47 protein-coding genes and 2 pseudogenes (1 of these 49 running past the window's edge) are annotated in these 57,482 nt (G+C 71.4%); 21 read left to right on the top strand and 28 right to left on the bottom strand.

Features of this window, described 5'->3' with window-relative positions:
• The 8 genes and pseudogenes from IEY91_RS36415 to IEY91_RS36450 all read left to right on the top strand — a co-directional run.
• Window positions 1-1,897, top strand: a pseudogene (locus IEY91_RS36415) (hypothetical protein); the annotation flags it as partial.
• A 9-nt stretch (window positions 1,898-1,906) separates the two neighbouring features.
• Window positions 1,907-2,320, top strand: coding sequence for a roadblock/LC7 domain-containing protein (locus IEY91_RS36420; RefSeq protein ID WP_016641908.1), 414 nt, complete (start codon window positions 1,907-1,909; stop codon window positions 2,318-2,320).
• A 149-nt stretch (window positions 2,321-2,469) separates the two neighbouring features.
• Entirely contained in the window at window positions 2,470-2,877 is a 408-nt protein-coding gene (locus IEY91_RS36425) for a DUF742 domain-containing protein (RefSeq protein ID WP_030566846.1), read from the top strand.
• Entirely contained in the window at window positions 2,858-3,460 is a 603-nt protein-coding gene (locus tag IEY91_RS36430; RefSeq protein WP_164320207.1) for a GTP-binding protein, read from the top strand. Before IEY91_RS36425 ends, IEY91_RS36430 begins: the two co-directional genes overlap by 20 nt.
• Before the next feature lie 341 nt (window positions 3,461-3,801).
• Complete coding sequence (locus IEY91_RS36435; RefSeq protein ID WP_189177211.1) at window positions 3,802-7,152, top strand: sensor histidine kinase; 3,351 nt, start codon at window positions 3,802-3,804, stop codon at window positions 7,150-7,152.
• Window positions 7,153-7,162: 10 nt separating this feature from the next.
• Window positions 7,163-7,576, top strand: coding sequence for a roadblock/LC7 domain-containing protein (locus tag IEY91_RS36440; RefSeq protein ID WP_030361925.1), 414 nt, complete (start codon window positions 7,163-7,165; stop codon window positions 7,574-7,576).
• A gap of 62 nt (window positions 7,577-7,638) precedes the next feature.
• Complete coding sequence (locus tag IEY91_RS36445) at window positions 7,639-8,262, top strand: DUF742 domain-containing protein (protein ID WP_164320211.1); 624 nt, start codon at window positions 7,639-7,641, stop codon at window positions 8,260-8,262.
• Window positions 8,243-8,827: a GTP-binding protein gene (locus IEY91_RS36450; RefSeq protein WP_030361923.1), complete on the top strand. Its 585-nt coding sequence runs from the start codon at window positions 8,243-8,245 to the stop codon at window positions 8,825-8,827. The genes IEY91_RS36445 and IEY91_RS36450 overlap by 20 nt, the downstream gene beginning before the upstream one ends.
• An 83-nt stretch (window positions 8,828-8,910) precedes the next feature.
• Here IEY91_RS36450 and IEY91_RS36455 read toward each other — a convergent pair whose 3' ends face one another.
• From IEY91_RS36455 to IEY91_RS36470, 4 genes are all read right to left on the bottom strand, one after another.
• Window positions 8,911-9,102: an acyl-CoA carboxylase subunit epsilon gene (locus tag IEY91_RS36455; RefSeq protein WP_164320213.1), complete on the bottom strand. Its 192-nt coding sequence runs from the start codon at window positions 9,100-9,102 to the stop codon at window positions 8,911-8,913.
• 60 nt (window positions 9,103-9,162) lie between these two features.
• Window positions 9,163-10,755 (bottom strand): acyl-CoA carboxylase subunit beta, encoded by a 1,593-nt coding sequence (locus IEY91_RS36460; RefSeq protein ID WP_189177212.1) that lies wholly within the window; start codon window positions 10,753-10,755, stop codon window positions 9,163-9,165.
• A 550-nt stretch (window positions 10,756-11,305) separates the two neighbouring features.
• Window positions 11,306-12,145 (bottom strand): DUF4097 family beta strand repeat-containing protein, encoded by an 840-nt coding sequence (locus tag IEY91_RS36465; RefSeq protein WP_189177213.1) that lies wholly within the window; start codon window positions 12,143-12,145, stop codon window positions 11,306-11,308.
• Between the two features lie 66 nt (window positions 12,146-12,211).
• Window positions 12,212-12,751, bottom strand: a complete 540-nt coding sequence (locus IEY91_RS36470; RefSeq protein WP_164320219.1) for a toxin-antitoxin system HicB family antitoxin — start codon at window positions 12,749-12,751, stop codon at window positions 12,212-12,214.
• A gap of 290 nt (window positions 12,752-13,041) precedes the next feature.
• On the opposite strand from IEY91_RS36470, the gene IEY91_RS36475 reads away from it, so the two are divergent.
• Both IEY91_RS36475 and IEY91_RS36480 read left to right on the top strand, forming a co-directional pair.
• Complete coding sequence (locus IEY91_RS36475) at window positions 13,042-13,641, top strand: YceI family protein (RefSeq protein ID WP_164320222.1); 600 nt, start codon at window positions 13,042-13,044, stop codon at window positions 13,639-13,641.
• A gap of 74 nt (window positions 13,642-13,715) precedes the next feature.
• Window positions 13,716-14,258: a hypothetical protein gene (locus IEY91_RS36480; protein ID WP_164320224.1), complete on the top strand. Its 543-nt coding sequence runs from the start codon at window positions 13,716-13,718 to the stop codon at window positions 14,256-14,258.
• A gap of 27 nt (window positions 14,259-14,285) precedes the next feature.
• On the opposite strand, the gene IEY91_RS36485 is transcribed toward IEY91_RS36480, so the two are convergent.
• Entirely contained in the window at window positions 14,286-15,647 is a 1,362-nt protein-coding gene (locus tag IEY91_RS36485; RefSeq protein WP_189177214.1) for a hypothetical protein, read from the bottom strand.
• A 218-nt stretch (window positions 15,648-15,865) separates the two neighbouring features.
• Here IEY91_RS36485 and IEY91_RS36490 point away from each other — a divergent pair.
• A pseudogene (locus tag IEY91_RS36490) lies at window positions 15,866-17,344 on the top strand (glycoside hydrolase family 30 protein); the annotation flags it as partial.
• A 47-nt stretch (window positions 17,345-17,391) separates the two neighbouring features.
• Here IEY91_RS36490 and cimA read toward each other — a convergent pair.
• The 9 genes from cimA to ureA form a co-directional block, all read right to left on the bottom strand.
• Window positions 17,392-19,062, bottom strand: coding sequence for a citramalate synthase (cimA, locus tag IEY91_RS36495; protein ID WP_229697467.1), 1,671 nt, complete (start codon window positions 19,060-19,062; stop codon window positions 17,392-17,394).
• 353 nt (window positions 19,063-19,415) lie between these two features.
• A complete protein-coding gene (locus IEY91_RS36500) occupies window positions 19,416-20,705 on the bottom strand; it encodes a TolB family protein (RefSeq protein WP_189177215.1) in 1,290 nt (429 codons plus the stop codon).
• A 208-nt stretch (window positions 20,706-20,913) separates the two neighbouring features.
• Window positions 20,914-21,870: a hypothetical protein gene (locus IEY91_RS36505; RefSeq protein ID WP_189177216.1), complete on the bottom strand. Its 957-nt coding sequence runs from the start codon at window positions 21,868-21,870 to the stop codon at window positions 20,914-20,916.
• A gap of 127 nt (window positions 21,871-21,997) precedes the next feature.
• Window positions 21,998-23,155, bottom strand: coding sequence for a TolB-like translocation protein (locus IEY91_RS36510; protein ID WP_189177217.1), 1,158 nt, complete (start codon window positions 23,153-23,155; stop codon window positions 21,998-22,000).
• Window positions 23,152-24,216, bottom strand: a complete 1,065-nt coding sequence (locus IEY91_RS36515) for a TolB-like translocation protein (protein ID WP_189177218.1) — start codon at window positions 24,214-24,216, stop codon at window positions 23,152-23,154. Before IEY91_RS36515 ends, IEY91_RS36510 begins: the two co-directional genes overlap by 4 nt.
• A gap of 130 nt (window positions 24,217-24,346) precedes the next feature.
• Window positions 24,347-24,892 (bottom strand): TetR/AcrR family transcriptional regulator, encoded by a 546-nt coding sequence (locus tag IEY91_RS36520; protein ID WP_229697474.1) that lies wholly within the window; start codon window positions 24,890-24,892, stop codon window positions 24,347-24,349.
• An 87-nt stretch (window positions 24,893-24,979) separates the two neighbouring features.
• Window positions 24,980-25,999 (bottom strand): agmatine deiminase family protein, encoded by a 1,020-nt coding sequence (locus IEY91_RS36525; RefSeq protein WP_189177220.1) that lies wholly within the window; start codon window positions 25,997-25,999, stop codon window positions 24,980-24,982.
• 11 nt (window positions 26,000-26,010) lie between these two features.
• Entirely contained in the window at window positions 26,011-27,693 is a 1,683-nt protein-coding gene (locus tag IEY91_RS36530) for an urease subunit alpha (RefSeq protein ID WP_164320244.1), read from the bottom strand.
• On the bottom strand, window positions 27,693-28,391 hold the full coding sequence (ureA, locus tag IEY91_RS36535; protein ID WP_189177221.1) for an urease subunit gamma: 699 nt from the start codon (window positions 28,389-28,391) through the stop codon (window positions 27,693-27,695). The genes IEY91_RS36530 and ureA overlap by 1 nt, the downstream gene beginning before the upstream one ends.
• 153 nt (window positions 28,392-28,544) lie before the next feature.
• On the opposite strand from ureA, the gene IEY91_RS36540 reads away from it, so the two are divergent.
• Window positions 28,545-29,936, top strand: coding sequence for a cytosine permease (locus IEY91_RS36540; RefSeq protein WP_189177222.1), 1,392 nt, complete (start codon window positions 28,545-28,547; stop codon window positions 29,934-29,936).
• 260 nt (window positions 29,937-30,196) lie between these two features.
• On the opposite strand, the gene IEY91_RS36545 is transcribed toward IEY91_RS36540, so the two are convergent.
• Entirely contained in the window at window positions 30,197-31,126 is a 930-nt protein-coding gene (locus IEY91_RS36545) for a zinc-binding dehydrogenase (RefSeq protein WP_189177223.1), read from the bottom strand.
• A gap of 210 nt (window positions 31,127-31,336) precedes the next feature.
• On the opposite strand from IEY91_RS36545, the gene IEY91_RS36550 reads away from it, so the two are divergent.
• Window positions 31,337-32,005 carry a TetR/AcrR family transcriptional regulator gene (locus IEY91_RS36550; protein WP_189177224.1) on the top strand — a complete coding sequence of 223 codons (669 nt, stop codon included), beginning with the start codon at window positions 31,337-31,339 and terminating at the stop codon, window positions 32,003-32,005.
• Between the two features lie 81 nt (window positions 32,006-32,086).
• On the opposite strand, the gene IEY91_RS36555 is transcribed toward IEY91_RS36550, so the two are convergent.
• On the bottom strand, window positions 32,087-33,175 hold the full coding sequence (locus IEY91_RS36555) for a branched-chain amino acid aminotransferase (RefSeq protein ID WP_164320258.1): 1,089 nt from the start codon (window positions 33,173-33,175) through the stop codon (window positions 32,087-32,089).
• Between the two features lie 251 nt (window positions 33,176-33,426).
• Complete coding sequence (locus tag IEY91_RS36560; RefSeq protein ID WP_189177225.1) at window positions 33,427-34,467, bottom strand: 3-isopropylmalate dehydrogenase; 1,041 nt, start codon at window positions 34,465-34,467, stop codon at window positions 33,427-33,429.
• Between the two features lie 162 nt (window positions 34,468-34,629).
• On the opposite strand from IEY91_RS36560, the gene IEY91_RS36565 reads away from it, so the two are divergent.
• On the top strand, window positions 34,630-36,219 hold the full coding sequence (locus IEY91_RS36565; protein ID WP_189177226.1) for a purple acid phosphatase family protein: 1,590 nt from the start codon (window positions 34,630-34,632) through the stop codon (window positions 36,217-36,219).
• Between the two features lie 28 nt (window positions 36,220-36,247).
• Here the strand turns inward: IEY91_RS36565 and IEY91_RS42445 are convergent, their stop codons facing one another.
• Both IEY91_RS42445 and IEY91_RS36570 read right to left on the bottom strand, forming a co-directional pair.
• On the bottom strand, window positions 36,248-36,376 hold the full coding sequence (locus tag IEY91_RS42445; protein WP_268240948.1) for a hypothetical protein: 129 nt from the start codon (window positions 36,374-36,376) through the stop codon (window positions 36,248-36,250).
• A gap of 217 nt (window positions 36,377-36,593) precedes the next feature.
• On the bottom strand, window positions 36,594-37,595 hold the full coding sequence (locus IEY91_RS36570) for a LysR family transcriptional regulator (RefSeq protein WP_164320264.1): 1,002 nt from the start codon (window positions 37,593-37,595) through the stop codon (window positions 36,594-36,596).
• A 67-nt stretch (window positions 37,596-37,662) separates the two neighbouring features.
• On the opposite strand from IEY91_RS36570, the gene IEY91_RS36575 reads away from it, so the two are divergent.
• The gene (locus IEY91_RS36575; protein ID WP_189177227.1) at window positions 37,663-38,676 is read left to right on the top strand and encodes an NADP-dependent oxidoreductase; all 1,014 of its coding nucleotides are present in this window, start codon (window positions 37,663-37,665) and stop codon (window positions 38,674-38,676) included.
• Window positions 38,677-38,731: 55 nt separating this feature from the next.
• Here the strand turns inward: IEY91_RS36575 and IEY91_RS36580 are convergent, their stop codons facing one another.
• Window positions 38,732-39,283 (bottom strand): GNAT family N-acetyltransferase, encoded by a 552-nt coding sequence (locus IEY91_RS36580; RefSeq protein WP_229697468.1) that lies wholly within the window; start codon window positions 39,281-39,283, stop codon window positions 38,732-38,734.
• Between the two features lie 77 nt (window positions 39,284-39,360).
• On the opposite strand from IEY91_RS36580, the gene IEY91_RS36585 reads away from it, so the two are divergent.
• From IEY91_RS36585 to IEY91_RS36600, 4 genes are read left to right on the top strand one after another with little or no spacing between them, the layout of a single operon-like run.
• The gene (locus IEY91_RS36585) at window positions 39,361-40,167 is read left to right on the top strand and encodes a CDP-alcohol phosphatidyltransferase family protein (protein WP_229697469.1); all 807 of its coding nucleotides are present in this window, start codon (window positions 39,361-39,363) and stop codon (window positions 40,165-40,167) included.
• A complete protein-coding gene (locus IEY91_RS36590) occupies window positions 40,164-41,027 on the top strand; it encodes a phosphatidate cytidylyltransferase (protein ID WP_189177229.1) in 864 nt (287 codons plus the stop codon). Before IEY91_RS36585 ends, IEY91_RS36590 begins: the two co-directional genes overlap by 4 nt.
• A 50-nt stretch (window positions 41,028-41,077) precedes the next feature.
• Window positions 41,078-42,250: a lysophospholipid acyltransferase family protein gene (locus IEY91_RS36595; protein WP_189177230.1), complete on the top strand. Its 1,173-nt coding sequence runs from the start codon at window positions 41,078-41,080 to the stop codon at window positions 42,248-42,250.
• 54 nt (window positions 42,251-42,304) lie between these two features.
• A complete protein-coding gene (locus IEY91_RS36600; RefSeq protein WP_189177231.1) occupies window positions 42,305-43,045 on the top strand; it encodes a nitroreductase family protein in 741 nt (246 codons plus the stop codon).
• 145 nt (window positions 43,046-43,190) lie between these two features.
• Here the strand turns inward: IEY91_RS36600 and pruA are convergent, their stop codons facing one another.
• A complete protein-coding gene (gene pruA, locus IEY91_RS36605) occupies window positions 43,191-44,822 on the bottom strand; it encodes an L-glutamate gamma-semialdehyde dehydrogenase (RefSeq protein WP_189177232.1) in 1,632 nt (543 codons plus the stop codon).
• A 69-nt stretch (window positions 44,823-44,891) separates the two neighbouring features.
• Complete coding sequence (locus IEY91_RS36610; protein WP_164320273.1) at window positions 44,892-45,818, bottom strand: proline dehydrogenase family protein; 927 nt, start codon at window positions 45,816-45,818, stop codon at window positions 44,892-44,894.
• Between the two features lie 277 nt (window positions 45,819-46,095).
• Between IEY91_RS36610 and IEY91_RS36615 the strand changes: the two genes are divergently transcribed.
• Window positions 46,096-47,313, top strand: coding sequence for a PucR family transcriptional regulator (locus IEY91_RS36615; protein WP_229697470.1), 1,218 nt, complete (start codon window positions 46,096-46,098; stop codon window positions 47,311-47,313).
• A gap of 46 nt (window positions 47,314-47,359) precedes the next feature.
• On the opposite strand, the gene IEY91_RS36620 is transcribed toward IEY91_RS36615, so the two are convergent.
• Window positions 47,360-47,974 (bottom strand): TetR/AcrR family transcriptional regulator, encoded by a 615-nt coding sequence (locus IEY91_RS36620; protein ID WP_189177234.1) that lies wholly within the window; start codon window positions 47,972-47,974, stop codon window positions 47,360-47,362.
• Window positions 47,975-48,084: 110 nt separating this feature from the next.
• On the opposite strand from IEY91_RS36620, the gene IEY91_RS36625 reads away from it, so the two are divergent.
• Window positions 48,085-49,695, top strand: coding sequence for an MFS transporter (locus tag IEY91_RS36625; protein WP_189177235.1), 1,611 nt, complete (start codon window positions 48,085-48,087; stop codon window positions 49,693-49,695).
• A gap of 94 nt (window positions 49,696-49,789) precedes the next feature.
• Here IEY91_RS36625 and serA read toward each other — a convergent pair whose 3' ends face one another.
• The 5 genes from serA to IEY91_RS36650 form a co-directional block, all read right to left on the bottom strand.
• On the bottom strand, window positions 49,790-51,394 hold the full coding sequence (gene serA, locus IEY91_RS36630; protein WP_189177236.1) for a phosphoglycerate dehydrogenase: 1,605 nt from the start codon (window positions 51,392-51,394) through the stop codon (window positions 49,790-49,792).
• 227 nt (window positions 51,395-51,621) lie between these two features.
• A complete protein-coding gene (ilvC, locus tag IEY91_RS36635) occupies window positions 51,622-52,620 on the bottom strand; it encodes a ketol-acid reductoisomerase (RefSeq protein WP_164320283.1) in 999 nt (332 codons plus the stop codon).
• Between the two features lie 158 nt (window positions 52,621-52,778).
• A complete protein-coding gene (gene ilvN / locus IEY91_RS36640) occupies window positions 52,779-53,303 on the bottom strand; it encodes an acetolactate synthase small subunit (protein WP_016642044.1) in 525 nt (174 codons plus the stop codon).
• Window positions 53,304-53,337: 34 nt separating this feature from the next.
• Window positions 53,338-55,200: an acetolactate synthase large subunit gene (locus IEY91_RS36645; protein WP_189177237.1), complete on the bottom strand. Its 1,863-nt coding sequence runs from the start codon at window positions 55,198-55,200 to the stop codon at window positions 53,338-53,340.
• A 240-nt stretch (window positions 55,201-55,440) separates the two neighbouring features.
• Window positions 55,441-57,482: the 3' portion of a putative bifunctional diguanylate cyclase/phosphodiesterase gene (locus tag IEY91_RS36650; protein ID WP_189177238.1), read on the bottom strand. The gene runs 1,072 nt beyond the window's last position; the window shows 2,042 of its 3,114 coding nt (coding positions 1,073-3,114); its start codon lies beyond the right edge, outside the window — the gene reads right to left on this strand; its stop codon occupies window positions 55,441-55,443.

Raw genomic sequence — 57,482 nt, forward strand, 5'->3', positions numbered from 1 at the left:
CGGCGGCGGAGTGGCCGCCCGACTCGGCGGCGCCGCGCGTGCGCGTGGCGGTCAGGTCGGTCCCGGCGCCGGGGCCCAGCGCGGTCAAGTGGCCGGTGGTCCCGGACCGCGTGCGGCACTGCCCGCGCGCGGCGGGGCCCAGGGTCCTTCGGCCGGCTCGCCGTCGGCCGGGGCGCCGGTGGCGCCTGGCGGTCTCGCGGGAGCCGGTGCGTCCGGTCCCGGCGGCGGCACGGGTGCGACCGGGCCCGCCAATCTCTCCGGTCCCGGAGCGCAGCGGCCGCAGGCCCCGCAGCTCCCCCAGAACCCGCAGTCCCCGCAGTCGCCGCGCCCCGGCTTCTCGCAGGGCAGCCGCTCCGGTGGCGGCATGCCGCAGCCTCCGGTGCCGCAGCAGCGTACGAACGAGGCGGGTCCGGGAACGGGTTCCGGCTCGGGTTCCGGCTCCGACCAGGGCCGCAGGCCGCAGCTTCCGCCGCGCGGCGGGCCGCGTGCCGAGCTGCCCGGCGGCAACCAGCAGCCCCGTACGCCCAGTTGGAGCGACGAGAACGCGCAGCCGCAGGTCGCGCGCGAGCCCTTCGACACCCCGCGCGGCCACGAGGAGCCCGAGTCCACCGGCCAGTTCGCGACCCCCGCGGGCCTCGCCGACGACCGGCAGGGCCCCGGCTCCACCGCGCAGTTCGACCGGCCCGACTTCGACGGGCCGCCCCCGGGCACGTCCGGCCAGGGCGGCGCTCCGCAGGCCCCGGGCGGGCAGAACACCGGCGAGTTCGTCCGCTCGGACGTCTTCGGCGGCCCCGCCCAGGGCAACCCGGGCGGCGGCCAGACCCCGCACGGCACCGGTGAGTTCAACGTGCCGCGTCCGCCCGCGCCGCGCCGCGGCCAGGGTCAGGGTGGCGACCGCAACCAGGGCGCCCCGCAGCAGCCCGGCTCCCAGGGCCAGAACCAGGGCCAGCAGCCGCCCGCCCCTCAGCGCCCGCAGGCCCAGCTCCCCCAAGCCCCGCAGCAGCCGCAGTCGCAGCAGCCCCAGCAGCAGTCGCAGCAGCCGGGCGAGACCGAGGCCCTGCCGCCCGCGTCCGGCCCGCTGGACGGCCGTACGCCGCTGTACGACACGCTGGAGACCAACTGGTTCTCGCAGCAGGCGCAGCAGCAGGCCGAGCAGGAGCGGCAGGCTCAGGAGGAGCGCCAGGCACAGGCTCAGCAGGCACAGGCCCAGCAGCAGGCCCAGGCCGAAGCCCAGCAAGCCGAGCAGAACCGGCAGGCCGAGCAGCGGAACCGTCAGGCCGAGCCGCGCCACCCGGGCCTGCCCCAGCGCCCCCAGCCCCGTCGTAACAAGCAGCCGCAGGCCCCGAACCCGCAGGCCCCGCAGCACGGCAACGGCGCCGATCCCGGCCGTCGCCCGGAGCAGGCCTCCAGGACCGAGGCCCCCCAGCAGCCGTTCGGGCAGCGCGAGCAGCAGCTTCCGCAGCGCCCCGGGTCCGCGCAGGGCCGGCCGAACGGCCCCGCCACTCCCCCGCTGCCGCAGCGCGGCGGCGCGGGACCGGCCCCGGCTCCGGCCGCGGGCGGCACCAACGCGAGCAACAACACCAGCAGCACTACCGGCAACACCAGCAACACCGCTTGGCGCAGTACTCCGAACGACGAACTCGGCCGCCAGGCCGAGCGCGTCCGTCAGCCCTCCGCGGGCGGCGTCACCACCTCCGGGCTGCCGCGCCGCGTCCCACGGGCGAACCTCGTGGCAGGCACCGCACAGCAGGCACAGGACAGCACGGGTCCGCAGGTCTCGCGCGCGCCCGAAGAAGTGCGCGGCCGGCTGACCAATCTCCGTCGGGGCATCCAGCAGGGTCGCCAGGCCGGTACCGGCCAGACCGGCAGTTTCCCCACTCACCAGCAGGAGCGTTAGTTGAGTCCGATGAGCCAGGCGGCACAGAACCTGAACTGGTTGATCACCAACTTCGTGGACAACACCCCCGGGGTGTCCCACACGGTCGTGGTCTCCGCCGACGGCCTGCTTCTCGCGATGTCCGAGGGCTTCCCGCGCGACCGCGCCGACCAGCTCGCGGCCGTCGCCTCCGGTCTGACCTCCCTCACGGCCGGGGCCTCCCGGATCTTCGAGGGCGGCGCGGTCACCCAGACCGTGGTGGAGATGGAGCGCGGCTTTCTGTTCCTCATGTCCATCTCCGACGGCTCGTCGCTCGCGGTGCTCGCGCACCCGGAGTGCGACATCGGCCTCGTCGGCTACGAGATGGCGCTCCTCGTCGACCGCGCGGGCACCGTCCTCACGCCGGACCTGCGCGCCGAACTCCAAGGCAGCCTGCTCCACTAGCGCGGCCCCCGGGCCAACCGCCCCTCTCGGCCGCCCCACCGTCCGAGCGAACCGACCGAACGTCCCGACCACCGTCCGGCCGCCAGTCATGCCCCCACCCGGCTCTGTCAGACGGAACGCAGACAACTGCTGTCCCGCCCGGAGGATCCATGAACCCGCCCACCGCCTCTCACGACCCGTACGGTGCTTCCCATGCCGGGTACGGAGTTGAGGGCGACCAGCCGCTGGTGCGTCCGTACGCGATGACCGGCGGCCGGACCCGGCCCCGCTACCAGCTCGCGATAGAGGCGCTGGTCAGCACCACGGCCGACCCGGCCCAGCTCATGGGGCTGCTCCCGGAGCACCAGCGGATCTGCCACCTGTGCCGTGAGGTCAAGTCGGTGGCCGAGGTCTCGGCGCTGCTCTCGATGCCGCTCGGTGTGGCCCGCATCCTCGTCGCCGACCTGGCCGAGGCCGGGCTCGTCGCCATCCACCAGCCCGGCGGCGACGAGAACGCCGGCGGCCAGCCCGACGTGACACTGCTCGAAAGGGTGCTCAGTGGACTTCGCAAGCTCTGACGGAGGCGGCTTCGCGGACTCCGGCTCCGCCGGCCGGTCCACCACGTCCGCGAAGATCGTGGTGGCGGGCGGCTTCGGCGTCGGCAAGACCACGTTCGTCGGCGCGGTCTCCGAGATCAACCCGCTGCGCACCGAGGCCGTGATGACGTCCGCGTCCGCGGGCATCGACGACCTCACGCACACCGGTGACAAGACCACCACGACGGTGGCGATGGATTTCGGCCGCATCACGCTCGACCAGGACCTGATCCTCTACCTGTTCGGCACGCCCGGACAGGACCGGTTCTGGTTCATGTGGGACGACCTGGTGCGCGGTGCCATCGGCGCGGTCGTGCTCGTCGACACCCGGCGTCTTGCCGACTGTTTCCCGGCGGTGGACTACTTCGAGAACTCCGGCCTGCCGTTCGTCATCGCCCTCAACGGCTTCGACGGCCATCAGCCGTACACGCCCGACGAGGTCCGCGAGGCGCTCCAGATCGGCCCCGGCACGCCCATCATCACCACCGACGCCCGCCACCGTGCGGACGCAAAGAGTGGCCTGATCACGCTGGTCGAGCACGCACTCATGGCACGACTCAAGTAGGCGGGATCATACGGAAGTTGTCGTAGAGCGCACGGAACGATCTGTGTCCTTTGACACGGAGGCCTGCCGTGTTCATAACGTTTCGACAGAGAATTGCACCGGCCCCGCGACACATCGCGGTCGGCCGGTGCCGCTGTGCTCACAAGAGCCCCGCCTTTTGGCGGGGCTCGCTCTTTATGACCGATTTATCTGAGGCTTACACCACTCGGAACTCTTCTTTCCCACTGTTTGGAAGAGCACCGCCTGACGTGCTGGAATGCGCTGAACTGCCCAGTAGCACGGGCCTTTGGAGACGACAGCGGCACCAGCGCAGGAGCCGCCGCCGAGAGGTTGTTGGTCGAGTGAGGCGAAGCAAGACGAGCCCCGCATCCCCGGACCGGGACACGCGGGGCAACTTCACCCCGCCGCCGCGCGCTGCAGCGCCGTCCGCGGACGTACCGGGCAGCGAGCCGCAGGCCGCCTCCGGCGGTCGGCTGTCGCCCAGAAACTGGCGCGTGCCGACCCGTCTGAACGCGATCCTCCTCATACCCGTGCTCGTCGGGCTCGTGATGGGAGGCTTCCAGGTCAAGGGCGCCATCGACACCTGGGACCAGGCCCGCGACGCCGAGGCCACCGCCCGTCTGGTGCGCGCCTCCCTCGACTACGGCAACCGCCTCATCGAGGAGCGCGACATCTCCGCCGCGCCGCTGCTCAAGGGCAAGAAGAACGACTCGGCCGTGGTCAAGGCCCGCAAGGCCACCGACCTGGCCGCCACCGCCTTCGACGACGCCGCCAAGGACATGCCGAACAAGGAAGGCCTTGAGCGCCGTCTGGACGGCTTCCGCAAGGTCGAGCCGAAGCTGGCGGGCCTGCGCGCGGCCGCGTACACCAAGAAGCTCCCGGGCGTCCAGACCGAAGAGGCGTACGTCGGCATCCAGCACCCGCTGATGGAGTTCGCCAACGAGCTCGGCCTCGGCACCGGAAACATCACGTCCTACGGCCGTACCGTCTACGCGGTCTCGCTCGCCAAGGCCGCGCTCTCCCTGCAGCGCTCCATCGGCACCCACATCCTGGTGGAGCCGGGCCCGACGCAGACCGACCTGTCCCGGCAGCGCATCGCCTTCTCCTCGTACGTGTACCTGGAGAACATCGCCATCCAGGAGTACACCGGCGGCGGCACCCCCGCGGACGTCCGGAAGCTGGAGAACGCGAAGAAGGACCTCACGGCCGCCGGTGAGAAGCAGTCCGAGGAGGCCGCTGCCGCCGCGCGCGCCAAGGGCGAGAAGTACGTCCCGATGCCGAGCGGCGAGAAGTCGGTCGGCCTCATCTCGGGCCTGCGCTCCACCCAGCCGAGCGCGCGGGTCGAACTGGCGGGCAAGGGCATCACCGCCCCCGCCCTGTGGGCCGCCACCAGCCTCAAGTTCGACGCGTACCGCACCATCGAGGCGGACCTCGCGGACAAGGCGGTGAACGAGGCGTCCGGCATCGCCGACGACGCCAAGACCGACGCGTTCATCACCGGCGCGATCGTCGTGGTCGCCCTGCTCGCCGCCTTCATCCTGGCCGGCCTCATGGCCCGCCAGATGAGCCGCTCGATGCGCAGCCTGCGCACCGCCGCCTTCGGCATCGCCGAGCAGCGCCTGCCGATGCTCGTCGACCAGCTCTCGCGCACCGACCCGGGCCGCGTGGACACCCGCGTACAGCCCATCCCGATCACCTCCACGGACGAGATCGGCGAGGTCGCCCGCGCCTTCGACCAGGTGCACCGCGAGGCCGTCCGGCTCGCCTCCGAGCAGGCCCTGCTGCGCGGCAACATCAACGCGATCTTCACCAACCTCTCGCGCCGCAACCAGTCGCTGATCGAGGGCCAGCTGACCCTCATCACCGACCTGGAGAACAACGAGGCCGACCCGGACCAGCTGGAGTCCCTGTTCCGCCTGGACCACCTCGCGACGCGCATGCGCCGCAACGGCGAGAACCTCCTGGTGCTCTCCGGCGAGGAGCCGGGCCGCCGCTGGGACCAGCCGGTACCGCTCGTCGACGTGCTGCGCGCCGCCTCCTCCGAGGTGGAGCAGTACGAGCGCGTCGAGCTGTCGGGCGTCCCCGAGGCCGAGATCCACGGGCTCGCCGTGACCGACCTCGTGCACCTGCTCGCCGAGCTCCTGGAGAACGCCACGACGTTCTCCTCGCCGCAGACCAAGGTCAGGGTCACCGCGACCCGTCTTCCGGACGGCCGCGTGATGGTCGAGATCCACGACAAGGGCATCGGCTTGACCGCCGAGGACTTCGCGGACATCAACCACCGCCTGGCCAACCCGCCGACCGTGGACGCCGCGATCTCGCAGCGCATGGGCCTGTTCGTGGTCGGCCGCCTGTCCGACCGGCACGGCATCCGCGTGCAGCTGCGCCCCTCCGGCGAGCAGGCGGGCACCACCTCGCTCGTCATGCTGCCGGACAACATCACCCACGGTGGCGGTGGCGACCACCAGCCGCACGACTCCGAGTTCACGGTCTCCTCGATCATCCCGGAGCAGCAGGTCCCCGAGGTCGAGCCGCTGCGCACGGCCGCCGAGCTGGGCTTCGACGACAGCCGCTACCAGGGCGAAGGCCAGGAGACCGGCGGTCAACTCGACCCGGTCGGCCGCTCGTTGATGCGCGAGGAGCGCAGGGCCGCCCTGGAGGCACAGGCCCACACCGGCCAGCCGAACGGCGCGGAGCGCCCGCTGTTCCGCGACGAGGTCCAGGGCGGCGCGCAGGACGGCTACGACCAGCAGTCCGGCTACGCGCAGCCGCAGGGCGGCTACGAGGAGCAGCACGCCCAGCACACCGGTTACGACGACCAGCACACGGCGTACGACCCGGCGCAGGCCGCGTACGACGGGCAGCAGGCGGCCGGTTACGACCAGGGCCAGGGCGGCTACGACCAGCAGCCGACCTACGACCAGGGCGGGCAGGCGTACGACGAGTCGTACTACACGACGCAGGACGGCTACCAGGACACCTATGCCGCCGAATCGGAGGACGGCCACGCCGGCCACGACGCTCGTACGGGCGGTGTCCAGGAGCCCTTCGCCACCTACCCGGAGCGGTCCCACCAGGACGACTGGCCCTTGCGGGACGGTTACCAGGACGGGTACCAGGACGGCTACGCTCCCGAAGCGGAATCGGCTCCGGCGACTGACGCGGGTGAGCACGACCGCGTAGGCTTCGACCGTCCGGGACCTGCCTCGCCGGCCCCGTCGGCTCCGTCGAGTCCGTCCAGTGCCGCTCATCAGCTGACCGACGCGGGCCTTCCGCGCCGTGGCAGCGCCGCCGCGAACGGCAACGGAAGCGCCCCCGCCGCGCCACACCAGGAGAGCCCGAACGGCGAGAGCCACGACGGTCTGCAGGGCGAAGCGCAGCAGGGCGAGCAGCAGGGTCCCGGCTGGCGTTCGTCCAACGACGACCGCTGGCAGCGCGCCGAGCAGTTGCGGGAGCCGAAGGCGGGCGGGGTCACCTCGTCCGGGCTGCCGCGGCGGGTGCCCAAGGCCAACCTGGTCGAGGGCACCGCGGAACAGACCCCGCAGGGCGGCCCCCAGGTCTCCCGCGACCCCGAGGAAGTACGGGGCAGGCTGAGCAACCTGCGCCGCGGCGTCCAGCGAGGCCGCAGCGCGGGCAGTGACACGAATGGCCAGGGCTTCAGCCCTGATAGCACCTACAACCAGGAGCGTTAGTGTGAGCCCGATGAGCCAGGCGGCGCAGAACCTGAACTGGTTGATCACCAACTTCGTGGACAACACCCCCGGGGTGTCCCACACCGTGGTGGTCTCCGCCGACGGACTCCTTCTGGCGATGTCCGAAGGTTTCCCGCGCGACCGAGCCGATCAGCTCGCGGCCGTCGCGTCGGGTCTGACCTCCCTCACGGCCGGGGCCTCCCGGATCTTCGAGGGCGGCTCCGTGACCCAGACCGTTGTGGAGATGGAGAGGGGATTTCTCTTCATCATGTCCATCTCTGACGGTTCGTCCCTGGCCGTACTCGCCCACCCAGAGGCGGACATCGGTCTCATTGGGTACGAGATGGCACTTCTCGTCGACCGTGCGGGCACAGTTCTCACTCCGGACCTGCGCGCGGAGCTTCAGGGGAGCCTGCTCAACTGACAGACAGACGGTGCGTATTCGCGTCCCGGCACCGTAAGGTTTCGGGACGCGGCTCCACAGTGATGGTGCCGAGCACAGTTTCGGAGGAGGAGTACGTGGCTGCAACACCCCCAGACGGTTCGTCTTCGGCCAACTGGCCTTCCGGCCACGGCCAGGGCCAGGGTGACGGTTCGCAGAACCGGTACAACTTCCCCTCCGCGCCCAGCCATCGCCGCCAGCCGCCGTACCGGCAGCCGGGCCCCCAGGCGCCCGGCCCCAGCCCGTACGACCAGCCTTACGCACCCCGGATCCAGCCGGTGCAGCCGCAACGCCGCTCCCCGGAGCCGGCGCCCGCACCGGCCGCGTCCAACCCACTGGTGCGTCCGTACGCGATGACGGGCGGCCGCACCAGGCCCCGCTACCAGCTCGCCATCGAGGCGCTGGTGCACACCACCGCACAACCGCATCAACTGCAGGGGCAGTTGCCGGAACACCAGCGCATCTGCAACCTGTGCCGCGAGATCAAATCGGTGGCCGAGATCTCGGCCCTGCTCTCCATCCCCCTCGGCGTTGCCCGGATCCTCGTCGCCGACCTGGCGGAGGCCGGTCTTGTCGCCATCCATCAGCCCGGCGGCGACGAGTCCGCCGGCGGTCAGCCAGACGTGACACTGCTCGAAAGGGTGCTCAGTGGACTTCGCAAGCTCTAGCGGCGGAGCAACAGCCCGCTCCACCACCAGCGCGAAAATCGTGGTGGCGGGCGGCTTCGGCGTGGGCAAGACCACGTTCGTCGGGGCGGTCTCTGAGATCAACCCGCTGCGCACCGAGGCCGTGATGACGTCCGCGTCCGCGGGCATCGACGACCTCACCCACACCGGAGACAAGACGACGACCACCGTCGCCATGGACTTCGGCCGCATCACCCTGGACCAGGACCTGATCCTGTACCTGTTCGGCACGCCCGGCCAGGACCGGTTCTGGTTCATGTGGGACGACCTGGTCCGTGGCGCCATCGGCGCGGTCGTCCTTGTCGACACGAGGCGGCTCGCCGACTGCTTCCCCGCCGTCGACTACTTCGAGAACTCGGGCCTGCCCTTCGTCATCGCCCTCAACGGCTTCGACGGCCATCAGCCGTACACGCCCGACGAGGTCCGCGAGGCGCTGCAGATCGGCCCGGACACCCCCATCATCACCACCGACGCCCGCCACCGCGCGGACGCGAAGAGCGCGCTGATCACTCTGGTCGAGCACGCGCTGATGGCGCGACTGCGCTAGGTACTTCCCCACGCACGAGGGCCCCGTACTCCGAGGAGTACGGGGCCCAGACGCGTTCAGGGGGCCGCTGAGGGCCGTGGTGGCTAGCCCTGCCAGCTGTGCGGGGCGCGGAAGCCGGGGGTGCGCTCCAGGCGGCGCCAGCCGGCCTTGTCGCGGCCGCGGCGGGCGGGGGCCGCGGGCTGAGCGGCGGCACGGGCGATGAGGATGGCGGTGAGGGCCGCGACCTCCTCGGGCTCGGCGTGGCCCTTCTCGACGCGGATGTCGGGAGTAGTCATGTGCAGCGTTCTCCTTGTGGGTACTGCAAGGCGGGACAGGGAAGTTCAGGGGTGCGCCGGCTACTGCGGCGGGTTGCCGTGCTTGCGCGAGGGCAGGTCGGCGTGCTTGTTGCGCAGCATGGCCAGCGAGCTGATCAGCACGGCGCGGGTCTCGGCCGGGTCGATCACGTCGTCCACGAGGCCGCGCTCGGCGGCGTAGTAGGGGTGCATCAGCTCGGCCTTGTACTCCTTGACCATGCGGGCGCGCATGGCCTCGGGGTCCTCGGCGGAGGCGATCTGGCGGCGGAAGATGACGTTGGCGGCGCCCTCGGCGCCCATCACGGCGATCTCGTTCGTCGGCCAGGCGTACGTCAGGTCCGCGCCGATGGACTGGCTGTCCATGACGATGTAGGCGCCGCCGTAGGCCTTGCGCAGGATCAGGGAGATGCGGGGCACGGTCGCGTTGCAGTACGCGTAGAGCAGCTTGGCGCCGTGGCGGATGATGCCGCCGTGCTCCTGGTCGACGCCGGGCAGGAAGCCCGGTACGTCGAGGAGGGTCACGATCGGGATGTTGAAGGCGTCGCACATCTGGACGAAGCGGGCCGCCTTCTCGGAGGCCTCGATGTCCAGGACGCCCGCGAGGGACTGCGGCTGGTTGGCGACGATGCCGACGACCTGGCCGTCCAGGCGGGCGAGGGCGCAGATGATGTTGCGCGCCCAGCGCTCGTGGACCTCCAAGTAGTCGCCGTCGTCGACGAGTTCCTCGATGACCTTCGTCATGTCGTACGGACGGTTGCCGTCCGCGGGGACCAGGTCGAGGAGGACGTCGCCGCGGCGCTCGGCGGGGTCGTCGGAGGCGGCCACCGGCGGGTTCTCGCGGTTGTTCGAGGGGAGCATCGCGATGAGGTAGCGGACCTCGGCGAGGCAGGTCTCCTCGTCGTCGTACGCGAAGTGGCAGACGCCCGAGGTCTCGGCGTGCACGTCCGCGCCGCCGAGGCCGTTCTGGGAGATCTCCTCGCCGGTCACCGCGCGCACCACGTCCGGTCCGGTGATGAACATCTGCGAGGTCTCGCGGACCATGAAGACGAAGTCGGTGAGCGCCGGGCTGTAGGCCGCGCCGCCCGCGCACGGGCCGAGCATCACGCTGATCTGCGGGATGACGCCGGACGCCTTGGTGTTGCGCTGGAAGATGCCGCCGTAGCCGGCGAGGGCGGAGACGCCCTCCTGGATACGGGCGCCCGCGCCGTCGTTGAGGGAGACGAGCGGCGCACCGGCCGCGATCGCCATGTCCATGATCTTGTGGATCTTCGTGGCGTGCGCCTCGCCGAGGGCGCCTCCGAAGATGCGGAAGTCGTGGGCGTACACGAAGACCGTGCGGCCCTCGACGGTGCCCCAGCCGGTGATGACACCGTCCGTGTACGGCTTCTTCGCCTCCAGGCCGAAGCCGGTGGCGCGGTGCCGGCGCAGCTGCTCGACCTCCTGGAACGAACCCTCGTCGAGAAGGAGCCCGATCCGCTCGCGCGCGGTCAGCTTGCCCTTGGCGTGCTGCGCCTCGGTCGCCTTCTCACTGGGTCCCGCCAGCGCCTGCGCACGGATCTCGGCCAATTCGGCCACTCGGCCCCGCGCGTCGGTGGGCTCCCCCGCCGAAGATCCAGCTTCGTCCAAAACGGTCATGCTCTCGACCTTACGAAGGACCCGAGGGGAAAAGGACCGTCGACTCTGCACAGTCTCCGGACCGTTTTCCTGGCACCCCCGGACAGAAGCGTGCCGGAGTGCAGCCGAAGTGACTGCTCAGAGGCCCATTCGGCTGTAGGGATTCCACAAGCGGCCCGGATGAGACTCGGCTCACATCGGCGGCTCGGGCGGGTGTCGCCGGGGGCATCGCGCCGGAGCAGCTTACGTGCCCCGGCGGTCATCGCAGGATGCCCGGCCGGACCTCGTGGTCCCGCACGTGTGCCGACGCGGGCGACGGAGGATACCGCCACGAGCTGACCATTCGCTGAATTGGCGGGGCCCGACAACCGGCGGGGCGGCCGGGAGGGGTGCTCGTGGGTGCCTTCGGAGGCCTCGCGGCACCTTTCAGCACCGCTTCCTGCCCGCTTCCGGGCCTCTCCCCGGCTCGCTCCCGAGGCCGTCCCGGGCCGTCCGCGGCACCTGGGCGCCGCGCCTGCCGCCGTCCGTACGCCCGCCACGGGGGCCCGGCGGAAGCGGGGCGGAGACCCCCTCACGCCCGGTGGATCTGGATGTCCCCGGACCCGGTGCGCCCGCGCACCTGCACCGTCTCGCCGGAGTCGCCGGGCCCTTCGGAGGAGCCGACGGACTGGCGGACGGCGCCCACCTTGGTCCGGACGTCGAGCCAGGCGGCGGTGCCCTCGCGGACGCCGATGTCGAGCCGGCCCATGCCGGTCTCCAGGACGACGCTGCCGCGCGCGACCTCGGCGACCCGGATGGCGCCGTTGGCCGTCCTGACGCTGACGTCGGCGTGCGCGCGGCCGATGGAGATGATGCCGTTGGACGCCTTCACGCGGAGGTCGCCGGTGACCTCGTCGACGTCGGTCGGGCCGTTGGAGTTCTTGATGACGGCGGAGCCTCCGACCGTGCCGAGCCGCACCGCGCCGGACGCGGTGGTGACGTCGGCCGGGCCCTCCACGCGGTCGACCAGGACCTGGCCGTACCCGGTGTGCAGGCGCACCGAGCCCGCCCACTCGACCCGGAGGTCCCCGGCCGAGGTCTTCACCTCGCACTCACCGAGGCGGCCCGTGGTGGTGAAGTCGGCCATGGAGGTGGTCACTTGGAGGTGGGAGCCCTCCGGCAGCGCGATCTCCACGTCGACGGACGAGCCCTTGCCGAACAGCGAACGGTCCTTGGGCCCCTTCACCAGGAGCCGCCCGCTCGCGTACTCGACCCGGGTCTGCTCGGCGGCCCGCACGTCGGCCTGGCGCGAATCGGTGGTGGGGCGCACGTCGACGACGGTGTCGGCGCGGTCGGACGCCGTGATCCGCAGCGACCCGACCTCCAGGATCACCGAGGCGTAGACGGGCTTGGCGGTGTCGAAGGTTGGCATGGGGCTTTCCTCATCCTGATGGGTCGTCCGATCGCGCCGGCCCCCTCCACCGGGAGCCGCGGGTGGCTAACGCGCCCATCCCGTATAGCTGTTGCCCGAGCCCTGGGTCCCGGGGGACGCGGGCTGGCGGCTCGCGTCGCCCTGCTTGAGGGCGTCGGCGACGGTGCGGACCAGCCAGGCGTTGACCGACAGGCTCTCGGCGGCCGCGGCCTCCTCGGCCTGGGCCTTGAGGTGCATCGGGAGCCGGAGGTTGATCCGGGCCGTGCCGCCCTCCTCCGGCTCCGGCACGGACGCGGGGGCCGGGGCGGGCACGGGCCGGGCCAACCGCACGTCCATGGGCGGCACTTCGAAGCCCTCGGCGGTCGGCGCGGGCGTCACCACGAAGTCCGGGTCGCCGCCACGCAGGCGCACGTCGACGGAGCCGGGGGCCAGGTCTCGGGTAATCTCGTCCATGGCCGCGGACAGCACGTTCAGCATCGTGAGCCGGGTGGCCGACTCGAGCGGCGCGATCAGACGCTCGGCGATCGCGCGAGCATCCTCACCACCGGCCTCTGCGGCGACCGCGAGCTCCTGCCGGAGTTGGTCGACATACGGCGTGAGATTCATGGCATCACTATGGCATCACAATGGCGCCATAGCAAGTTCTTAACGGCCCAAAATCACCGAAACGCCCTCTTCAGCGACTTCGGCCACCCGCGCCCGTGGCGCCATACATAGCGCCACCATCCGTCAGATCCGGCGGCCGGAACTGACCCATGCGGCCCCACCCGTTCACACGCGACGCGTAATCGCCTCGACACGCCCCGCTTTATGTTGAAGATTGAACAGAACAGCGCTACAGTCAATCTCGTTGAAAGCTAAACAACTTTCGACCCCGACAAACTCAGGAGCAGGTCATGGGAATCTTCAGCCGCAAGGACGACACCAACACCGCAGCCGCGCCCGCCCCGGAGCTCGCCGCGCTGACCGGTGAGTACACGCTGGATCCCGCGCACACGGCGATCGGCTTCGTGGCCCGGCACGCGATGGTCACCAACGTCAAGGGTTCCTTCCAGGAGTTCACCGGCGCCCTGCACCTGGACGGCGCCGACCCGTCCGCGTCGACGGCCTCCCTCGACATCACGATGGACAGCATCGACACGGGCAACGCGGACCGCGACGGCCACCTCAAGAGCGCGGACTTCTTCAAGACCGACGAGTTCCCGCAGATGACCTTCCGCTCCACCAAGGCCGAGGCGCTGGGCGGCGAGGACTACCGCATCACCGGCGACCTCACGATCCTCGGCACCACCAAGCCGCTGACCATCGACCTGGAGTTCAACGGCGCCGCGAAGGACCCGTTCGGCAACGAGCGCGTCGGCTTCGAGGGCAAGGCGGAGATCCTGCGCTCGGAGTGGGGCCTGACGTGGAACGCGGCCCTGGAGACCGGCGGCGTCCTCGTCTCCGACAAGATCAAGCTCAACTTCGACATCTCGGCCATCAAGAACGCCGCCTGACGCACCGCCTGACGGAACGTCAGACAGAACGCCTCTCCGGGCAGGCACGACACGGGGTCGGATACCGTTCGCCGGTGTCCGAGTTCATGTCGCAACTGCCTGCCCTCATAGGCGTGGTCATCGGTGCCATGGGGTCGTACGTCGCCGTCATGCGCGGCGAGCGCGTGCGCTTCCGCCGGGAGCGCGAGTCACGCTGGGAGGAACGGCGACTGGCGGTCTACACCGAGTACGCGCGCGTGCTCAAGCAGACCGTCACGCTGACCTACCGGATCGCCGCCCACCAGGGCAACGACCCGCATCCCCACCCCCTGTCCGCCACGGACGCCGAGCCCCACCTGGCCGAGGCCGCCGACGCGCGCGACCCCGCCGGGGAGGCGCTGCTGCTGCTCGGCGCCGTACCGGTGGTGGCGAAGGCGCGGGTGTGGGTGGTCGTGGTGATCGAGATGGAACGCTTCCTGCGCACGGGCGCGCACGACCCGGAGGCGTGGGCGGAGCTCCTCGTCCGCCAGCGGATCGCCCGGGAGGGCTACTACGCGGCCGTACGCGACGACTTGGGCCTGCCGCCGGGCCACTCGGGCCGCTGGGAACTCCCCTCCCGCAGGCCACCGGCCGCTTGAACGCCGGCCCGGATCAGCCGAAGGCCCTCAGAACCCGCCCCCGAAGTCGCCCCCACCCCCGAATCCGCCGCCTCCGAAGTCCCCGCCCCCGAAGTCCCCGGAGGAGAAGTCCGCCCCGGACACGTCGCCGCCCTCGTAGCCGGCGCCCGCGCCGAAGTCGCCGTACCCGGAGCCGTAACCGGCGGCGTACGCCGGGCTCGCCATCATCGTGCCGAGCATCGTGCCGACCAGGAGGCCCGGCAGCAGGCCGCCGCCGAAGTAGCCGCCCGCCCAGGGGCCGTACGCGGGACCGGCCTCCCAGTAGGGCCGTCGCTCGCCGGAGTCGGTGACGACGGTGCGGGCCATCGGGTCGGCGCCGTCGGCCAGACGCACGGCGTCCGCCGCGCACACGGGCACCTCGCGGGGCGCGCCCTCGGCGGGCGTCCACTCCGCGTCCTTCACGGAAGGGCCGTGCCGCGGGTCGAAGAAGCAGGGGGCCCGGCGCTCGGGCAGCGGGCGCCCCTCGCGGCGGGCGGCGAGCAGCGTCAGCGAGAACCGGCCGTCCTCCAGGGCCTGCGTGACCGCCCGCACCTGCTCGGGCCGCTCCGCCGACGCCATGAAGGACTTCGCCTTCTCGTAGGCGTCGAGGGAGCGTTCGTAGTCCGCGCGCATGGCGTCGTCCGCGCCGGCCTCCGCCGGGTGGAAGTCGAGCCGGTCCAGCTCCTCGCCGAAGGCGGTGATGTCCTCGTCGACCACGACGCGCAGCTTCTCCAGGGCCGCGCGCTGCTCGTCCTCGTGCTTGCGGCGCTTGCTGCGGGCGATCGCGTAGGCGCCGGCACCGCCCGCGACCACCACCGCGCCGAGCCCGATCAGCGCCCCGACGGGCGCCCCGCCGTCATCGCTAGCGGATCCGCCCCAGGAGGCGGGGGCCGACCCGGAGGTCTGCGGGAGCGCCTGGTCGACGAAGTCGTTGAGCTGGGACTTCGCGTCCTCGCCCTGGACGAGCGAGGAGAGGTTGGAGGCGGCGTTCCTGGAGAGCACCGAGGCGTCCGCCCTCGTGTCGAAGCGGTCGCCCAGGCGGACGGCGTACAGACCGGTGACGCCGGTCGCGGTGCGCAGGTCTTGGAAGAGGTCGTCGCGGCCGGGGAAGGAGGCGGGGAGTACCGCCACGAACACCGGCTTGTCGGCCTTCTTGATCTTGTCGGCGAGGGCGTTCGCGTCCGCCGCGGAGAGCTGCGCGGACGCCGCGTCGTCGACGTACACCGGATTCTTCTTCAAGGCGTCCGCCACCGCCTGGACGTCCGTCGCGGCCTGGGCTCCGGGCGCCGCCGTGAGCGTGGCGCCGAGGGCCAGGAGCAGTCCGGACAGGATCAGGGTCAGCCGCGACGCCGCCTGCCTGGTGGGCCTCATACTTCACGCTAACTCCTCCGCGGCCGAAACGTTCCCTCCGGTGGTCACCGAAAGCGTTCCGCACCCGCGCCCCCGAAAGCGTTTTCCGCGTTCGGCTCCTGAAGTCTTGACGGGTCCTTGGGGCGGCAGTTAACTCACGCCTTGAACTAAGGCATGACGTAGCCATGACACTCGCCATGGCTCTCCGACCCGACCCCACGAAGGGCGGCGAACGTCCCATGCGCAGACCCACCCCCTCCCCCTATGGGCCCACCCGGATCACCCGCTTCCTGGCCGCCGGAATCCTCACCACCGCCGGGCTCACCGGCCTCGGCGCCACCCCCGCGCAGGCGGCCGGCGAGCAGGTCTCCATCTGGCTCACCACGACGGACGACAGCGGCGGCCGCCATGTCACCCGGGGGCTGCAGCCGCAGACCCCGGTCAATTTCCAGCCCGGCACGGGCGGTGGCGGCACGAACATCACCGTCGACGAGAACTCCCGCTTCCAGACCTTCACCGGCGGCGGCGCCTCCTTCACGGACACCGCGGCCTGGCTGATGGACGGCAGCGGAGCGCTCACCCAGGCCAAGCGCGACGAGACGATGCGCAAGCTGTTCTCGCCGACCGAGGGGATCGGGCTCTCCTACATCCGCAATCCCATGGGCGGCTCCGACCTGGCCCGCTTCGGCTACACCTACGACGACATGCCCGCCGGGCAGACCGACCCGAACCTCGCCCGCTTCTCGATCGCGCACGACCTCCAGGACGTGCTGCCGCTCACCAAGCAGGCCAAGCAGCTCAACCCGAAGCTGACGACCGTCGCCTCACCCTGGACGGCCCCGGCCTGGATGAAGGACAACGGGCAGCTCAACGGCGGCTGGCTGAAGGCGGAGCACTACGGGACGTACGCCCGGTACTTCGTGAAGTACCTCCAGGCCTGGCGCGACAACGGCGTGCCCGTCGACTACGTCACCGCGCAGAACGAGCCGACCTGCTGCAACGGCTACCCGTCGATGAGCTGGAACGGCAACGGGCTCGCGTACTTCACGAAGAACGAGCTGCTTCCGAAGCTCGCGGGCGCGGGCCTGCCCACCAAGGTCCTCGCGCACGACTGGAACTGGGACACCTACGACGCGTACGCCGCCCAGACCGTCGACGACGCCGCCGTGCGCTCGCACCCCAACTTCGGCGGGATCGCCTGGCACGGCTACGGCGGCAACGTGCAGAAGCAGACCGAGATCCACAACAAGTATCCGCAGCTGGACGCCTTCCAGACCGAGCACTCGGGCGGCACCTGGATCGGCAATCAGCAGCGGGAGGACATGATGAACATCATCGACTACACCCGGAACTGGGCGAAGTCGGTGACGAAGTGGTCGCTTGCCGTGGACCAGAACCGCGGTCCGCACAACGGCGGCTGCGGCACCTGCGACGGGCTGATCACCGTGCACAACGGCGACGGGCGGCACGGGCAGGTCGATTACACCATCGAGTACTACACGATGGGGCACCTGACGAAGTTCGTGCAGCCGGGTGCCGCCCGCGTCGCCTCCACCGCCAGTTCGGACGTGCCGAACGTGGCCTGGCGTAACACGGACGGCACGAAGGCACTGATCGCCTACAACGACTCCGCATCGGCGAAGACGGTCACCGTCAACTGGGGCGGGCAGCACGCGACTTACTCGCTGCCGGGCAAGACGTCGGCGACGTTCACCTGGAAGAGCTGACGTCCGGAAGAGCTGACGTCCGGCGTGCCGGGGTCGGGCTATTCCGCCGGCTCGACCCCGGCGCGCAGCAGGCCGTAGGTGACCGCGTCCTCCAGGGCCTGCCACGACGCGGCGATGACGTTCTCCGCGACGCCGACCGTGGACCACTCGCCGTCGCCGTCCGTGGTGGAGATCAGCACCCGGGTCGTGGAGGACGTGCCGTGCTTGCCCTCCAGGATGCGGACCTTGTAGTCCACCAGCTCCAGCTTGGCGAGCTGGGGGTAGATCCGCTCCAGGCCCACGCGCAGCGCCCGGTCGAGGGCGTGGACCGGGCCGTTGCCCTCCGCGGTCGCCACGATCCGCTCGCCCTTGGCCCACACCTTCACCGTGGCCTCGTTGGCGTGCGTGCCGTCGGGGCGGTCCTCGGTGATGGCGCGCCAGGACTCGGTGCGGAAGTAGCGGCGTGGGGTCTTGCCGCCTTCCGGGCCGCGCAGTTCCTCGCGCAGCAGGAGTTCGAAGGAGGCGTCGGCGGCTTCGTAGGTGTAGCCCTGGAGTTCGCGTTCCTTGACCCGCTCGACGACGCGGCCGATCAGTTCGCGGTCGTCGCCGAGGTCGACGCCGAGCTCCTTGCCCTTGAGCTCGATGGAGGCGCGGCCCGCCATGTCGGAGACCAGCATGCGGATGCGGTTGCCGACGAGTTCGGGGTCGATGTGCTGGTACAGGTCGGGGTCGACCTTGATCGCGGAGGCGTGCAGGCCCGCCTTGTGGGCGAACGCGGAGACGCCGACGTAGGGCTGGTGGGTGGCGGGGGTGAGGTTCACGACCTCGGCGATGGCGTGCGAGACGCGGGTCATCTCGCGCAGCGCGCCGTCGGGCAGGACCCGCTTGCCGTACTTCAGCTCCAGCGCGGCGACGACCGGGAACAGGTTGGCGTTGCCGACGCGTTCGCCGTAGCCGTTGGCGGTGCACTGCACGTGCGTGGCGCCCGCGTCGACGGCCGCGAGGGTGTTGGCGACGGCGCAGCCGGTGTCGTCCTGCGCGTGGATGCCGAGCCGGGCGCCGGTGTCGGCGGCGACGGTGGCGACGACGGCCTGGACCTGGGCGGGGAGCATGCCGCCGTTGGTGTCGCAGAGCACGACGACGTCGGCGCCCGCGTCGGCGGCGGCCCGCACGACCGCCTTCGCGTACTCGGGGTTGGCGCGGTAGCCGTCGAAGAAGTGCTCGCAGTCGACGAACACGCGGCGGCCCTGGGAGCGCAGGTAGGAGACGGTGTCGCGGACCATCTCGACGTTCTCGTCGAGGGTGGTGCGCAGGGCCAGCTCGACGTGCCGGTCGTGCGACTTGGCGACCAGCGTGATCACCGGGGCGCCGGACGCGAGCAGCGCGTTGACCTGCGGGTCGTCTGCGGCCTTGGCGCCGGGGCGGCGGGTCGCGCCGAACGCGACGAGCTGGGCGTTCTTGAACGTGATCTCCGCCTGCGCGCGGGCGAAGAACTCGGTGTCGCGCGGGTTGGCGCCGGGCCAGCCGCCTTCGATGAAGCCCACGCCGAAGTCGTCCAGATGCCGGGCGATGGTCAGCTTGTCCGCGACGGTCAGGTTGATGCCCTCGCGCTGCGCGCCGTCGCGCAGCGTCGTGTCGAACACGTGGAAGGAGTCGTCCACCTGGAAGGAATCGTCGGCCACATTGCCGGGCACAGGGGATGAATCGTCGGGCTTGCTGGTTTCCGTCATGCTGTCTGGCTCCTGTGTCGGATGTCGGTCTACCGGAATGACCGGCTCCACCACCCCCATGATCCCTCGCGCTCCTTTTCCCGGCTGTGGGTGGGCCGGAAAACGAAAAGACCCCTCGCGGGTGCGAGAGGTCTGCGCGCGGGTCGAGGACGACGGTGTCCGCCTGTACGTGATGAGTACCGGGGCGGTCACTGCGGACCGGCGCGCTTGCTGCCAATAATCATGGCGAACACGAGCATGGGAGGCAGAGTGCCACAGCTCTCGTGGCACCCGCCTCCCTGTCTCACGATGCGGTCGGGCCCGGACAGACGGCCCGGCTCACGCGGTGGCGTGCTCCGCTCACGTGGTGCTGCTCAGCTCACGTTGCGCCGTACGAAGACGTCCCGCGCCGTGTTCGTGTCGCCCGGGACCAGGTTCGTCGCGTCCGAGGTGAACGTGAACGTCTTGGCGTCCGCGCTCAGGGCGTACGCCGGCCAGCCCTGGTCCTCGCTCTCGCCGCCGCCCTGGGGCACGTTGACGCGCCGCGTCTTGCCCGTCTTCAGGTCCCGTACGTACAGCGGGCCCTTGGCGGGGTCGCCCGCGGTGAGGCCGGACGCCGAGGAGATGAAGGCGACGTGGCGGCCGTCGGGGCTGATGTCGGGCTGGTAGGAGTCGTCGCCGGTCTGGCCGCCGCCCGCTTTCTGCGTGACCTTCTTGTAGGCGCCGGTGCGGGTGTCGAGGCGGTAGATGTCGCTCTTGCCGTTGGTGTCGGCGGGCACCAGCGCCTCGGCGGTGTCGAAGGCCGCGTACCGCCCGTCCTTGCTCAGCGAGGGCACGCCGATGCGCAGGTCCGCGCCGGTGGGCGAGAGGTCGATGCGCTTCGTCCTGCCGGTCGTCGCGTCGTACGTGTACGTCCTTCCCCCCAGGCCAGGACGGACCTGGCCGAGGCCGTAGCCGACGTGGCGGCCGTCGGCGCTCAGGGAGAGCCCGCCGATGATCCACGTGGGCTGGCCGGTGACGATCTCGCTGACCAGACGGGTGCTGCCCGCCTTGCGGTCGCGCAGGTAGATGCCGGTCCACATGCCGTCGCCGCCGCCGTCGCCGTGCTCCTTCAGCTCCGAGACGAAGGCGACGTACCGGCCGCTGGCGCTGACCTCGGCGCCGACGACGTAGTCCCCGAAGACCGGCTTGTCGTCGTCGGAGAGGCTGACGATCTCGGTGCGGCCGGTCTTGCGGTCCTTCAGGAACGTGCCGCTGTAGAGGCCGCCGGGCTTGTCGACCTGCGCGGAGTAGGTGACGTACCGCCCGTCCGCGCTGATCGACGGGTCTCCGGCGTGCGAGGTGTACTGCTCGCCGGAGTCCTGGAGGCTGATGCGCTCGACCTTCTTGGTGCGCAGGTCGCGCAGGTAGATGTCGGTCTGGCCGTTGGTGTCGCCCGGCACCAGGTTGGCGGCCTCGGACGCGAAGACGACGTACCGGCCGTCGGCGCTGATGTCCGTGGCGTCGGACGGCCCTTCGGCCTGGGCGCCGTCGCCGGCGACGCTCACCCGCTCCGTGCGGGGAGCGGGGGCGCGGGTGTCGGCGGCCGCCGCGGCCGGGAGCACGGCTCCCGTGACGGCGGTGACGAGCGCGGCGGCCAGGGCCGCGCGGGTGGTGAGACGCATGGGTGGTTCCCCCGAGAGATGAGTTGCCGTGTCCGGTAGGACTGTTGCCGGCTGTTGCTGGTTGTACGTCGCCGGCTGATCAACCGCGCGCTGCCCGTGGCCGGTTCACGCGGGTACACGGACGGAACACGGCTCTTGGTTCCCCCTGGTGGTCCACACCGCGGTGAGTGCTCCTTGTGTGCCGTCCGTGTGCGCTCCCCCGCGCCGGTCAGCGGATACGGCGTACGAAGACGTCGGTCCGTGCGTTGGTGTCACCCGGCACCAGGTCGGTGGCGTCCGAGGCGAACACGACCTGGCGGCCGTGCGCGGTGACGGCGCCCGGCTCGACCCCGCCGGGGCCGACGGGCGTGCGCCTTCCGGTGCGCACGTCGAGCAGGGTGAGCGCGGTTCCGTCGTCGTCCTCGGCCAGAACCGCGTACCGGGCGTCCGGGCTCGCGGACCCGGCGGGCTTCTCGGCGACCTTGCGGGCCGTCGCCCTGCCCACGTCGTACACGTAGGTGCTGTCCTCGGCGACGAAGAGCACGGTGCGGCCGTTCTCGCTCACCTTCACGAACCCGGCGGCGCCGAGTCCCCCGTCGGCCTGCGCCGTCTCGCCGGTGGCGCGGTCGCGTACGACGATGTCGCCGCCGTCCTCGGACCGCTTCTGGTAGGCGAGGAGGCGGCCGTCGGCGCTCAGGGAGGCAGCGCCGATCAAGTCGCCGCCGTCGTCCGCGCCGTCGATCGGCTCGTTGGCACCGGTGGCCATGTTCCGTACGAACAGTCGCTGGGCGGGGTGGAAGCGGTCCCCCGAGGTGTAGGCGACCTGGCCGCCGTCGGACGTGACGGCGCGGAGCAGGCCGGTGCCGTTCCCCGGCGCCCCCACGTTCACGTTCTCGCCCGTCTCACGGTCGTACAGCATCGGCGACGGGGACTTGGTGCCCGCCGTGTGGCCGACGTAGCGGCCGTCGTGGCTGAGCAGTGGCGTCCCCCAGGAGGAGTCGCCGCCGTTCGGGATCAGCGTCAGCTTGCCCGTGACCCGGTCCTTCAGGGCGAGACAGGTGTACGTGTTCTGGTGGCACCGCAGCTCTTGCGCCTTGGTGGCGAAGGCGACGTGGCGGCCGTCGCCGCTGATCGCCGCCTCGCGCGAGGGCCCGTCGAGCTGCGACCCGTCGCCCGCGAGGCTCACCCGCTCCGTGCTCGGCCCCCGAGCCTGCGTGTCGGCGGACGCCGTGGCCGACAGCGTCGCAACGCCGACCGCCAGAGCAACTGCCGTACCCTGTAAGGTCCTTGCGCCCTTCACCCATGCCCCCCGTTCACTTCGTGTGCCGTACGAACACGTCGGTGGCGCCGTTGGTGTCGTCCGGCACCAAGTCGGCGGACGCCGAACTGAACGTGACGGCACGGCCGTTGTCGGACACCGAGCCGCGCGCGGCCCGTGCGTCCGCCGGGCCGATGTCCGTGCCGCGGCCCGTGCGCAGGTCGAGTACGCGGAGACCGTCGGCGCCGGTGAGGACGGCGTGGCGGCCGTCGGGCGTGGCCGACACCGCGCGGCCGTCCGCGACGCGTTCGGTGGTGCCGGTGCGCACGGTGTGGACGGTGTGGACGGTGTGTACATAGAGTCCGCCCCGTGCGTTGAACAGGACGCGGCGGCCGTCGTTACTGAGCCGGACCAGTTCAGCGGTGCCGAGGCCGGTGTCGAGCTGGGTGCGCGCACCGGTGCCCGGCTCCTTGAGGAAGACGTCGGCCCGGTCCTCGGGGCCCTCGCTGTAGCCGCCGATCTGGTACGCGACGCGCGAGCCGTCGTCGGCCACGGACGCGCCGCCCTTCTGGCCCTCCTCGGGCCCCGAGATCAGCTCGTCCGTGCCGGTCGCGGTGTCGCGGACGTACAGCAGCCGGAAGTTCTGATTGCCGTTGCGATTGCCGATGGTGTACGCGACGCGGGTGCCGTCGGGGCTGATCGCCTGCACGGCGCCGAGTTCGTTCGAGCCCGGCGGGTCGGCGGGCCACAGCCGGGTGCTGGTTCCCGTAGCACGGTCATGGAGGTAGGGCGCGGCGAAGCGTTTGTTCGCGGTGAAGGCCACGCGGCTGCCGTCGGAGCTCAGGAGCGGGGTGCCGTAGAGGTGGCCGCTGCCGAGGTCGATGCCGGTCAGGGCGCCCGTGCGGAGGTCCTTGAGCTTCAGGCAGTGCTCGTACTGGTCGCAGCCGAGGGCGGGTGCGCGGGTGAGGAAGGCGGCGTGGCGGCCGTCGCCGCTGAGCGCCCCGTCCGTGGAGGGGCCGTCGAGCTGGATGCCGTCGGCGGCGGTGCTGATGCGTTCGGTGCGCGGGGTGCGGGCGTCGGCGGTGTCACGTACGGCGGTGTCCGCGGTGGCCGTCGCGGTCAGCGTCGCACCACTCAGTGCGATACCAAGTGCCGCCGCCCACAAGGCCCTTGAGCCGAACGCCCACCCTCGAGTCCGGGGCGTCCGCGTCATCGGCGCGACCACTGGAAGACATCCGTCACGCCGTTCGTGTCACCGGGCACCACATCCGTCTCCGCCGACGAGTAGACGACGGTGCGGCCCTTGGCGCCCACCGCGCCGGGCACGGCCGAGCCCGTCCCGACGACGTCGACGCGGCCGGTGCGCAGGTCGCGCAGGCGCAGCGTCGACGCGTCGTCGCTGTAGAGGAGGTGGCGGCCGTCCGGGCCGACGGCCTTGGCCGAGGTGCCGGGGAAGTGCTTGACCTTGCCGGTGCGCAGGTCGCGTACGTAGGCGCCGTTCGCGGAGTTCAGCACCACCGTGCGGCCGTTGCCGCTGATCTCCACGAGGGTGGAGGCGGTGCCGTCGTCGGCGCGCTTGAGGCCGCCGGTCTCGCGGTCTCGGACGAAGACCTGCTTGGTGCCCGCGTCCTCGTAGGCCACGTAGCGGCCGTCGGCGCTGATGGACGGGTTGGCCATGTCGCGGGCGGCGTCGGGCGGGCCGTCGCTGACTGCCTCGCGGGTGTCGGTCTGCCAGTCGTAGACCTCGATCCGGTAGGGATCGGCGGGGTGCTGCGGCCGCAGGACGTACGCGACGTAGCGGCCGTCGGCGCTGATCACCGAATCGCCGGAGCCCTCCTTGAAGCCCTTGGCGTCGACCCGGCGCTTCTCCCCCGTCGTCAGGTCCACCACGAAGGCGGCCGTGGTGTGCGAGCCCCAGTCGAGGTACGTGGCGTAGCGGCCGTCGTCGCTGATGTCGGGGGCGGTCAGGCTGTTCTTGATCCTGCTGACCGCGCGGGAGTCGCCGTCGCGGACGTGGGCGGAGCTCTGCGGCCGTGGCGCGGTGTCGGGCGTGAGGTTGGTGGCGCCGCTGCTGAAGGCGGCGTGGCCGCCGTCGGTCGTGACGGTCGCGGCACCTGAGGCGCCGTTGGCCTCGGTGCCGTCGGCGGCGACGCTGACCCGCTCGACGCGGGGCGCCTGCCGCGCGGACGGAGCGGCGGACACCTCGGCCGCGTGGGCCGTGGTCGGCAGCGCGGTGATCCCGACTGCCGCTACCAGTAAGGCACTTAACGACACACGTCTGACAGTGACCATGAATCCCCCAAGACCTGCCCGCCCCCGGCCCGGCGCCGAAGGCCCCTGCGGATACAAGCGCACCCGGAGCGGCCCCGCAATCCGCAGGATTGCGTACAACCTGGACGGACCCCTACGCGTCCGCGCCGAGCGCTTCGTCCAGGAACTCCCTTGTGTGCGCGAGGACTTGGTCCCGTCCGGTGCCGCGCAGGCCGATCGCCACATGGATGGAGAACCCGTCGAGCAGCGCCCGAAGGCGGGCCGCGAACCGGTCGGCGTCCACGGCCCGGAACTCCCCGCGCGAGACGCCCTCGGCGAGCAGCGCCACCAGGTCGCGGTGCCAGGCACCCTCGATGGCGGCCTGCCGGTCGCGGCCCTGCTCGTCGGCGTTCAGGGAGCGGTTCCAGACCTCCAGCCAGAGGATCCAGTGCGGGTCGCGGTGCCCGTCGGGGACGTACAGCTCGACGTACGCCTCCAGGCGGGCGCGCGCCGGTTCCGGCCGGGCCAGGAGGCGGCTCCGCTCGGCGCCGAGCCGCCCCTCGCTCCACTCCAGGGTGCGCAGGAGCAGCTCGTCCTTGGAGCCGAAGTAGTACAGGAGGTGGCCGCTGCTCATGCCGACCTCGCGGCCGAGCGCGGCCATGGTGAGCTGTTCCAGGCCGTGCTCGGCGATCATCTCCATGGCCGTCGCGAGGACGTCTTCTCGCGGGGGCGCGTTCTTGCGTGCGCTTCGCTGGGCGCGCGCTTCGGCCACGTCGTACTCCGGCTGCTAGATCTTCGGCTGCTGCTGGGTGATGCAGTGGATGCCACCACCCCCGGCAAAGATCGTACGGGCGTCGACGAGGGTGACGGTCCGCTGGGGGAACAGCCGCCGGAAGATGCCCGCGGCCAGCTCGTCGTGCGGGTCGTCGAAGGAGCACAGCACGACGCCGCCGTTGCACAGGTAGTGGTTGATGTACGAGTGGTCGACCCAGCCGTCGTCGTCGGCGAGTGCGGTGGGCGCGGGCACCTCGACGATCTCCAGGGTGCGGCCGCGGGCGTCGGTCCGCCCCTTGAGTACGCCGATGACCTCGCGGCTGACCTCGAAGTCCGGGTGGGCGGGGTCCTGTTGGGAGTGCACGAGGACGACGCCGGGGGCGGCGAAGGCGGCGACGATGTCGACGTGGCCGAGGGTGCCGAAGCCGTGGCCGGGGTAGTCGGCGGTCAGTCCGCGGGGCAGCCAGAGGGCCTTGCGGGTGCCGAGCCGGGCGTGGATCTCGGCCTCGACCCGCTCCCTGGTCCAGCCCGGGTTGCGCTCGGGGCCGAGCTGCACGGTGTCGGTGAGCAGGACGGTGCCCTCGCCGTCGACGTGGATGCCGCCGCCCTCGTTGACCAGCGGCGAGGAGTGCACGGGGGCGCCCGCGAGGTCCGCGACATGGCGGGCGATCTTCGCGTCGTGATCCCAGCGGGCCCACTCCTGGGCGCCCCAGCCGTTGAACACCCAGTCCACGGCGGCGAGCCGGTCGCCGTCACGGACGAACGTGGGCCCGATGTCGCGCATCCACGCGTCGTCCAGGTCACGCTCGACCAGCTCGAAGCCGTCACCGAGGAGCGCGCGGGCGGACGCGCTCTGGCCGGTGCCGACGACCATGGTCACCGGCTCGAAGCGGCGCACGGCACGGGCCACGGCGGCCCAGGCGGCGCGGGCCTCGCCGAGCTCCTCCTCCGTACTGAAGGTGGGGTTCGGCCCCGGCCACGCCATCCAGGTGCGCTCGTGCGGCTCCCACTCGGCGGGCATGCGGACGTTCATGGGTGCGGTCCTCACAGGAAGTACAGGCGGTTGAGGGAGACGGAGTCGGCGGGCTCGGAGCGCAGCGCGGCGCCGTCCAGGGTGACCAGGCCGGAGCGCTGGTCGACGTCGACGGTGCCGGTGCGGGAGTTCAGGCGCAGGTCGGCGGGGCCGATCCCGCGGGTGCCCCGGACGGCGACCCGGCGCCGCCGCGTGGGCATCGAGTCGCGGCCCTGCTCGACGGCGGCGCGCGCGACGAACGCGACGGAGATGTCGGCGGGCGTCGCGCCGTACGCGCCGAACTGCGGCCCGAGCACGAGGGGTTCGCAGGTGTCGGTGGCCGCGTTCGGGTCGCCGACGACGCCGTACGCGGGGAAGCCGGACTTCAGCACCAACTGCGGCTTCGCGCCGAAGAATTCGGGGCGCCACAGCACGATGTCGGCCATCTTGCCGACCTCGATGGACCCGACCTCGTGGGCGAGGCCGTGGGCGATGGCGGGGTTGATCGTCAGCTTGGCCACGTACCGAAGGACACGGCCGTTGTCGTCGTGCGGACCGTCGCCCGCGGTCGGGCCGAGCTCGGCCTTCATCTTCCCGGCCATCGCGAAGGTCCTGCGTACGGTCTCACCCGCGCGCCCCATGCCCTGCGCGTCCGAGGACGTGATCCCGATGGCACCGAGATCGTGCAGCACGTCCTCGGCACCCATGGTCCCGGCACGGATCCGGTCCCGCGCCATGGCGGCGTCGCCCGGCAGGTCGGTCTTCAGGTCATGGACCGACACGATCATGCCGTAGTGCTCGGCGACGGCATCGCGCCCGAAGGGCAGCGTGGGATTGGTGGAGGAGCCGATGACGTTCGGCACGCCCGCCATCTTCAGTACGTTCGGTACGTGGCCGCCGCCGCACCCCTCGATGTGGAAGGCGTGAATGGTCCGCCCGTCGAGGACGCTGAGGGTGTCCTCGACCGACAGACACTCGTTCAACCCATCACTGTGCAGGGCGACTTGGACGTCGTGCTCCTCGGCGACGCGCAGCGCCGTGTCCAACGCCCGCGTGTGGGCGCCCATGTCCTCGTGCACCTTGAAGCCGGATGCCCCGCCCTCGGCGAGCGCCTCGACCAGCGGGGCCGGGTCGGACGACGAACCGCGCCCCAGGAAGCCGATGTTGACCGGCCAGGCATCGAAGGCGCCGAACGCGTGCTTCAGCGCCCACGGCGAGTTGACCCCGACGCCCCACACCGGCCCGAACTCCTGGCCGATGATCGTGGTCACACCGGAGGCGAGCGAGGCCTCCATGACGCGCGGCGACAGCAGGTGGACGTGGGTGTCCACGGCTCCGGCGGTAGCGATCAGCCCCTCACCGGAGACGATGGAGGTGCCGGTGCCGACGACCACGTCGACGCCGTCGAGGGTGTCCGGGTTCCCGGCCCGCCCTATGGCGTGGATCCGCCCCTCCCTGATCCCGATGGACACCTTGCGGATGCCCTGCACCGCGTCGATCACCAGCACATTGCTGATCACGACGTCACAGGTCTCACGGACGGCGGCGGCCTTCAGATGCAGACCGTCCCGGGCGGTCTTGCCGAACCCGGCGAGGAACTCGTCGCCGTGCCGCTGCGAGTCGGACTCGACGCGCACGACGAGCCCGGAGTCACCGAGGACGACGCGGTCGCCGGCGCGGGGGCCGTGCACGGAGGCGTACTCGTGGGGGTCCATTACTTGGCCTCCTCGGGGGAATCGGCGCCCAGGTAGCCGCAGGCGGCGGCCCTGCTCAGGGCCTCCTCCTTGGCGCCGGGGGCATCCAGCGGCCCGTCGACGAGACCGGCGAAGCCGATCGCGACCCGGTCGCCGCCGATCGGTACGAGCCCGACCTCGGCCGTGTCCCCGGGGCCGAAGCGCACGGACGACCCGGCGGGCACGCACAGCCGCATGCCGTAGGCGGCGGCGCGGTCGAAGTCGAGCCGGGGGTTGGCCTCGAAGAAATGGAAGTGCGAGGTCACGCTGACGGGCACGGTGGCGGTGTTGTGCACGGACACCGTGACGTCCGGCTCCCGCTCCGGCGTGGGCGGCGCGGGCCGCAGCGCGCCGGGCGCGTCAGGGCCGAGCGAGCCGCCGCCGATCGGATCGGCGACAACGGCGAGCCGCGACCCATCATCAAACACAGCTTCCACATGCACCTCGGTGACGACGTCCGCGACGCCCGGAAGGACGTCGTCGGGGCCGAGCACCGAGCGCGCCCGCTCGATGGCCTCGGCGAGCCGCGCCCCGTCGCGGGCGGCCTCGCACACCGTGTCGGCGATCAGGGCGGTCGCCTCCGGGACGTTCAGCCTGAGGCCGCGCGCCCGGCGGGCCCTGGCCAGCTCGGCCGCGCCGAAGAGCAGCAGCCGGTCACGCTCCGTGGGGGTCAGTCGCACGCCGCCACCTCGTATCCATGGGTCACATTTAGAACATCACTCTAACCCTAGATTACGCAGGAAACCCAGATTACGCAGATCGAAACCATTGACGCCCGACTGCGGCGTGCCCCAGATTGAACGACACTCAAACACTTGTGAGAGGGCACCCTCATGCCGATAGAACAGCGCGGAGTCGACACCATCCCCGAAGAGGAACGCACCAGCGGCCCCCGGGACGTGGTCTCGATCCTCCTGGGCTCCAACCTCTGCCTCGGGGTGATCGTCTTCGGCTGGCTGCCGGTGTCGTTCGGCCTGAACTGGTGGCAGTCGGTGACCTCCGTGGTGGCGGGCACTCTGATCGGCACGGCGCTCACCGCGCCGCTCGCGCTCGTGTCGCTGCGGACGGCCACGAATCTGTCGACGTCGTCGGGCGCGCAGTTCGGCGTCCGGGGCCGTCTCGTCGGCTCGGTCGTCGGGCTCCTCCTCTCCCTCGGCTACACCGCGCTGACCATCTGGATCGGCGGTGACGTGATGGTCGGCACCCTGCACCGCCTGGTCGGCCTGCCGGCGGGAGGCTTCTCCTACGGCGTGGTCTACACAGTGCTCGCGGCGGCGACGGTGGCCGGGGCGGTGTACGGCTACCGGGTGCTCCTGCGCCTCTCCCGGATCCTCGCCGTCGGCATGACCGCGCTGCTCGTGCTCGGCGTGGCGGCGTACGCGCCCGACTTCGGCACCGCCGCGCTGCCCGACGCGGGCGGGTACGCCCTTGGGTCGTTCTGGCCGACGTGGCTGCTCGCGCTCGTCGCCGCGGGGCTCTCCGGGCCGATCGCCTTCATCACGCTGCTCGGCGACTACACCCGCTACGTCTCGCCGGTCCGGCACTCGCCCCGTCGTGTCCTGCGGGCCACGTGCGTGGGGCTGACGGCGGGGCTGCTCGTGCCGCAGCTCTTCGGGACCTTCACCGCGTACGCCGCCGGGGCCGCGCTCGACTACGCCGAGCCGCTGGTGTCGGCGGCGCCCGGCTGGTACCTGCTCCCCCTCCTCCTCGCCGCGTCCGCCGGGTCCGTCGGCAACGCCGGGCTGATGCTGTACTCCATGGGGCTCGACCTCGACGCGATCGTGCCGCGGGCTTCGCGGGCGCGGGCCACGTACGTGGTGGCCGTGGTCGCCACCCTCTGCGTGTTCGTGGGGCACTTCGCCTGGGAGGCGCAGGATGCGATGACGTCGTTCGTACTGCTGCTCACGGCGATCGGGACGCCGTGGGCCGTGATCACCCTCATGGGGTTCGTACGGTGCCGTGGGGTGTACGACGCCGACGCCCTCCAGGTCTTCAACCGCCGGTCCCGGGGCGGGAGTTACTGGTACCGGGGCGGCTGGAACCCGTGGGCCACGGCGGCGTGGGCCCTGGGCGCGACCGTCGGCCTCCTGGCCGTCTCCCTCCCCTCTTACGAGGGCCCGCTCCTGGCCCTGACGGGCGGGGTGGACTGCAGCTTCTTGCTGTCGGGGGTGGTGGGTGGTGTCGCTTACGCGATGTCCCCCAACCCCGCCCCTTCCCGGCTGTAACAATTTGCGGCTCCGCCGCGTGGGGGGCTCCGCCCCCGGACCCCCGAATCGGCCTGAACGGCCTCGTCCTCAAACGCCGGACGGGCTAAAGACCAGCCGCACAGGCAAGGGGTTTCAGCCCGTCCGGCGTTTGAGGACGAGCCGCGAAGCGGCGATTGCGGGGAGAGGGGCGCAGCCCCATGTATGCCGGGGGCCCGGGGGCGGAGCCCCCGGTTTCGGGAAGGGGCGGGACTGGGGAAAGCCCCGCAGGGCCAACCACCTCACCCCACCTCCAGCACAGCCTTCCCATGCAGCCTCCGCCCCAGCAACGCCTCCACCGCCACCCCCGCGTCCCCCCAAGACCCCCGCCACGCCTCCCCCGCATCAAGCCGCCCCCCGGCAACCTCCCCCGCCAGCCACTCCAAATCCCGCCCAAGCCCACCGCACCCCAACAGATGGAAGCTCACGACCGCCCGATCGTGCCGCCCCTGGTCCCCGTACATCACCCCGTGCGGAAAGTGCTCGTCATCCCCACCAGAGTGCCCCACAGAGACCAACACCCCGCCCTCCCCCAACTTCTCGTAAGCGGCGACGAGTTGCCGCCCACCGACCAGATCCACAACCCCGTCGAGGGCCACCTCGACCTCACCGGGGTCACCCACGACGGCATGCGCCCCCAACCCCCGCAGCAACTCCCCCCGCCCACCCGGATCCCCCGTCGCGGCCACCACATACGCACCACCCCGCCGCGCAAGCTGCACGGCATACCGCCCGACACCCCCCGTCGCCCCGGTGACCAGCACCCTCCGCCCGAGCAGCGGCCCCACCCGGTGCAGCGCCCGCAACGCACTGGCCCCCGCGACGGGGATCGTGCTGATGGCCCCGAGGTCGGCCCCCTCCGGCACCACCCCCATGAACTGGGTGTCCACGGCCCGGAGTTCGGCCCACCCCCCGGCCCCGCCGAGGGTCACCACGGGGCTACCGACGGCGGGCCCGGAGCCGTCGGCGGCGGCCCGCTCGACGTACCCGGCGGCGTCCCAGCCGAGCACGGCGCCCGGCTCCGCGTCCGGCACCATGCCCGCGACCTCCCCGTAATTGAGGGAGGTCGCGGCGACCCGGACGAGCGCCTGGTGCGGGGCGGGTTCGGGGTCGGGCGCGGAGCCGAGGCGGAGTCCGGCGAGGGCGGAGGGGTCGACGACGAGAGCACGCATGACGAAGTCACCTTTCACGAGGCACGACAAATCAGACAGGGCAGCACGCAGCAGGGCAGAGCCCAGCGCGCAGCAACGCACGGCACAGCGACGCAGGACACCGCGACGCAAGGCACCGCACAGCAGCCACCCCGAACCGGGGCTCAGCCATAGTGCCACTCAGTGGCACAAGCCATCAAGAGGCATTGGCTACCGAGCTACACTCCCCGCATGGACACCGCCCGCCCCACCGCCCAGCTCCCCCTGCGCGAGCGCAAGAAGCTCCGCACCCGGCAGGCGCTGGTCGACACCGCCCTGGAGCTGTTCACGGAGCGCGGTTTCGACGGCGTCACGCTCGACGAGCTCTGCGAGGCCGTGGAGGTGTCCAAGCGGACCTTCTTCCGCACGTTCACCAGCAAGGAAGACGTGGCCTGCGCGCCGCTGCACGACATGTGGACGGCGTTCCTCAAGGAGCTGGAAGAGCCGCCGGGCGACGCCGGTCTCCCCGTCTTCGATCTCCTCCGCGACACCCTCCTGCGCACCCTGACCCGCATGCCCGCCGACGACTGGCCGCACCGCGTCCTGCTCAGCCGGCGCCTCGCCGAGCGGACCCCGTCCATGGACGCCCACGGCCTGGCCTTCTGCGACCGCACCAGCCGCACCGTCGTCGACACGCTGCTGCGCCGCTTCGACCTCGGCGGGACCCCCTACGAGGACCTCGTCCCTCGCCTGACGGTCGACGTCCTCGTGGCCGCCTTCCACCGGGCACTGGAGATCTGGACGGCCGGGGCCGGGGACACGCCGCGTACCGCCGAAGACCTCGCCACCGCCGTGCGGACCGCGTGCGCCGCCGTCCCCGCGAGCCTCGCCCTGCCCGCCCGCCCGCGCCCCGTCCCGTAACCGGACAACGCAAAAGCCGGACCTGGCAGTTCTCACTGCCGGGTCCGGCCTTGGGAGGAGAGGGCGCTCGCTCAGGCTCGCTCAGCCGAGGCGGTGCATCCAGCCGTGCGGGTCCGCCGCCACGCCCCGCTGGACGTCAAGGAGCGCGTCGCGCAGCTTCATGGTCACCTCGCCGGGGCTGCCGGCGCTCTGCACCCACTCGCCGCGGGCGGACTTGACCGTGCCGACCGGCGTGATGACGGCGGCGGTGCCGCAGGCGAAGACCTCCGTGAGGGTGCCGTTCGCGCTGTCGGTCTGCCACTGGTCGATGGAGACGCGGCCCTCCTCGGCGGTGTAGCCGAGGTCGCGGGCGACGGAGAGGAGGGAGTCGCGGGTGATCCCGGCGAGGAGGGAGCCGGTCAGCTCGGGGGTGACGATCTTGTCTCCGTACACGAAGTACAGGTTCATGCCGCCCAGTTCCTCGACCCACTTGTGCTCGACGGCGTCGAGGTAGGCGACCTGGTCGCAGCCCTTCGCGGCGGCCTCGGCCTGGGCGAGCAGGGACGCGGCGTAGTTGCCGCCGGTCTTGGCGTCGCCCATGCCGCCGGGGACGGCGCGCACCCGGTCCTCGGAGAGCCAGATGGAGACGGGCTTCACGCCACCGGGGAAGTAGGCTCCGGCGGGCGAGGCGATGACGATGAAGAGGTACTCGTTGGCGGGCTTCACACCGAGCCCGGTCTCCGTGGCGATCATGAACGGGCGCAGGTAGAGCGACTCCTCGCCGCCGTGTGCGGGCACCCAGTCGATGTCCTGGCGGACCAGTTCGTCGCAGGCCGCGAGGAACGTCTCGACGGGCAGCTCCGGCATGGCCATGCGGCGCGCGGAGGCCTGGAAGCGCCGCGCGTTGGCCTCGGGGCGGAACAGGGCGACGGAGCCGTCGGGCTGGCGGTAGGCCTTCAGGCCCTCGAAGATCTCCTGCGCGTAGTGCAGGACGGTCGTGGCCGGGTCGAGGGAGAGCGGGCCGTAGGGCACGAGCTGGCCGTCGTGCCAGCCGCGGCCCTCCGTCCAGCGGATGGTCACCATGTGGTCGGTGAAGTGGCGGCCGAACCCGGGGCTGGCCAGGACCGCCTCGCGCTCCGCGGCGGAGACCGGGGTCGAGGAGGGCTTGAGCTCGATCGTGGGCGTCGTCATGGTTGCGTGTCCTTCACCGGTTTTGTGTGTGACGGACCGCGCGCGGACCCGTACGCCCGCATCCCTCGCGGTGTCCGGGCACGTCGCCGTGACGCGGTCCCACGTTCGATTATCGCCCGTGGGACGACCTGGACGAAACGGCGGTCGCGGCGGCCCTGGGTTCGATGGTGACACCCGGTGGCCGCAAACGAGAAGCCGCCGGGTGCTGGTGCGACCCGGCGGCTTGCTGTGACGAAGCGGTGACCGGCGGATCAGCCCGCCGCGCGTACGGCGAGCGCGTCGCCGATCTCGTCGGTCGTGCGAGGTGTCTCCCCGCGCCCGCCGAGGTCGGCGGAGACGGCTTCCTCGACACGGATCGCCTCGTTGTCGTACCCGAGGTGACGCAGGAGGAGGGCGACGGACAGCACGGTCGCCGTCGGGTCGGCCTTGCCCTGGCCCGCGATGTCGGGCGCCGAGCCGTGCACGGGCTCGAACATCGACGGGAACTCGCGGCTCGGGTTGATGTTGCCGGACGCGGCGACGCCGATGCCGCCGGAGACGGCCGCGGCGAGGTCGGTGATGATGTCGCCGAAGAGGTTGTCGGTGACGATCACGTCGAAGCGGGCGGGGTCCGTGACGAGGTAGATCGTCGCGGCGTCCACGTGGATGTAGTCCGTGGTGACCTCGGGGAACTCCTCGGCCACCTTGTTGAAGACGTTCGTCCACAGGTGACCCGCGAAGGCCAGCACGTTGTTCTTGTGCACGAGCGTCAGCTTCTTGCGCGGGCGGGCCTGCGCGCGGGCGAAGGCGTCGCGGACGACGCGCTCCACGCCGAAGGCCGTGTTCACGGAGACCTCGGTGGCGACCTCGTGCGGGGTGCCCTTGCGGATCGTGCCGCCGTTGCCGGTGTAGGGGCCCTCGGTGCCCTCGCGTACGACGACGAAGTCGATCTCGGGCTGGCCCGCGAGCGGCGTGGCCACACCCGGCAGGAGCCGGGACGGGCGCAGGTTCACGTGGTGGTCGAAGGCGAAGCGGAGCTTGAGCAGGAAGCCGCGCTCCAGGACGCCGGAGGGGACCGAGGGGTCGCCGATGGCGCCGAGCAGGATCGCGTCGTGCTGCTTCAGGTCCGCGAGGTCGGCGTCGGTGAGGGTCTCACCGGAGGCGTGATAGCGGCGGGCCCCGAAGTCGTACTCCTTGGTCTCCAGCTTCACATCCTGCGGGAGGACGGCGTTGAGGACCTTGAGCCCCTGGGCCACGACTTCCTGGCCGATCCCATCTCCGGGGATCACTGCGAGATTGATGCTGCGAGACATGACAGCACCGTACTCCTCGTCCCATCCAATGACATTCGCCGTCCGCCATACGGACAAGGCTGGTTCCGCCCCACGGGCCCCACGGGGGCGCCACCACATGGACACCCTCTCTTCACCCGTACGTCTGGCGCGAGTTGGAAGTTACTGGGAAGTTCCCTGGACATGGACACCCCCAACCTCGGCATCCCCGAGCAGCTCGCCCAGCGGATGAGCATGCCGGAGCAGCACGAATACCTCCGTAGCAAGCTCTCCCGGCGCAAGGTGCTCGCGAGTTCGTTCGCCACGGCGGGCGTCGCGGGCGGCATCGGCCTGCTCGCGGGCAGTTCGGGCAGCGCGTACGCCGAGCGCCCCACCGCCACGTCCCCGCTCGCGGCCCCGCGCGGTCCGGTGAAGGTGGACGGGAAGCTCGTCGCGCCGTTCGGCCGCCATCTCGCCTTCGGCGCCGACCCGAAGACCCAGATGCGGATCTCCTGGCAGGTGCCGTTCGCGGTCAAGTCGCCGTACGTACGCGTGGGCCTGAAGCCCTGGGAGCTGAGCCAGAAGATCGAGGCGGAGGTGCGCGACCTGCACACGCCGTCGCTGTCGAAGAAGCTCCCGAAGGTCGAGCAGTACTACCTGCACGCCGCGCTCGACGGCCTGAAGCCCGGCACGACGTACTACTACGGCGTCGGCCACGACGGCTTCGACCCGGCGTCGCCGGAGCGGATGGCCACGCTCGGCTCGTTCCGCACGGCGCCCGCGCGGCCGGAGAAGTTCGTCTTCACGGCCTTCGGCGACCAGGGCGTGAGCTACGAGGCGCTGGCCAACGACCAGTTGATCCTCGGCCAGAACCCCGCCTTCCATCTGCACGCGGGCGACATCTGCTACGCGGACACCACCGGGCACGGCAAGGAGGGCGACAAGTACGACGCCCGCGTGTGGGACCAGTTCCTCGCGCAGACCGAGTCGGTGGCGAAGTCCGTGCCGTGGATGGTGACGACCGGCAACCACGACATGGAGGCCTGGTACTCGCCGAACGGCTACGGCGGCCAGTCCGCGCGCTGGTCGCTGCCCGAGAACGGCTTCGACGCGAAGAACGCGCCGGGCGTCTACTCGTTCCGCTACGGCAACGTCGGCGTCGTGGCCCTGGACGCGAACGACGTCTCGTACGAGATACCCGCGAACAAGGGCTACACGGACGGCAAGCAGACCGCCTGGCTCGACAAGCGCCTCGGCGCGCTGCGCGCCGACAAGGACATCGACTTCCTCGTCGTCTTCTTCCACCACTGCACGTACTCGACGGCGACGCACGGCTCCGACGGCGGAGTGCGCGACGCCTGGCTGCCGCTGTTCACCAAGCACCAGGTGGACCTGGTGATCAACGGCCACAACCATGTGTACGAACGCACCGACGCCATCAAGAACGGCGAGGTCGGCAAGCCGGTGCCGGTCGGCGCGTCGACCGATCCGACGCGCGACGGCATCGTGTACGTCACCGCGGGCGGCGCCGGCAAGGACCTGTACAGCTTCCCGGTCGGGGTGAAGGACAGCTACGAGGGCCACGAGAACGACGAGGGGACGATCCTCACGTTCCACTGGACCAAGCTGCGCCTGCCCGACCCGGACACGGTTCAGTGGTCGCGGGTGCGCTACACCGGCTTCTCGTTCCTCGCGGTCGAGGTGACGACCGGAACGAGTCCGAAGCTCACGGTCTCGGCGCTCGCCGAGAGCGGCGAGCGCGTCGACCACTTCGAGATCGAGCGCCGGAAGTAGCGGAGCGGCAGTACAGGAGAGGCGGGGCTCAGTGCCCCGTCTCGCCGCCGTTGTCCCTGCGGTCGAGGGCGCGCTGGAGGGCGGCGGCGGCGTTCTTGCGCTCGGACTCGGTGGGGCGGATGGAGTGGCGGACTCGGCGGGCGGTCGTCTCGGCCATGGGACATCGACTCCTTAGATCGGGCATCCGGGAGTGCGGATCCGCGCACGCACGAAGCCGTGCGCGAAGAGGGGGGTTACGAGACGCCGGAAGAGGCGGGGAGCGTGGGCCGCAGGGTTCGCCTGCGCGGGGCCCGGCTCGCAGCCGCCTTCGCTTGATCGAGCGAGACGTTCGGCTCCTACAAAGCTAAGACAGCTTCGGCCACTTGTCTCTACGGTTACTCGGACTTCCTACTATCTGAGACGACTATCGCTGGAGCGGCCGACCCGGCTTCCGCTTCCGGGCGGGCCCGCAGCGCCCGCAGTTCCCGGATGAGCGCCCGGACAGCAAGCGATCCGGCCTGCTCAGGGGTGGTGACATAGCCCACGGAGCGGGTCGGCCGGTCCGGCCCGAGATCGCTGATCCGCACCGTGGGCGGCGCTCCGGTCAGGGACAGGGCGGGCATGATCGCCATGGCGTGCCCGGCGCTGACCATCGCGAGCACCGTCCCGTCGTCCTCGGTCCGCGTGCTCGCCTTGGGGATCCAGTCCTGGCTCGCCCACCAGTCGCGGGTGTACGAGGTGCAGTTCTCGGCCCAGTCGGCGAGCGGCAGGGAGCGCGGGTCGGGGTGGCCCGCCGGATGCACGAAGGAGTACGGCTCCTCGACCAGCACGCCGCCGACCAGGCCCGGCGGGATCGGCGACGTGGTGCCGATGGTCGCGATCCCGATGTCGGCGCGCCCGTCGGCGACCTCGCCCGCGGTGCCGCGGCCCAGTTCGCGTACGACGCTGACCTCGGGCTCGATGCCGGGGTGGCGGGCGCGCAGCGCGGCCAGGGCGGGCGGCAGCAGGTGCAGGGCCGCGCTCCGGAAGGCGGCGATGCGCAGGGGCCCGGTGAGTGTGGCCGCCCCCGGGCCTTCGCCGACGTCACCGCCCGCCGCCCCGCGCGCCTCGGCGGCGAGGATCTCCAGGAGCCGCAGCACACGGCGCGCGTGGGCGACGGCGCGCTCACCCGCGGGCGTGGGCGTGGCGCCCCCGCGCCCGCGCTCGAAGAGCACCGCGCCGAGCTTCCGCTCCGTGCCGCGCACCGAGTGCGACACCGCCGACTGGGTCAGGCCCAGGTCCCGCCCGGCGCCGGAGAAGCTGCGTGCCTGCGCGACGGCGACGACGACCCGCAGTTCGTGCGGGGCGAGATCGTGCTCTGCCACCTGTTCCCACCTCGTCGTATGAGGCGCGCTCATGGTTCGGCGCGTTCCATGAGCCGAACCCTCTGCCGCGCCCGCGCATTCCCCGCCTACCGTCTGCGCCATGAACGACCTCTCCGGCGCCCGCGCCCTCACCGTCCACCAGACCGCCCGCCCGCACGGCTTCCCCACCCCCGCGGACTTCGCGTTCGTGGAGTCCGCGGTGCCCGAGCCCGCGCCCGGCACGGCCCTTGTGGAGAACCTGTACTGGTCCGTGGACCCGTACCACCGCGAAATGATGGACGGCGAGTTCGAGCTGAACGCGCCGCTCGAAGGCCGCACGATCGGCCGCGTGACCGCGTCCCGGACCCCGGACCTCGCCGAGGGCGAGATCGTCTTCCACCGGCACGGCTGGCGCACGCACACCCTCGTCACCCCCGAGGAGGTGCGCCGCCTTCCGCGCTTCGACGGGGTGCCGCTGTCGGCGTACATGAGCATCCTCGGCGGCACCGGCCTGACCGCGTACGTGGGTCTGACCCGCGTCGCGAGGCTGCGCGAGGGCGAGGACCTGTTCGTCTCCGCGGCGGCGGGCGGCGTGGGCACGGCGACCGGGCGGCTCGCCCGGGTCATGGGCGCGCGGCGGATCGTGGGCAGCGCGGGTTCGGCGGCGAAGGTGTCGTACCTGAAGGAGCACGTCGGCTACGACGACGCCTTCGACTACCACGAGGGCCCGGCCGCGGCCCTGCTCGCGAAGGCCGCTCCCGACGGCATCGACGTGTACGTCGACAACGTGGGCGGCGAGCAGCTGGAGGCGGCGATCGAGGGCCTGCGGGAGTTCGGCCGCATCGTCCGCATCGGCACGGTCGCCCAGTACAACGACCCCGAGCCGCTGTCCGCGCCCCGCAACCTCACCGAGATCGTCGAGAAGAGCCTGCGCATGGAGGGCTTCCACGTGCGCAACCACCGTGATCTGCAAGAGGAGTTGTACGAGTACGTGGTCCCGCATCTGCAGAGCGGCCGCATCGGCCTCGACGAGACGATCGTGGACGGCTTCGACCACATCGTGGACGCGTTCCTGGGGATGCTGCGGGGGCGGAACGTGGGGAAGATGATCGTTCGGGCGGCGGGGGCGGAGTAGCGCCGAGAGGTGGCCCGGGGCCTGGCCGGGGGCCTGCCGGGGCCTGGCCGAGGGCCTAGAAGACGTCCCCGTCCCGCCAGTCGATGAACAGCGGGTGCGCCGCGTCGAGGTCGGCGTGCCACAGCATCGGCGGGTCCTCGTCCGGCATCGGCTCGACGCCGTTCGGGCCGAGGGTGCCGACGGAGCCGGTCCAGGTCACCCAGCCGTGCGCGCGGTACAGCTTCTCGCCCTCGTCGGACGGCGAGAGCGCGCCCAGGTCGTAGGCGCGCGCGACGATTCCCTCCAGCGCGTCCATGATCTGCCCGCCGAGCCCCAGTCGCTGCCGGTCGGGGCGCACGGCGACGGCCTCGACGTAACCGGCGCGCAGCGAACGGCCGTTGTGCAGGATCCGGCGCTGGACCACGGAGCCGTGGGCGAGCAGTGTGCCCTCGCGGTCGTGGACGAAGGCGTGCATGCCGCCGAGGCCGTGCGTCCAGTCGTCGTCGCTGAAGTCGCCGTCGAAGGCGAGGTCCATGAGCGCGCGGGCGGCGCCGAGTTCGGCGGGGGTGGCGTCGGCGGTGTGGGCCGTACGCAGCACGGTCCCTTCGGGGGTACGTGGGGTGGTCACGGGCTCACCGTACTCAGGCGCCATTTGAGTACGCATCCCGATTATCGGGGGGCGCGTCCGGCGGCAGAGTCGACGGCATGAACGGTTCCTCTGCTTCGCCCGGATCCGCGGGGATCGCCGAGTCGGCCGGGTCCGACGGATCGGCCGGGCACACGGGGCCCTCCGGCTCGCCCGGCTCACCCGACTCGCCTGGCTCTTCCGGCTCTTCCGGCTCTTCCGGCTCTTCCGGCTCTTCCGGCCTGGGCCTGTACGCCCTCAAGCCCTGGTACGCCCGGAAGCTGTCCGGCGTACGCGGCGCGCTGGCCCGCCGCGAGGTGTCGCCGGACACGCTGACGGTGGCGGGCGTGGCGTGCGCGGCTGGCGCGGCGGCGGCCCTCGCCTGGCTGCCGGACCTGCTGCGCCCCCAGTCACCAACCCTCGTGACGACACTGCTCACGACCCTCACGGTGACGGTACTGCTGGCCGCGCGCCTCGCGTTCGCAAATCTCGACGGCGCCCTGGCCCGCGACACCGGCCGCACGACGCGCCGCGGCGCCCTGCTCAACGAACTGGGCGACAGGGCGGCCGACTTGGTGATGCTGGCGGGCTTCCTGCCGCTGGCCCCCTTGTGGCTGGTGGCGACGGCGGCCCTGGCGGCCACTCTCCCCTCCTGGGTCTCCCTGGCGGGCGCGGCGGCGGGCGCGGGACGCCTCAACGGCGGCCCGGTGGGCAAGACGGAACGCTGCGCCCTGGTGATCGTGGCGGCGGCCACCGGCTGGTGGACGCCGATCCTCGTGGCGGTGGCGGCGGGCTCGGTGCTGACGGCGGTGACGCGGGGCGTACGGCTGTGGCGGGAGCTGGGCGGCAAGGCCCCGGCTGCGCGGGGGGAGTTGGGGATCCGATGAGTGTCGCGATGCTCGCGGGCGAGGCGGCCGCACGGGCCGTGCCCGTGGTGGCCGGGGTGCTCGGTGCGGGCGGGGTGGCCGTGGCCGCGCTGCCGGCGCGGGTGCGGATGCGGGCCGAGTTGCGCAGGCGGTGGCGTACGTGGGCGCTGGCCGCGCCGCTGTTCCTCGGGGCGTTCTGGGCGGGCCCGGCGGGCGCGTTCGTGCTGGCGGCCGGGCTCGGGGCGATCGCGGTCGGCGAGTACGCCCGCATGGCGGCCCTGCCGCGCGGCGAGCGCGCGGTGCTGTGGGCGGCGGCGGTGCTGCTCCCGGCGGCGGCGTGGGGCGTGCCGGACGTACTAGACGTACGAACCGCGGGCGCCCTGCTGGTCCTGGCGGCGCTCCCCTCCCTCCTCTCCGGCGACGCGGCCCACGGCTTCACCCGCACCTCCCGTACCGTCTTCGGCCTCCTGTGGATCCCGTTGTCCCTGACCGGCCTGGTCCTGCTCGGCGACACGGCGGTCGCGGTGGGCGTGGCGGTGGCGTTCGGCGACGTGGGCGCGTGGTGCGGCGGCACGGCCCTGGGCCGCCGGGGCCCGCTGGCCCGCCCCCTCTCCCCCCTGTCCCCCAACAAGACCTGGGCGGGCGTACTCGGCTCGGCCGCGGCAACTGCCGCCGCCCTGGCCGCAGTAGACGCCTTCACCCCCCTCCTCTGGGCAGCGGTCCTGTCCGGCTGCGTACTGGGCGACCTACTGGAGTCCATGGTCAAACGCGAGGCGGGAGTAAAGGACGCAGGCACCTGGCTCCCAGGCTTCGGCGGCCTACTGGACCGCATCGACTCCTTGCTCCTGGCACTCCTGACGACGATGGCGGTGACCTTGTGAGCACGCCTACAACAACGAGGAATCAGCCCGTCCGGCGTTCGAGGACGAGCGTGAAGCGCGATCGGCGGGAGCTGTCCGCGCTCCTACGCCGAGCCCTCTGGTGGACCCTGCTGACCCTCACCGGAGGTGTCTCCCGCAAAGGCCACCTCCCCAAGGGCGGCTGCGTGGTGGTCGCCAACCACACCTCCCACGCGGACACAGCAGCGCTGCTCGCGGCCCTGGACGCCCACCACGCCCCCACCATCGCCGCGGCAGCGGACTACTGGTTCGCCTCCCCCTGGCGGAGCCGAATCTGCTCCCGCCTGGCAGCGGGCTTCCCCGTACGCCGCACAGGCGGCGGCATGGACGACCTCCTGGCCAAGACGGACGCCCTGCGAGCGGGCCGCGCGGTGGTCCTGTTCCCGGAGGGCACCCGCGCCAAGGAGGGCGAGCTGGGCGCGTTCCACAAGGGCGCCCTGGTCCTGGCGAGCCGGGCGAACGTACCCATCGTCCCCGTCGGCATCGCGGGCACCGACCGCCTCCTCCCGAAGCACGGAAAACTCCGCCCGTCCCTGGTCCGCGTACACATAGGAACCCCGCTCCCGCCGAAGGCGACCCCCGAGGAGGCCCGGGACGCGGTGGCGGCCCTGCACCGCAGCACGACCGAGGAACCCCTGAAGGACTCCCGCACCCGCAAGCGAATCGCCCGCATCCTCACCTCCCGCTGGGGCCTCCCCCTGGCCTTCGCCTGGGCGTTCGCGGAGGCCCTGAGCTGGCCGCTGATGCCGGAACTGCTCCTGGCGGTGGCCTGCGTGGCGGTACCACGCCGCGCCCTGAAACTGTCCCTGGCGGCCCTGGCAGGCACCCTCGCGGGCGGCGTACTGGCGCTCCAACTGGCCGCATCGGGAACGAACTTGCCGCACCCCCTCACCACCGACCGCATGCGCGCGGAAGCCCACCAACAACTGACCGCCGAATCCGCCTCGGCAGTCCGCCACCAGCCCTGGAACGGCATCCCCTTCAAGGTGTACGCAGCCACCGCCGGCAAAGCCGACGTCCCCACCCCCGACTGGCTGACCCACTCCGCCCAGGCCCGCGGCACCCGCACCCTCACGGTAGCCCTGACCTGCGCCACCTTCGGCTTCCTCGCCCACCGCCTACGCCGCTTCTACACCCTCTACCTGACCCTCCTGACCACGGGTTTCACCATCGGCCTGACCTTGATCGTGACGAACTGGAGCTGACGTACGCCTCCCGCCCCCTGTCCCCCGCCGCCCCCGCCCGGCACACTCAGAACCATGTCTGATACCGAACAGAGCAAGCCGGAGACCGGACACGCCGAGCGGCACGACGGGCGGTGGGCGCCCATTCATGGGCAGCCCTATCGCTCCGTTCCGTACCGACCCGCGCGCATGGCGGCGGCCGAATCCCTCGCGCACGCGGCCGAGTTGAGGGAGCGGATGGATCAGCGGCGCACGGTGCGGCAGTTCTCGACTGATCCCGTGCCGCCGCAGGTGGTGCGGGACGCCATCGCGTGTGCGGCGACCGCGCCTTCGGGGGCGCATCAGCAGCCGTGGACGTTCGTGCTCGTGCAGGATCCGGACATCCGCCGCCGGATACGGGAGGCGGCCGAGCACGAGGAGCAGATCTCGTACGACGGGCGGCTCGGCGAGGAGTGGCTGGCGGCGCTGCGGCCGCTCGGGACGGACGAGGTGAAGCCGCATCTGACGGACGCGCCCGCGCTGATCGTTGTTTTCCAGCAGCGCTACTGGTTGGGGGACGACGGCACGAAGCACAAGCACTACTACGTCGACGAGTCGGTGGGCATCGCCGTGGGGATGCTGCTGTCCGCGCTGCATCTGTCGGGCCTCGCCGCCCTTGTGCACACGCCGAGCCCGATGCGGTTCCTGTCCGAGGTGCTCGGGCGGCCGGAGAACGAGAAGGCGTTCGCCGTCGTCCCGGTCGGCTATCCGGCTCCGGACTGCGAGGTCCCCGACCTCGTACGCAAGTCCCTGGATCAGGTCCTGGTGGAGGTGTAGTCGGAGGTGTAGCCGCGCGCGGCGGGCAGGTGCGGATACGACACCGCCCCCGGCTGGGGTGGGGCCCTGGCCGGGGGCGGGGATCAGTGGGGGGCGAAGCCCCGGAGGGAGCCAGGTCCGGTGGGGACCGGGCTCCCGGCGGGCGTCAGCCCATGTGCGGGTAGGAGTAGTCCGTCGGCGGGACCAGCGTCTCCTTGATGGCTCGCGTCAGCGTCCAGCGCTGCAGGTTCTGCGGGGCGCCGGCCTTGTCGTTCGTGCCGGAGGCGCGGCCGCCGCCGAAGGGCTGCTGGCCGACGACGGCGCCGGTCGACTTGTCGTTGATGTAGAAGTTGCCCGCGGCGTAGCGGAGCTTCTCCATCGTGTACGCGGCCGCCGCGCGGTCGCCCGCGATGACCGAGCCGGTGAGGGCGTAGTCCGACGCCGACTCCATCTGGGTCAGCATGTCGTCGTACTTGTCGTCCTCGTAGACGTGGACCGCGAGGAACGGGCCGAAGTACTCGGTCGTGAAGACCTCGTTGGCCGGGTCCGAGCACTCGACGACGGTCGGGCGCACGAAGTAGCCGACGGAGTCGTCGTACGTGCCGCCCGCGACGATCGTGCAGGAGGCGTCCGCCTTGGCACGGTCGATCGCGGCCTTGTTCTTGGCGAACGAGCGCTCGTCGATGACGGCGCCGATGAAGTTCGACAGGTCGGTGACGTCACCCATCTTGATGCCGTCGACCTCGGCCGCGAACTCCTCCTTGAAGCCCGAGTTCCAGATGGAGGCCGGAACGTACGCACGCGAGGACGCGGAGCACTTCTGGCCCTGGAACTCGAAGGAGCCGCGGGTCAGCGCGGTCTTCAGGACGGCGCGGTCGGCGCTCGGGTGGGCGACGACGAAGTCCTTGCCGCCGGTCTCGCCGACGAGACGCGGGTACGTGCGGTACTTGCCGATGTTCTCGCCGACCGTCTTCCACAGGTGCTGGAAGGTGGCCGTCGAGCCGGTGAAGTGGATGCCCGCGAGGTCACGGTGGTGCAGGGCGACCTCGGAGACCGCGATGCCGTCACCGGTGACGAGGTTGATGACGCCCTTGGGCAGGCCCGCCTCCTCCAGGAGCTGCATGAGCAGCACGGCGGCGTGCGTCTGCGTCGGGGACGGCTTCCACACGACCACGTTGCCCATCAGGGCGGGGGCGGTGGGCAGGTTGCCCGCGATGGCCGTGAAGTTGAACGGCGTGATCGCGTAGACGAAGCCCTCGAGCGGGCGGTGGTCCAGGCGGTTCCAGACACCGGTGGAGTTCGCCGGGGGCTGCTCGGCGAGCAGGTCACGGGCGTACTTCACGTTGAAGCGCCAGAAGTCGACGAGCTCGCACGGGGTGTCGATCTCGGCCTGCTGGGCGGTCTTGGACTGGCCGAGCATGGTGGAGGCGGCCAGCGTCTCGCGCCACGTCGTGGACAGCAGCTCGGCGGCGCGCAGGATGATCGCGGCACGGTCGTCGAAGGACATCGCGCGCCAGGCCGGAGCGGCGGCCAGGGCGGCGTCGATCGCGTCCTGGGCGTCCTGCTGCGTGGCGCCGCGGCCGTTGCCGATGACGGCCTTGTGGTTGTGCGGCTGCACGACCTGGAAGGGCTCGCCGCCGCCGAGGCGCTTGACGCCGCCGATCGTCATCGGCAGCTCGATGGGGTTCTCGGACAGCTCCTTGAGCTTGACCTCGAGCCGGGCACGCTCCGGGGAGCCGGGGGCGTAGCCGTGGACCGGCTCGTTGACCGGGGCGGGGACCTGAGTTACGGCATCCATGGGTTCCGATGCTCCTTATGTGCGAGGTGCGTACTGCGAAGTTGGGGGGTCTCGGGACGGGGCCGGGGCTCAGCCCTTGGTGAGGATCGACCGGCCGAAGAACAGCAGGTTCGCCGGCTTCTCCGCGAGACGGCGCATGAAATAGCCGTACCAGTCGGTGCCGTAGGCGGTGTACACGCGCATCCGGTGGCCTTCGGCGGCGAGCCGCAGGTGCTCGTCGCTGCGGATGCCGTACAGCATCTGGAATTCGTACTCGTCCAGTTTGCGCCCGGCGCGGCGCGCGAGCTCCTGGGTGATGGCGATGAGGCGCGGGTCGTGGGACCCGATCATCGGGTACCCCGAGCCCTCCATGAGGATCTTCAGGATACGGACGTACGCCTTGTCGGTCTCGGCCTTCTCCTGGTACGCGACGGAGGCGGGCTCCTTGTAGGCGCCCTTCACGATGCGTACGCGGCTGCCGTTGGCGGCCAGCCGGCGGGCGTCGTCCTCGGTGCGGAAGAGGTAGGCCTGGATCACGCAGCCCGTCTGCGGGAAGTCCTTCCGCAGCTCCTCGTGGATGGCGAACATCGAGTCGAGGGTGGTGTGGTCCTCGGCGTCGAGCGTGACGGTGGTGCCGATCGCGGCGGCGGCCTCGACCACGGGGCGGACGTTCGCGAGGGCGAGCTCGTGGCCGCCCTCCAGCGCCTGTCCGAACATCGACAGCTTCACGGACATCTCGGCCTTGGTGCCGAGGCCGAGGTCCTTGAGCCGGTCGATGAGCTCCAGGTAGGCGTCGCGCGCGGCGTAGGACTGCTCGCGGGTCGTGATGTCCTCGCCCACCACGTCCAGGGTGACCTCGAGGCCCTTGTCGGCCGCGGCCACGACGATCGGCACCACCTGGTCGACGGTCTCACCGGCGATGAACCGGTCGACGACCTGCTTGGTGCCCGGCGCCGCCGACACAAAACGGCGCATCTGGTCACTGCGCGACGCGGCAAGGATCACGGGACCCAGCACGGGCACCTCCACGGGAGTACGAGCGAGTGCCGCACCGACCACTTTTGTCACAGGTTCGGTACGACACGGAGAACCACCGTGAAACTTAAGGATCGCTCCGATCCTGAGCCATCGACACCTGTCACGCATCCGTGTGCTGGATCTCAGACATATGTATGAGGGCAGGTCGGAACTGCGTGAGAATGGGTTGCGTACGGAGAGGGTGCGGGGACGCGAGTGCTTCGTACGGAGCACGAATGACGCGTACGGAGATGGCGCGAGCGAAGGGCGGCGGCGGGTGAAGGGTGACTACCAGGAACTGGTCGACGAGATCTCGGCCCTGCTCGGCGCGCCCGCGACCCTGGAGAACCGCGACTTCGAGCTGATCGCCTTCGGCGCGCACGACGGCGGCGACGGCCTGGACGCCCCCGACCTCGACCCGGTCAGGACCCGCTCGATCCTCACGCGCCGCTCCACGGCCCAGGTCCGCGCCTGGTTCGAGAGCTTCGGCATCACGCGCGCGACCCGCCCGGTCCGCATCCCGCCGACCCCGGAGGAAGGTGTGCACCGCGGCCGGGTCTGTCTTCCGGTACGCCACCGGGGGTTCGCCCTCGGCTACGTCTGGCTCCTCGACGACGAGCCGGGGCCCACGGAAGCGCAGCTCACCGCCGCGATGGAGGTGGCCGCGCGGATCGGCGCGCTGCTCGCGGACGAGGCGCAGGCCGGCGCCGACCTGACCCGGGAGTTCCGGGCGGCCCTGACGGCGGAGCGCGGCTGGCAGCGGGACATGACGGTGGCGGCGCTGCGCACGGCGCTGGGTCCGCGCGCGGACGGGCTGCACGCGGTGGTGTGCGTGGCGCCTTGGCGGTCTCCGGGCGTCGGCTCCGGCCCCGGCTCGGGCTCCGGTTTCGGCCCCGGCTCCCGGACCGCCGCCGACCCGGACGACGTCCCCGCACTGCGGACGGTCCCGGGGGCCACCGCGCTGTGCGCCGTCCCGTGGGGCACGGCCGGGCAGTCGCTCGCGGTCCTGGTGCGACTGCGCTCGGCGGACGCCCTGACGCCGGCGCTGACCGTGGCGTCCCGTCTTGTGGAGTCGGCGGGGCAGGGGGCCGCGGCCGGGGTGGCCGGGGCGCGGCGCGGGCTCGACGAGCTGGGGGCGGCGTGGGGGGAGGCGACGGCGGCGGCGCGCGCGGCGCTCGCGGAGCCGAGGTTCGCGCCGCTCGCGCGGTGGTCGGACATCGGCCCCTACCGGCTGCTCACGGCGCTGCCCCCGGACGCGGCGCACGACGCGGTGGCCCGCGAGCTGCTCTCCCCCGCCCACCGCGAACTCGCCCGCACCGCCGAGGTGTTCCTCGACCGCGCGGGCCAGGCGGGCCGCGCGGCGGCCGAACTGGGCATCCACCGCCAGACCCTCTACTACCGCCTCTCGCGCGTGGAACAGCTCACGAAGCTGGACCTGGACGAGGGCGAGGACCGGTTGCTGCTGCACATGATCCTGAAGGCGTCACGACTGTAAGAGCCGGGCAGCAGAGGCGCGTTGGGAGCCCCGCACCACAGCCGTCTCAGGCCCCGCCCGCCCGGCCGCCCGCCCCGTCACCGGCCGCGTCGGCCCGCTCCATCACCCGCCGCAGCCCCTCCGTCAACTGCGCCGCGTCCGTCGCCGACTCCGGGTCGAAGAGCCACTGCACCATCAGCCCGTTGAGCAGCGTCGTATAGAGCCGCCCCTCCGCGTCGAGGACGTCGTCGCCCAGCGTGTCCTCGTCCACATCGAGCAGCACCGCGGCGAGCCCCGCCCGCCCCTCCCGCTGCGCCTTGGCGACGAGTTCGCGCACTCCGGGCAGCCGGTCGCCATGGGTGACGAACTCCAGGCTGAGCAACCACACCCCGCGCGCCTCGGGGAACGTACGAATGACGTTCCCCCACACCTCCTGGAACCGCTCAAGGGACCCGCCGGACGCCGCGCCCGCGTCGCCCACCGGGTCGAAGGCGTCGCCGATGGACTCGATGAGCGCGATGTAGGCCTGCGCGAGCAGGGCGTCCTTCGAGCCGTAGTGGTAGCCGATCGACGCGAGATTCGTGCCCGACTCCTTGACGATGTCGCGCGCCGTCGTACGCACGAACCCCTTCTCCAGCAGGCAGCGCTTGGCGCCTTCCAGCAGATCCTCACGGTGTCCCATGCGCCGACTCTACCCAGAATCCAGACACCCGTCCCATACGCACGTCCCATACACACGTCCAAAACATTCGTCCTAGACAACTGTTTTATACGCCCGTACAGTTCCGGGGCATGGCTACGAACCCGATGCCCGACCCCGCACGCGCGGGCCGCAAGGAGTGGACGGCGCTCGCCGTCCTGATGCTGCCGCTGCTGCTCGTCTCGATGGACGTCTCGGTCCTCTACTTCGCGATCCCCGCGATCAACGCGGACCTGGAACCGACCGGCACCCAGCAGCTCTGGATCTTCGACATCTACGCGTTCGTCCTCGCCGGACTGCTCATGACCATGGGCTCGCTCGGCGACCGCGTGGGCCGCCGCCGGCTGCTGCTGTTCGGCGCGGCGGCCTTCGGCGCGGCATCCCTCACCGCCGCCTACGCCGACAGCGCCGAACTCCTCATCGCCGCCCGCGCGGTCCTCGGCATCGGCGGCGCCACCCTGATGCCGTCCACGCTCGCGCTGGTCCGCACCCTGTTCCGCGACGCCGGGCAGCGCGCGACGGCCATCGGCATCTGGTCCGGCGTACTGGTCGCCGGTGTCGCGCTCGGCTCCGTACTCAGCGGGCTGCTCGTCGAATTCTTCTGGTGGGGCTCGGTGTTCCTGGTCAACCTGCCCGCGATGGCGCTGCTCCTGCTGCTCGCGCCGGTGCTCATCCCGGAGTCCAAGGACCCGAGTCCCGGCCGCTTCGACCTGCTGAGCGTGCCGCTGTCGATGGCCGCGGTGCTTCCCGTCGTGTACGGCCTCAAGGAGATCCCCTCCGAGGGCGTGCACGTGGAGTACGTCGTCTCGGTCGCCGTGGGTCTCGTCTTCGCGGCCCTGTTCGTACGCCGTCAGCACACCGCCGCGTCCCCGCTGATCTCCCCCGCCCTGTTCCGCGGGGCGCGCGGCTTCGGTCCCGCCGTCGTCCTGAACCTCGTCTCGTCCTTCGCGATGATGGGTTCGGCGTACTACACGACGCAGTATCTGCAGTCCGTGCTCGGCAAGAGCGCGATGGAGGCCGCGTTGTGGGCGCTGCTGCCGTCGGTCCTCATCGGCTGCGCGGCGCCGGTCGCCACGGCGCTGGTGCGGCGGGGCACGGACCGGGCGTATGTGGTGGCGGGCGGCTTCGCTCTCTCCGCGTGCGGGTACGGTCTGCTGTTCGTCGCGGACACCGACGCCCTGTGGACGGTTCTTGCCGGGGCGGGGGTGCTCGCCTGCGGCGCCGTCGTCGTCGGTTCGCAGCTGACCGATCTGGCGCTCGGGTCTGCGCCCGCGGAGAAGGCCGGGGCGGCGTCTTCGCTCCTGGAGACCGGGCAGGAGTTCGGTGGGGCGCTGGGGATGGCGGTGCTCGGGTCTATCGGGACGGCTGTGTACCGCGACGAGATGCCTGCGGGGGTGCCGGAGGGGGCTCGGGAGACGCTGGGCGGCGCGCTGGCCGCCGCCGGCCACCTGCCGTCACCGGCGTCCGAGGCGCTTGTCGCGGCGGCGCGGTCTTCGTTCACCAGCGGTATGCATGTCGCTGCGTTGGCGGGGGCGGGGGTGCTGCTGGCGGCGGCGGGAGTGGCGTGGGTGGCGCTGCGCGGGGCTCCCCAATCCCGCCCCTTCCCGAAACTGGGGGCTCTGCCCCCAGACCCCCGCTCCTCAAACGCCGGAGGGGCTGAATATGTGCCGGTGCGGCAGGGATCCAGCCCGTCCGGCGATTGAGGACGAGCCGCGGAGCGGCGATAACGGGGGTCCGGGGGCGGCAGCCCCCGGTTTCGGGAAGGGGCGGGGTTGGGGAAAGCCCCGCAGGGCCGCCCTAGTCCGCCAAGTTCACGGAACGCGCCGAAGCCGCCCCGATCTCCTCCGCCAGCTCCGCCAGGACCGGCTGCGGCACCGTGTCGTCGACGGTGAGGACGGCAAGCGCCTCGCCCCCGACGTCGGCCCGAGCGACCTGCATCCCGGCGATGTTGATCCCGGCCTCACCGAGGACGCGCCCGACGGTGCCGACGACGCCGGGCCGGTCGGCGTACCGAAGGACGACCATGTGGTCGGCGAGCGCGAGATCGACGTCGTAGTCGCCGACGGCCACGATCTTCTGGTGGTTCTTGGGCCCGGCGAGCGTGCCGGACACGGCGATCTCCTCGCCGTCGCCGAGCGTGCCGCGCACGGTGACCACGTTGCGGTGGTCGGGCGACTCGGAGGAGGTGGTGAGCCGCACCTCTACGCCGCGCTCCTGCGCGAAGAGGGGGGCGTTGACGTACGACACCGTCTCGTCGACGACGTCCTCGAACACGCCCTTCAGGGCGGACAGTTCGAGCACCTTCACGTCGTGCTGGGTGATCTCGCCGTACACCTCGACGTCGAGCCGCGCGGCGACCTCGCCCGCGAGCGCGGTGAAGATCCGGCCGAGCTTCTCGGCGAGCGGCAGGCCGGGGCGTACGTCCTCGGCGATGACGCCGCCCTGGACGTTCACCGCGTCCGGCACCAGCTCACCGGCGAGCGCGAGGCGCACCGACTTGGCGACGGAGATGCCCGCCTTCTCCTGGGCCTCGTCGGTGGAGGCACCGAGGTGCGGGGTGCAGACGACCTGGTCGAGCTCGAAGAGCGGGGAGTCGGTGCACGGCTCCTTCGCGTAGACGTCGAGGCCGGCGCCGGCGACGCGGCCTTCCTTGAGCGCCGAGTACAGCGCCTCCTCGTCGACGATGCCGCCGCGCGCGGCGTTGACGATGCGCACGGACGGCTTGACCTTGTGCAGCGCGTCGTCGCCGATGAGGCCGAGGGTCTCGGGGGTCTTCGGCAGGTGCACGGTGATGAAGTCGGAGACTTCGAGGAGCTCGTCGAGCGAGAGGACCTTCACGCCCATCTGTGCGGCGCGCGCGGGCTGCACATAGGGGTCGTACGCGACGACCTTCATGCCGAAGGCGCTCATGCGCTGTGCGACGAGCGCGCCGATGCGGCCGAGGCCGACGACGCCGAGCGTCTTCTCGGCGAGCTCCACGCCGGTGTACTTGGAGCGCTTCCACTCGCCGTTCTTCAGGGCCGTGTTGGCCTGCGGGATGTTGCGCGCGGTGGCGACGATCAGGCCGCAGGCGAGCTCGGCCGCGGTGACGATGTTCGACGTCGGGGCGTTGACGACCATCACGCCGGCCTTGGTGGCGGCGGACACGTCGACGTTGTCGAGGCCGACGCCCGCGCGGGCGACGACCTTCAGCTTGGGCGCGGCGGCGACGGCCTCGGCGTCGACCTTGGTCGCGGAGCGGACCAGGATCGCGTCGGCGTCGGCGACGGCGGGCAGCAGCTCGGCGCGGTCCGCGCCGTTGCAGTGCCGGATCTCGAAGTCCGGGCCCAGGGCGTCGACGGTGGCGGGCGACAGCTCTTCAGCGATGAGTACGACCGGTTTGCCGTTGGCAGCAGTGCTCACGTGAGTCCTCACAAGTCCCAATGCGGACGGCCGTCCCGACGGCCGCAGGCGGTGGAGGTGGCTAGCCGCGAAGACGCACGACGCTGTGGGCCTGACGCGAATGTGGTTTGCAGTGTAGTGGCGCGTCCGGGGGCCTCATGCGCCTCACTGGAAGGATCACCCGGACGTGGCTGTCCACTCCGGACAACGACGGGGCCGGGGCTCTCGCCCCGGCCCCGTCGGCCGTGCTACTTGTCCTCGTCGACCCAGGACATGAGCTTGCGCAGCTCCTTGCCCGTGGTCTCCAGGAGGCTGTTCTCGTCCCGCGTCTTGTACTCGTTGTACTTCTTCAGGCCGCCGTGGTACTCGTCCATCCACTGCTGGGCGAACGTGCCGTCCTGGATCTCGGCGAGGACCTTCTTCATCTCGGCCTTGGTGGCGTCGGTGATGATGCGCGGGCCCGTCACGTAGTCGCCCCACTCGGCGGTCTCGGAGACCGACCAGCGCATCTTCTCCAGGCCGCCCTCGTACATGAGGTCCACGATGAGCTTCAGCTCGTGCAGGCACTCGAAGTAGGCGATCTCCGGCTGGTAGCCCGCCTCGACCAGGGTCTCGAAGCCGGCCTTGACCAGCGCGGCCGTACCGCCGCAGAGGACGGCCTGCTCGCCGAAGAGGTCGGTCTCGGTCTCCTCGGTGAAGGTCGTCTTGATGACGCCCGCGCGGGTGCCGCCGATGCCCTTGGCGTACGACAGGGCCAGCTCGAAGCCCTTGCCGGTGGCGTCCTGCTCGACCGCCGCGATGCACGGGACGCCGCGGCCCTCTTCGTACTGGCGGCGCACGAGGTGGCCCGGGCCCTTGGGGGCGACCATGGCGACGTCCACGCCGGCCGGGGGCTTGATGAAGCCGAAGCGGATGTTCAGGCCGTGGCCGAAGAACAGCGCGTCGCCGTCCTTCAGGTTGTCCTTGATGGACTCCTCGTACACCTGGGCCTGGATGGGGTCCGGGACCAGGATCATGATGACGTCGGCTTCCTTGGTGGCCTCCGCGGGCGTGACCACGCGCAGGCCCTGCTCCTCGGCCTTCGCCCTGGACTTGGAGCCCTCGTGCAGGCCGACCCGCACGTCCACACCGGAGTCGCGCAGCGAGAGGGCGTGGGCGTGACCCTGGCTGCCGTAACCGATGACCGCGACCTTGCGGCCCTGGATGATGGACAGGTCGGCGTCGGCGTCGTAGAACAGCTCGGCCACTGGAAATCTCCTATGTGTGCTGGTGTTGCGTCCCACCGTACGGCGGGCTGGGTGAGGGAAGTTGTCGGGTCTCGCTATCCGGAACCAACGCCCTGCGCGCGGGAGCGTTGCGGTCTCCCGCGCACAGGGGAAGTCTCGCGGAGGGCGCTAGAGCGCGGCTACGCGGACCGGTCGAGCGCGCGCAGGCTGCGGTCCGTGATGGAGCGCGAGCCGCGGCCGATCGCGATGGTGCCGGACTGCACCAGCTCCTTGATGCCGAAGGGTTCGAGCATCTTGAGCATGGCTTCCAGCTTGTCGCTGCTGCCGGTGGCCTCGATGGTGACCGCCTCCGGGGAGACGTCCACGGTCTTGGCGCGGAACAGCTGGACGATCTCGACGATCTGCGAGCGGGTCTCGTTGTCGGCGCGCACCTTGGCGAGGACCAGCTCGCGCTGCACGGCCGCACCCGGCTCGAGTTCGACGATCTTCAGGACGTTGACCAGCTTGTTGAGCTGCTTGGTGACCTGTTCGAGCGGCAGGTCCTCGACATTCACGACAATGGTGATGCGGGAGATGTCGGGGTGCTCGGTGACGCCGACGGCGAGGGAGTCGATGTTGAAGCCGCGGCGGGAGAAGAGTGCGGCGATCCTTGCCAGGATGCCGGGGGTGTTCTCGACGAGGACCGAGAGCGTGTGCTTGGACATGGGAGTCATGGCGGGTCGTACCTCTCCTGGGCTCTCAGTCGTCTTCGTTGTCGCCGAAGTCGGGGCGCACGCCCCTGGCTGCCATGACCTCGTCGTTGGAGGTGCCGGCGGCGACCATCGGCCAGACCTGGGCGTCCTCGTGGACGATGAAGTCGATGACGACGGGCCGGTCGTTGATGGAGTTGGCCTCCTCGATCACCTTGTCGAGGTCGGCCGGGGTCTCGCAGCGGATCGCGTGGCAGCCCATCGCCTCGGACAGCTTGACGAAGTCCGGGATGCGGGTGCCCGCGCCCGCGGCGCCGGCGGATCCGTCGGCGTTCGGGCCGCTGTGCAGCACGGTGTTGGAGTAGCGCTGGTTGTAGAACAGCGTCTGCCACTGGCGGACCATGCCGAGGGCGCCGTTGTTGATGATGGCGACCTTGACCGGGATGTTGTTCAGGGCGCAGGTGGTCAGTTCCTGATTGGTCATCTGGAAGCAGCCGTCGCCGTCGATCGCCCAGACCGTGCGGTCGGGCATGCCTGCCTTCGCGCCCATCGCGGCCGGGACCGCGTAGCCCATCGTTCCGGCGCCGCCGGAGTTGAGCCAGGTGGCGGGCTGCTCGTACTGGATGAAGTGCGCCGCCCACATCTGGTGCTGGCCGACGCCCGCCGCGAAGATCGTGCCCTCGGGCGCCAGTTGACCGATGCGCTCGATGACCTGCTGCGGTGACAGGGAGCCGTCGTCGGGCTGTCCGTAGCCGAGCGGGTAGGCCTCGCGCCAGCGGTTGAGGTCGGCCCACCAGGCGGTGTAGTCGCCGGTGTGCCCGGCCGTGTGCTCGGCCTGGATGGCCTGGACGAGGTCGGCGATGACCTCGCGGGCGTCGCCCACGATCGGGACGTCGGCGACGCGGTTCTTGCCGATCTCGGCCGGGTCGATGTCGGCGTGCACGACCTTGGCGTACGGGGCGAAGCTGTCCAGCTTGCCGGTGACGCGGTCGTCGAAACGGGCTCCGAGGGCGACGATCAGGTCGGCCTTCTGCAGCGCGGTGACGGCGGTGACCGCACCGTGCATGCCCGGCATTCCCACGTGCAGCGGGTGGCTGTCGGGGAATGCGCCCAGCGCCATGAGGGTGGTGGTAACGGGCGCTGACGTGAGTTCGGCGAGGACCTTCAGCTCGGCGGTGGCCCCGGCCTTGATGACGCCGCCGCCGACGTAGAGCACCGGCCGCTTGGCGGCGGTGATCAGCTTGGCGGCCTCGCGGATCTGCTTGGCGTGCGGCTTGGTCACCGGGCGGTAGCCCGGCAGTTCCTGCTGCGGCGGCCAGCTGAACGTGGTGCGCGCCTGCAGGGCGTCCTTGGCGATGTCGACCAGGACCGGGCCCGGGCGGCCCGTGGAGGCGATGTGGAAGGCCTCCGCGATGGTGCGCGGGATGTCCTCGGCCTTGGTGACCAGGAAGTTGTGCTTGGTGATCGGCATCGTGATGCCGACGATGTCCGCCTCCTGGAAGGCGTCCGTGCCGATCGCCTTGGAGGCCACCTGGCCGGTGATCGCGACCAGCGGGACGGAGTCCATGTGGGCGTCCGCGATGGGCGTGACCAGGTTGGTGGCGCCGGGGCCGCTGGTCGCCATGCAGACGCCGACCTTGCCGGTGGCCTGCGCGTATCCGGTGGCCGCGTGGCCGGCGCCCTGCTCGTGCCGGACCAGGATGTGACGGACCCGGGTGGAGTCCATCATCGGGTCGTACGCGGGGAGGATCGCGCCTCCGGGAATGCCGAATACCGTGTCGGCCCCGACTTCCTCGAGAGAACGGATGAGCGACTGGGCGCCCGTGACGTTCTCGACGGAGGCGGACTGCTGTCCTGAGGATCGGGGCCGCGGCTGCGGATGGGCCCCGGTGGCCTGCTCGGTCATCGGCATTCTCTTCTCGAAGCTGAGGGTTTAGGCGGGGTCTCGCGGGGGGTTTTGCCAGGGTTTGGCAGGTGCCAGTGCAACAAAAAACCCCTCGTGCCGTGGGGCAAGCGAGGGGAGCGCGCCGGGTGCGGGTCGCTGGGTCTCCGGTGTCCGGACCGGGGCGTCCCAGCTTCAGCCGACGCGCTTTCCAAGTACGAGAATTCGGGTGCGCATGGCTCTGACCCTCCCCCTGGCGCGCTACACCTGTCAAGTAGGTGGGACGGGCGTCTCATTATGTGAGCGGCCATAGGAGGCGGATCCAGCCGCGTACGCCGCACCCGTCCCACCGAAGGGTGTCGTAGGCCCGCCGAACGGCGTCGCGGACTCGCCGTACGCCGCGGAGGCGGCCTTGAAGGCGGGCGCGCCCTCTCCGTAGACAGCGGGCTCGGCCGTCGGGCCGCCCACACAGACCGGCTCGACAGGGCCGAGCGGCACGGGATACTCGCCCGCCGCCAGGGCCCTGCGCAGGCGGTATTCGTCGAGCGGGCCGGAGAAGGCCATGCCCTGACCATGGGTGCAGCCCATCGCGCGCAGGGCGATGACCTGCTCGGGCAGGTCGACGCCCTCGGCGACGGAGCACAGGCCGAGGTCGCCCGCGATCCGCAGCAGCCCGGCGGTGATCTTGTGCAGCCGCGCGGACTCCACGACGCCCTCGACGAGCCCCCGGTCCAGCTTCAGTACGTCGACGGGAAGCCTGCGAAGTGCGGTGATGGCCGCACTGCCGCTGCCGAATCCGTCGAGCGCGATGCGGACGCCCAGGCGGCGCAAAGCAGCCAGTCGGCGCTCCAGGTCGTCGAGGGAGACGCGAGGGTCGCTGTCCGCGAGCTCCACCACGAGTCCACCGGACGGCAGCCCATGCCGAGTGAGGAGCGCCTCCACGGAGCCGAGCGGCATCGAGCGGTCCACGAGGCGGCGGGCGCTGACCCGGACGCAGACGGGCACCGCGTGACCCGTCTGGGCGCGCTCGGCGGCGTGCTCCACGGCTTCTTCGAGGAGCCAGCGGCCGAGCTCGGCGGCGCGGTCGCCGCCGTCGGCGGTGCGCAGGAACTCGGCGGGTGTGAAGAGGATGCCCTGGGCCGAGCGCCAGCGCGCCTGCGCCGCGACGGAGGTGACGCGGCCGGTCTCCAGGGACACCACGGGCTGGTGGAGCAGCACGAACTCGCCGTCGTGCAGGGCGCTGCGCAGCCGCGTGGCCATCTCGGCCTTGCGCGCCACGTCGGCCTGCATCTGGGGTGCGTACATCTCGACGCGGCCCTTGCCCGCGGCCTTGGCGCGGTACATCGCGAGGTCGGCGTTGCGCAGCAACTCGCCCGCTCCGACGCCCGGTTCGGCGAAGGCTACGCCGATGGACGCGGCGACCCGGACGTCGTTGCCGTCGATGTCGTAGGGCTGGGAGAGCCGGACTCTCAGGCGGTCGGCGAGCTCGAAGATGTGCTTCTCGCGCGCGAGCTGGTCGCGGGTGCCGTCGCCGACGATCAGGGCGGCGAACTCGTCGCCGCCGAGCCGGGACGCGGTGTCCGAGGCGCGGACGGCCTCCTGGAGCCGCTGGGCGGACTGCACGAGCAGGGCGTCGCCCGCCTGGTGGCCGATCGTGTCGTTGACGGCCTTGAAGCCGTCGAGGTCGATGAAGAGGACTGCGGTGCCCCGGTCGGTGACTCTGCGACCGCCGAGCGCGGATGCGACTCGGCGGGTGAAGAGTGCCCGGTTGGGCAGGTCGGTGAGCGGATCGTGCTCGGCGTTGTGCTGCAACTGCGCCTGCAGGCGCACGCGTTCGGTGACGTCACGGCTGTTGAAGATGAGGCCGCCGTGGTGACGGTTGACCGTGGACTCCACGTTCAGCCACTCGCCGCAGCCGGACTTGAAGCGGCATTCGATGCGGGTGGTCGGCTCCTCCACGGGGTTGGCGGCGAGGAAGCGGCGCACTTCGTGGACGACGCGGCCGAGGTCCTCCGGGTGGATGAGGGTGGCCAGTTCGGAGCCGACCAGTTCGTCGGCCTCGCGGCCGTAGACACCGGCGGCGGCCGGGCTGACGTATCTCAGGATGCCGCTCGGCGCGGCGATCATGATGACGTCGCTGGACCCCTGCACGAGGGACCTGAAGTGGTTCTCCTTCTGGGCCAGTTCCTGGGTGAGCGTGATGTTGTCGAGCAGCATGATGCCCTGGCGCACGACGAGCGCGAGGACGACCGTGCCCGCGGTGAACAGCACCACCTCGTCGACGCTTCTGCCGTTGAGGACGTTGTAGAGGA

It is taken from the genome of Streptomyces lasiicapitis, assembly GCF_014646335.1.
Taxonomy (GTDB): Bacteria; Actinomycetota; Actinomycetes; order Streptomycetales; family Streptomycetaceae; genus Streptomyces; species Streptomyces lasiicapitis.

What these genes read in the sequence shown, in the direction of transcription:
- IEY91_RS36420 (WP_016641908.1), top strand. Translation starts at nt 1,907, where the DNA reads ATGAGCCAGGCGGCACAGAACCTGAACTGGTTGATCACCAACTTCGTG.
- IEY91_RS36425 (WP_030566846.1), top strand. Translation starts at nt 2,470, where the DNA reads ATGAACCCGCCCACCGCCTCTCACGACCCGTACGGTGCTTCCCATGCC.
- IEY91_RS36440 (WP_030361925.1), top strand. Translation starts at nt 7,163, where the DNA reads ATGAGCCAGGCGGCGCAGAACCTGAACTGGTTGATCACCAACTTCGTG.
- IEY91_RS36445 (WP_164320211.1), top strand. Translation starts at nt 7,639, where the DNA reads ATGGTGCCGAGCACAGTTTCGGAGGAGGAGTACGTGGCTGCAACACCC.
- IEY91_RS36455 (WP_164320213.1), bottom strand. Translation starts at nt 9,102, where the DNA reads ATGACTACTCCCGACATCCGCGTCGAGAAGGGCCACGCCGAGCCCGAG.
- IEY91_RS36460 (WP_189177212.1), bottom strand. Translation starts at nt 10,755, where the DNA reads ATGACCGTTTTGGACGAAGCTGGATCTTCGGCGGGGGAGCCCACCGAC.
- IEY91_RS36465 (WP_189177213.1), bottom strand. Translation starts at nt 12,145, where the DNA reads ATGCCAACCTTCGACACCGCCAAGCCCGTCTACGCCTCGGTGATCCTG.
- IEY91_RS36470 (WP_164320219.1), bottom strand. Translation starts at nt 12,751, where the DNA reads ATGAATCTCACGCCGTATGTCGACCAACTCCGGCAGGAGCTCGCGGTC.
- IEY91_RS36475 (WP_164320222.1), top strand. Translation starts at nt 13,042, where the DNA reads ATGGGAATCTTCAGCCGCAAGGACGACACCAACACCGCAGCCGCGCCC.
- IEY91_RS36485 (WP_189177214.1), bottom strand. Translation starts at nt 15,647, where the DNA reads ATGAGGCCCACCAGGCAGGCGGCGTCGCGGCTGACCCTGATCCTGTCC.
- cimA (WP_229697467.1), bottom strand. Translation starts at nt 19,062, where the DNA reads ATGACGGAAACCAGCAAGCCCGACGATTCATCCCCTGTGCCCGGCAAT.
- IEY91_RS36500 (WP_189177215.1), bottom strand. Translation starts at nt 20,705, where the DNA reads ATGCGTCTCACCACCCGCGCGGCCCTGGCCGCCGCGCTCGTCACCGCC.
- IEY91_RS36510 (WP_189177217.1), bottom strand. Translation starts at nt 23,155, where the DNA reads ATGACGCGGACGCCCCGGACTCGAGGGTGGGCGTTCGGCTCAAGGGCC.
- IEY91_RS36520 (WP_229697474.1), bottom strand. Translation starts at nt 24,892, where the DNA reads ATGGAGATGATCGCCGAGCACGGCCTGGAACAGCTCACCATGGCCGCG.
- IEY91_RS36525 (WP_189177220.1), bottom strand. Translation starts at nt 25,999, where the DNA reads ATGAACGTCCGCATGCCCGCCGAGTGGGAGCCGCACGAGCGCACCTGG.
- IEY91_RS36530 (WP_164320244.1), bottom strand. Translation starts at nt 27,693, where the DNA reads ATGGACCCCCACGAGTACGCCTCCGTGCACGGCCCCCGCGCCGGCGAC.
- IEY91_RS36540 (WP_189177222.1), top strand. Translation starts at nt 28,545, where the DNA reads ATGCCGATAGAACAGCGCGGAGTCGACACCATCCCCGAAGAGGAACGC.
- IEY91_RS36545 (WP_189177223.1), bottom strand. Translation starts at nt 31,126, where the DNA reads ATGCGTGCTCTCGTCGTCGACCCCTCCGCCCTCGCCGGACTCCGCCTC.
- IEY91_RS36550 (WP_189177224.1), top strand. Translation starts at nt 31,337, where the DNA reads ATGGACACCGCCCGCCCCACCGCCCAGCTCCCCCTGCGCGAGCGCAAG.
- IEY91_RS36555 (WP_164320258.1), bottom strand. Translation starts at nt 33,175, where the DNA reads ATGACGACGCCCACGATCGAGCTCAAGCCCTCCTCGACCCCGGTCTCC.
- IEY91_RS36560 (WP_189177225.1), bottom strand. Translation starts at nt 34,467, where the DNA reads ATGTCTCGCAGCATCAATCTCGCAGTGATCCCCGGAGATGGGATCGGC.
- IEY91_RS36565 (WP_189177226.1), top strand. Translation starts at nt 34,630, where the DNA reads ATGGACACCCCCAACCTCGGCATCCCCGAGCAGCTCGCCCAGCGGATG.
- IEY91_RS42445 (WP_268240948.1), bottom strand. Translation starts at nt 36,376, where the DNA reads ATGGCCGAGACGACCGCCCGCCGAGTCCGCCACTCCATCCGCCCCACC.
- IEY91_RS36570 (WP_164320264.1), bottom strand. Translation starts at nt 37,595, where the DNA reads ATGAGCGCGCCTCATACGACGAGGTGGGAACAGGTGGCAGAGCACGAT.
- IEY91_RS36575 (WP_189177227.1), top strand. Translation starts at nt 37,663, where the DNA reads ATGAACGACCTCTCCGGCGCCCGCGCCCTCACCGTCCACCAGACCGCC.
- IEY91_RS36585 (WP_229697469.1), top strand. Translation starts at nt 39,361, where the DNA reads ATGAACGGTTCCTCTGCTTCGCCCGGATCCGCGGGGATCGCCGAGTCG.
- IEY91_RS36590 (WP_189177229.1), top strand. Translation starts at nt 40,164, where the DNA reads ATGAGTGTCGCGATGCTCGCGGGCGAGGCGGCCGCACGGGCCGTGCCC.
- IEY91_RS36600 (WP_189177231.1), top strand. Translation starts at nt 42,305, where the DNA reads ATGTCTGATACCGAACAGAGCAAGCCGGAGACCGGACACGCCGAGCGG.
- pruA (WP_189177232.1), bottom strand. Translation starts at nt 44,822, where the DNA reads ATGGATGCCGTAACTCAGGTCCCCGCCCCGGTCAACGAGCCGGTCCAC.
- IEY91_RS36620 (WP_189177234.1), bottom strand. Translation starts at nt 47,974, where the DNA reads ATGGGACACCGTGAGGATCTGCTGGAAGGCGCCAAGCGCTGCCTGCTG.
- IEY91_RS36625 (WP_189177235.1), top strand. Translation starts at nt 48,085, where the DNA reads ATGGCTACGAACCCGATGCCCGACCCCGCACGCGCGGGCCGCAAGGAG.
- ilvN (WP_016642044.1), bottom strand. Translation starts at nt 53,303, where the DNA reads ATGTCCAAGCACACGCTCTCGGTCCTCGTCGAGAACACCCCCGGCATC.
- IEY91_RS36645 (WP_189177237.1), bottom strand. Translation starts at nt 55,200, where the DNA reads ATGCCGATGACCGAGCAGGCCACCGGGGCCCATCCGCAGCCGCGGCCC.